Here is a 55,196-nt window from a genome sequence, read left to right on the forward strand (position 1 = left end):
GCGGCGGCCCCAGCCGAACCCGGTACCACCTATAACGAGACCACCGGGCGAAGGCCCGGCGCTCCGCCGCCTCTCCATCCTAACTCCAGGCCCACGGCCGTGGAGCGCTTCTTCATGCCTCGCCACCCGGCGCCCGCCACTCTTCACTAACCCCTCACTCACCCGCCCGTCGTATGATCCCCGGGTGATTCGCTCCGTCAGCGGAGCGCCGCAGGAGCCGCGGCCATGACCGACGCCCAGGCGCACGACGCCCCCCCAGCGGCCGCAAGAGGCTTCCGCTTCGACTTCTGGATGACGGTCGGCACCGCCTTCTTCGTCACCGCCACGGCCTGCTCGGCCTATGCGGCGCTGAGATTCGATCCGGGCAGCGCGCCCGGCCTGGTCCTGCTGGTCGGCATCGCCACCATGGCCCTCCTGGGGGTCTTCGCCCTGGCCCGCCGCGAGCAGGCGCCCAAGGAGCTGGCCAGCCTGGCCGACTGGATCGACGCCCTGATCGAGCCGGCCGCCATAGCCTCGGCGGACGGCCGCATCCTGGCCGCGAACACCGCCTGGGGCGAGATCGGCGGCTCCCCCTGGGCCCTGCCCCGCGGCGCCGACGCCTCGGCGCTCTACGTGGCCTTCGCCGAGGCCCGCAAGGGGCAGGCCGGCCGCGCCCTCGTCGCGCTCGGCCAGGGCAAGGTCGAGCTGATGCTGACCCCCTGCGGCCCCGACCGGTTCCTCGTGCGCCCCGCGCCGGAGGAGGTGCTGGCCCCCGAGGTGAGCGCCGCCCGCCCCGTGGCCGCCGCTCGCGCGCCCGACCCGCGCTCGGCCGCCGCCGCCGCGGGCGCGCCCTTCGGCTCGGCGGTGATCGCCTCGGGCGATCTTTTCGACGCGCCCCTCACCGAGACCAACGCCGCCCTGCCCGTGGTGCTGGGGCCAAAGGCCAGGCCCGGCGCACGCCTGTCCGATCTGATCGAGGCGGCGGGCCTCGACGAGATCCGCCAGCGCGCCGCCCAGGGCGCGGGCGGCCCCTTCGAGCTGCGGACCCTGCAGTCGCCGCCGCGCACGCTTCACCTCTACGTGGCGCCGGAGGGCGAGGGCGCCCGCGTCTGGCTGTTCGACATCTCCGACCAGAAGGCCATGCAGGTCGAGCTGTTCCAGGCCCAGAAGATGCAGGCCATCGGCCAGCTGGCCGGGGGCGTCGCCCACGACTTCAACAACCTGCTCACGGCCATCGTCATGGAGCTGGACCTGCTGCAGCAGCGCCACCCCGTGGGCGATCCCTCCTACGAGGGCCTGAACCAGATCCGCCAGACCTCTCTGCGCGCCGCCGACCTGGTGAAGAAGCTGCTGGCCTTCTCGCGCAAGCAGACCGTCCAGCGCGAGCGGCTGGACCTGGGCGAGCGCATCTCCGAGCTGGAGGTCCTGCTTCGCCGCCTGCTGCGCGAGGACGTCAGTCTGGTCACCGACTACGGCCGCGACCTGCCCGCCGTTCTGGCCGACCGCAGCCAGCTGGAGACGGCGGTGATGAACCTGGCCGTCAACGCCCGCGACGCCATGAAGGACATGCCCGGCGAGCGGCGGCCCACCCTCTTCATCACGACCCAGCGCCTCTCGGCCGATCAGGCCCGGGCCCAGGGCTGGTCCGGCGCGCCCGCCGCCGGCGAGGTGGCGGTGGTCGAGGTGGCCGACAACGGCCCCGGCATTCCGGATCACCTGCTGCAGAAGATCTTCGAGCCCTTCTTCACCACCAAGCCGGTGGGCGAGGGCACCGGCATGGGTCTGGCCACGGTCTACGGCATCGTCGAGCAGGCGGGCGGCCATCTGACGGTGCACAACCGCCCCGAGGGCGGCGCGGCCTTCCGCATCTTCCTGCCCGCCGCCGCGCCCGAGACCGCGGCCGCCCCAGTGGAAGCCAAGCCCCGGACCTCCGCTCCGCGCGACCTGTCGGGCGCCGGGCGCATCCTGTTCGTGGAGGACGAGGCCGCCGTGCGCGGGATCGCCGCCAAGCTGCTGCGCGCCCGCGGCTATGAGGTGATCGAGGCCGCCGACGGCGAGGAGGCCCTCATCCTGGCCGAGGAGAACGCCGGGCGCATCGACATGCTGATTTCAGACGTGATCATGCCCGGCCTCGACGGCCCCAGCCTGCTGCGCAAGGCGCGCCAGTATCTGGGCGATGCGCCGGTGATGTTCATCTCGGGCTATGCCGAGGCCGAGTTCTCGGACCTGCTGGAGGGCGAGGCGAACGTGTCCTTCCTGCCCAAGCCGCTCGACATCAAGACTCTGGCCGAGCGCGTGAAGCGCGAGTTGCACCAGAAGACGGACGAGCCGTCAGACAGCGCCGGGCCCGACCCTTCGGACGCCTAGCTTCTACCGGTGCGGACAGCCCGGCCAGCAGCAGGGGCGGCGCTTGCCGTCGCGCAGGTTCTCGACGCCCCAGGCGATGCGCTTGACCCGCGTTTCCGGCTTCTTCGGGGAGGTGACCCAGCAGATCCACTCGTTGCGGGCCAGCGGCGTGATGTCGTCCCAGGTCGCATGCGCGGCCGGTTCGGCGCGGATGGCGTCGCGCAGGTCCACGGGCAGGTCATGCACCGTGCCGCCCGGCAGGCCGCTTGAGGCGCTCACCCCGCCCGCGCTCCATAGCGCACCCTGGCCAGGGTCTCGGCGGCCTGGCGCAGGGGCGCGCCGAAGTCCTTGCCGGCCTTCCACTTCTCGAAGGCCATGACGTTCTCGATGCGGGCGGCTACGAAGCGTTCGGCCGCTTCGGGGCCGTCGAACCAGCGGATCGTCTGGGCCGGGATCAGGATGCCCGACAGGATGGCGCGCTTGGAATAGTGGTTCTCGTCCGTGGCCCTATCCCCCGCCCAGCGCCAGATCAGGTCGGCGGTCTCCCAGGCCAGCCTGAGGCCCAGAGGGGCGTGCATGGGCAGGGACAGGAAGCCGGCGCAGCGGCGCGTGGCCTCCAGATGCTCGGCCCCCGCCTCCAGCCGGGCCCGCACGCCGGTGGCGATGCGCTCGCGGATCTTGAGGGCGCCGGCGTCGATGGCCTCCAGACGCGCCATCATCCGGGCGTCCAGGCGCCGCGAATACAGGGCCGCCAGATCCCGGGGGCCCGACGGCATGAGCAGGTCGGCGTCCGGGATCGACACCTCGGCCGCCCGGGCCGCCGCGTGAACGGCGCGACGCGTCCAGCCCAGCACGCCGACGCGGCTGAGGGCCTGATCCAGGATCGCCTGCTCGCGGTCGGCGGCCCACTGATCCTGGGGCGGGCGTTGCGCGGATGCGTCAGGGCTCATGCCGAGAAGATACGCCGCCTTTGTGGACCGCGCCACGTCTGGACAGGCGAAGGGCCTTGGTGTATCGCCACGCCCTTCACGCGCGGGAGCCGCTTCCGCGTGGAAAGGATTGCTGTTCGCCCGCTCCTCCGGTGTGCAGGGACGCGCGGCGGGTGGACTTCAAGGAGAGACGACCCTGGTTCAGATTTTCGTTCGCGACAACAACGTCGATCAGGCGCTGAAAGCCCTGAAGAAGAAGATGCAGCGCGAAGGCAGCTTCCGCGAGATGAAGCGCCACGTGCACTACGAAAAGCCGTCGGAAAAGCGCGCCCGCCAGAAGGCCGAGGCCGTGCGCCGCGCCCGCAAGCTGGCCCGCAAGCGCATGCAGCGCGAAGGCCTGCTGCCGGCCGCCAAGCCGAAGACCGCGCGCCGCTAGGCTTCGCCGAACTGCACAAGGATTTGAGGCCGCGCTGGCGATCCAGCGCGGCCTTTTCCTTTGGGCCGCTAGGCCCGGCCCAGCCGCAGCAGAGTCTTCCAGTCAGCCTTGGCCGTGGACAGGGCCCCGGCCCGGAACGCCTTGCCCGCCAGCCAGATCATCAGCACCACCATGGCGACCATGACCGCCAGGGTCCCAACCAACTCGATCAACGGGGGCTGGCTGTTGATCCGCGCCGTCATCAGGAACGGCGTGAAGAAAGGCACCCAGGACAGCGCCTTGACCGCCATCAGGTCCGGGTTCCGGACCGCCATCTGCATGGTGAAGATCGGCACGATCAGGATCATCATGATCGGGCCCACCAGGGACTGGGCGTCCCGCGGCGTTTCGCAGAAGGCGCCGATGGCCGCGAAAATGACCGCGTACATCAGATACCCGCCGATGAAGTAGGCGATCAGCCAGAACACCGCGCCACCCTCGAGCAGACCGCCCAGGGCCGCCTGGAAGCCCTGCGCCACCGACGGCAGCGCCTGGCCCGCGAAGCCCAGACCCGCGGCGGCGAACCCGCCCCACACGACCAGCACGGTAAGCGTGATCGCCGCCACGCCCAGGACCTTGCCGGTCAGCACCTCGGCCGGGCTGGCCGAGGACAGCAAGATCTCCAGAACCCGGTTGGCCTTTTCCTCCATGACGCTGTTCAGCAGGATCGAGGCGCCGGTCACCACCGCCGACCACAGGATCAGGCCCAGCAGGAACCCGACAAGGCCCGGCATGCGGTCGGCCATGGACACCTCGCCGCCGGAGCGGGCGTTGGGCGAGAACATCTGCACCTCGGGGCGTTCGGACTCCAACCTGCGCAGGGTTTCGGGCTGGACGCCGGCCGCGATGAGAGCGTTGGTGCGGCGCTGCTCGCGCAAAGCCTCGCGCACCCGATTCTGGATCGTGCGATCATCGGCCTTGGCCGCCCAGACGCGCGCCTGGGGCTCGGCGGCCTCGCCGGTCAGCAACACGACGCCGTCGAAGCGCGGATTCTCGCCCGAAAGCAGCGGGCGGGCTGCGGCCTCGGCCGCCGCCACGTCCTGCGCCCGCGCCAACTCCGGCGGCGTGCCGCGCACGACGAGCGAGGGCCTGGGCGGTGTGAAGCCCTGAGCGGCGACGGGGGCCGCCCGGGTCAGCTCGGCGCGCCCGGCCTCAAGTCCGTCGCGCTCGGCCACGGCCCGCACCTGATCCGCCGCCTGGAGCCCTGCGGCGCCGCGGGCGGCCCGCGCCAGCGCGTCGATCTCGGCCTGCCGGTCCGCGCGAGCGATCTCCTGCACGATGGCGACGCCAGGCGCCACCAGCCCGTCCTGCGGCGCGGCGGTCAGATCGACGATCACGACCTCGCGGGTGGGCTCGGCCCGCTCCATGAGAACGGGGATGAAGGCGCCCAGCACGCCGAACAACGGCAGGGCCAGCAGCGACAGCCAGAAGCCCACGGTGCGGGCGTAGGCCATATACTCACGCCGTGCGATCAGAAAAGTGCGTCTCATCGGGCGGCCTCCTGGCCGGTTTCTGCCTCAATGCCGGTCAGGCGGATGAAGGCGTCGTGCAGGCTGGCCTCGCGCACGTCGAAGCGGCTGATCTCGAAGCCCCGGCCGAAAGCCGCCTTCAGCACCTCGGCGGTGGCGGCGCCAGGGGCCAGGCTGATGCGGAAGGCGCGAACGCCCGGCTCGGGCTCCGGCGAAGCCTCCACCTCAATGACCCCGGGCAGGGCCGCAAGCGCGGCCGCGTCCAGGGCGGGCCCCTCCATCTCCAGCGTGCGGGGCACGCTCGCGCGCGCCTCGCGCACGGTCCCCTCGAAAGCCTTCTGGCCCTTGGCCAGCAGGACGACGCGGTCACACAAGCGCTCGGCGTGCTGCATGACGTGGGTCGAGAACAGCACCGTGGCGCCGCCCCTGGCCAGATCGCGGATCAGCGCCTCCAGCCCCTGCTGGTTGACGGGGTCGAGGCCCGAAAAGGGCTCGTCCAGGATGACGAACTCGGGTTCATGCACCACCGCGGCGGCCAGCTGGACCTTCTGCGCCATGCCCTTGGACAGGGCCTTGAGCGGCTTGTTGGCGGACTCGGACAGCCCCTGACGCTCCAGCAGTCCCCGGGCGCGCTTGCGACCCTCGGCCATGGACAGGCCCTTCAGCGCGCCGAAATAGGCGATGGCGTCGACGGGCGTCATCTTCTTGTAGAGGCCGCGCTCTTCCGGAAGAAAGCCCAGCCGGTCGCGCACACGTCGGCCGTCCCGCGCGCCCAGGATGCTGATGCGCCCCTCGTCCAGGTTGGTGAGGCCCAGGATCATGCGGATGGTCGAGGTCTTGCCCGCGCCATTGGGACCGAGAAACCCGCAGATTTCCCCCTTCTGAACCTCGAAGCTCAGATCCTTGACCGCCTGGAACGCGCCGTAGCGCTTCCCGACGTGCTCCAGAATGAGGGCCGCCCCCATACGTCTGCTCCTGACTGCTGCGTGCGAATCCTAACCAGACGCAGGCCGCGGCGCCAGCCGTTGACGCGGCCTAATCCAACCTCAATGATCGGTTTGGGGACTGGGGAGGGAAGCATCCATGGGCCGCATGATCGGGGGCGTCCTGGCGGGCGCGGTGACGGCGTTCGTGCTGATCTGGCTGATGCAGCTGGTCAGCCACTACGTGTGGGCGCCGCCCGCCATCGATCCCACGGACCGGGAAGCCATGCGCGAGTTCATCAGCCGCATGCCCCTGTTGGGCAAGCTCAGCATTCCGCTGATCTACGCCCTGGCCACCGCCGTTGGCGGCTATGTGGGCGCGCGGATCGGCTGGGACTGGCGGGTCGGCCTGGGCTCTACGGCGCTGGTGCTGCTGGCGACGATCGCCAACCTGTTCATGCTGCCCCATCCGCTCTGGCTCGCGGTGCTCATGCTGCTGGCCGTGGCGCTGCCGGGATGGGCCGGCGCGCGACTGGGCGCCGGTCTGGCTCTGGATCCGCGCGTTACCGCGGCGCCCAGCGACCTCTAGCGCCCGGCGTCCCCTCGGAGGCTTTAACCAGACTTTCGGAACCTTGTGGTTGAACTCGGGCGAATTGTCTGAGGCCGTTGATGCGCTCAACCACCATGCCGACCTCTGCCGCCGCCCCTCGCCGGCCCGCCTCGGCCGCCGGTTTCACGACCGATCCCCGGATGCTGGCGGCGCCCATGCTGCTGGGCGCGGTAGTGTGCCTGATGGTGATCGCGGCCCTGGCCACCAGCCGCTCCGCCGGCCTGGTGGCGGCCCTGTGGCTGGCCGGCGGCACCGCTGCGGGCGGCTGGATGCTGGCCCCGCGCCGCCCGGCGGCGAACATCTGCTACGGCGCCATGCTGGGCGCCGCCTTCCTGACGGGCAATCTGCTCGCGGGCAACCCGGCGCCGCTGGCCTTCATGTTCACCTGCGCCAACATGCTGGAAGTGACGGCGGCCGTATTCCTTGTGCGGCGGTTCGCCCCGCGCATGAGGGTCCAGACCGTCAAGGGCCTCGGCCGCTTCCTGCTGGCCTCGGCCGTGATCGCCCCCGCCCTCGGCGCCGGCGTGGCGGCCGTAATCCTCAGCAACCTTGGCCGGGGCGAACTCTGGCCCATGTTCCAGACCTGGTGGCTGGGTCATGCGCTGAGTTTCGCCGTGGTGCCGCCCTTCATGATCGCCGGCAGCCGCTATCTGAAGGCGGGGCTGCAGTGGCGGGTGATGGCGCAGCATCTGCTGGCGCTGGGCCTTGTGGGCGCAGTGGCGACCCTTGTGTTCACCAACGAGAAGGCCCCCGGATCCTTCCTGATCCTGCCGTTGATGATCTTGGTGGCGTCCCGCGCCCGCGTCGCCGGCGCCGCCGCCGCGCTGGTTCTGGTTGCGGCCATAAGCATCCTGCTCACGCGAGCGGGACAGGGGCCGCTGCATGTTTACGGCCTCAGCCTGCTCACAACTGTTCAACTGGCGCAGCTTTTCGTCCTGACTGGCTGTCTGCCCGCGCTCTGGGTGGCGGCGTTGCTCGAGGAACGCGACGAACTCGCCCGCCAGGCTCGCGCCGGTCAGCTGCGCGCCGAGCGCGCCAGCGACAGCAAGTCGCGCCTGCTGGCCAATGTGGCCCACGAGATCAAGAGCCCCATCGCCGGCGTCATCGGCATCGGCGAACTGTGGGGCTCGGGCAAGCTCGGCCTCGTCTCGGCCGAGCAGAAGGACATGTCCGAGATGCTCGTGCGCACGGCGAGGCAGATTGAGAACTTCGCCAAGGACCTTCTGGACGTGGCCCATGCCGAGGCGGGCACGGTGCGCGTCAACCTCAAGCCGGTGGACGTGGGCGCCCTGATCGAGGACGTGCGCGGCGCCGTGGCCCTGACGCCCGAGGCGCGCGGCCTTCAATGGATCGTCCCGCCCATGGACGAGGCCGTCACGGTGATGGCCGATTCCGTGCGCCTGCATCAGGTGCTGGCCAATCTGGCCTCCAACGCCGTGAAGTACGGCGCCTCTGGGGGCGAGGTGCGCTTCGCTATCGAGCGCCCGGCGGTGGACGTGGTTCGGATCATCGTCGCAGACAGGGGACCGGGCCTCAGCCCTGAGAAACAGGCCCTGCTCTACGAGCCCTTCAACCGGCTGGGCATGGAGCGGTCCAAGGTGGAAGGACACGGCATCGGCCTGGCCCTGGCGCGCCGCCTGACCGAACTGCAGAACGGCCGCATCGGCGTCGATAGCGCAGAGGGCCAGGGCTGCGCCTTCTGGGTCGAGCTTCCGGCCGCCTAGGCGCAAGGGAGCAAGCGCCGCCGTTCTGCGTTAGGCTTCCTCGGAACATCTCAGGGAGGCCAGGATGCGGTGGCAGGGCGGACGGCGCGGCGGCAACATCGAAGACCGGCGCGGCATGGGCGCGGCCGTGGGCGGCGGCGGCATCGGCCTCGCGATCCTTGGGCTCATCGGCTACGTCTTTTTCGGCATCGACCCGTCGACCACGACCCAGGTCGCCTCCAGCCTCGGCGCGGCGAGCCAGCAGGAGGGCGAGCGCGGCACGCCTTCTGATCAGGCCGCCCAGTTCGTCGACGTCATTGAGACCAACGCCGCCCAGGTCTGGGAACAGCAGTTCGCCCGCAACGGCGGGACCTGGCGTCCGCCGGCCGCCGTCGTGCTCTACACTGGCGGGACCGGCACAGGCTGCGGCTTCGGCCAGGCGGCCATGGGCCCCTTCTACTGTCCGGCGGATCAAAAGGTGTACCTCGACTTGACCTTCTGGGACGTGATGGCGAACCAGTTGGGCGCGCGCGGCGACTTCGCCCAGGCCTATGTCATCGCGCACGAGATCGGCCACCACGTCCAGACCCTGACCGGCGCCAGCGCCCAGATGCAGCGCGCGCAACAGGCTGCCCGCAGCCAGGCCGAGGCGAACCAGTATTCGGTGGCTCTTGAGCTTCAGGCCGACTGCTACGCCGGCGTGTGGGCCGCCAACGCCGCGCGCGTCTCCGGCGGAGAGGTGGCGCTGGAGGCCGGAGATATCGAAGAGGGGATGAACGCCGCCGCCGCCGTGGGCGACGACGCCCTGCAGGGCCGCGGCGGCTCGGTCTCGCCCGAGAGCTTCACCCACGGCTCGTCCGAACAGCGGATGCAGTGGCTGCGCCGCGGCTATCAGTCCGGCGACATGGCGGCCTGCGATACGGGGCTGGGCGGCTGAAGCCTTTTCGCCGGATCGGTCTATCGCCCACGCGGCCGCATGGCGGGTTAGCTGCGCGGCATGAAAGCCGCCCTGATCCTGCTGGCTGCCCTCGCCACGCCCGCCGCCGCCCAGCCCGTCGCTGAGACCAGGTTCGAGGCCGCCGCCGCCCATACGCTTGAGCTGGCCCAGGCCACGCGTCAGGCGCCCGGGGCGCCGCCGGCTCTTGCCGTCGTCATGGTCCGAGAAGGCGCACCGCCGATGGTCTGGGTGGAAGGCGAAGCCCGATCCGGCGTTGCGGCCGATGCGGCGACGCCCTTCCCGGTCGCATCGCTGGCCAAGACCTTCACTGCGGCCCTGTCACGCCGGCCGGCGGTGCAGGCCACCTTCCCCGATGGGTTGGCCTTGGCCGAGGTGTGGCCAGAGGCCGCCGTCGATGGGGTCAATCTGACGGTGGTGACCAACCGCGACCTTCTGGACCACACGGCCCCCCTGGCTTCTGGACCCATGACCCTGCGCGCCTTCTTCGTCAGTCCGCCCGAGCCCGACGCCGCCCTGCGCCTGCTGGACCAGGCGACCGAGGCCCGAGAACCGGGCTTTGGTTACGCCAACCTCGGCTACATCCTTTGGGCGGCCGGACTGGAGCGCCGCACGGGCCACAGCTGGATCGACTGGCTGGAGACGGAGATCATCCAACCGCTTGGCCTTGAGGACTCCGGCGCCTCGCCGACCACAGCCGCCCGCATGGCGTCCGGGCATGTGTGGGACGGCGAGCGCCAGATCGCCTGGCCCTATGATGATCCCCAGCTGATGAACGCCGCAGGAGGCCTGGGCTTGTCAGCGCGCGACGGCGCCAGCTGGATGCTGGCCCACATGGGTGCGGGCTGGGTCGAGGACGGCGCCGTACCTGTCGAGCTGGCCATCGGCGGCTCCCAATGCCACGCCTATCGCCTCGGCTGGTACCTGTGCCGTCGGGGCGAAACGCGGGTGCTGGCCACCGCCGGCGGCTATCCCGGCGTCCGCTCGGCACTGATCGTTGCGCCTGAGACCGGTATAGGCGTTCTGGTCATGGTCAACGGCGAGGCCGGCGCCGGCTGGCTGGCCCAATCCCTGGCCGACGCTTTCATGGATCAGGCGCTGGGAGCCCTCGTTCAGACGCTGGGCCCCGAGGCGTTCCGCAACGAATTCGCCCGCCGCGCCGCCCAGGCGGGCGAAGGTCGGCGCACCCGCCTGCAACAGGGCCTCGAGGATCCCTCGTGGCAAGGCTGGACTTGGAGCCCGGACGCGCAGACCCTAGCTGCGTACGCCGGGGGCTGGTGCAGCCCCTGGTTCGGCGAGATGCGGCTGACGCTGGAAGGCGACGCCCTTCATGGCCGGATGGGCGCATGGCGCGCGGCGCTGCGGCCGGCGGCGCCGGGCCTTTTCGGCGCCGTGGTCAATGAGGCGGAGCCGCCACAGCTGCTGACTATCGATCCCGCCGCAGGCACGCTGGACTGGGCCGGCTTCCCCTTCACCCGCTGTACGAACGGCGGCGCTTGAGGAACCGGCGTCGGCTCGCCATCTTTCCTCATCATGAGCGACCGGCCGAGCGGCCTTGCTCCGCCGCGCGTCGTGGCGGTTCTGGGCCCCACCAATACGGGCAAGACCCACCTGGCCGTCGAGCGCATGGCGGCCCACGCCTCAGGCATGATCGGTCTGCCGCTGCGTCTGCTGGCGCGCGAGGTCTACGAGCGGGTCGTGCGCCTGCGCGGCCGGCGCTCTGTGGCTCTGATCACGGGCGAGGAGAAGATCGTCCCGCCACGCGCCACCCACTTTGTCTGCACGGTCGAGGCCATGCCCCTGTCACAGCGGGTGGAGTTTTTGGCCGTCGACGAGATCCAGCTGGCCCAGGACCCCGAGCGCGGCCACGTCTTCACCCACCGGCTGCTGAACGCGCGCGGCGAGGCCGAGACCATGTTCCTGGGCTCGTCCGCCATGGCGCCCCTGCTGCGCCGCCTGATCCCCGGGGTCGAGATTACCGGGCGCGACCGCCTGTCGGTGCTGACCTATGCCGGTTCCAAGAAGATCACTCGACTGCCCAAGCGCACCGCCGTGGTCGCCTTCTCGGCGGATCAGGTCTACGCCATCGCCGAGCTGCTGAGGCGCCAGAGGGGCGGGGCCGCCGTGGTCATGGGCGCGCTCAGCCCCCGCACGCGCAACGCTCAGGTCGATCTATACCAGTCGGGCGAGGTGGACTTCCTGGTCGCCACCGACGCCATCGGCATGGGCCTGAACATGGACGTGGACCATGTGGCCTTCGCCGCCTTGCGGAAGTTCGACGGGCGCCGCGTGCGCTACCTGACGCCCCAGGAGACGGCCCAGATCGCCGGGCGCGCGGGCCGCTACATGCGCGACGGGACCTTCGGGGTCACCGGCGACGCCGCCGAGCTGGACGAAGACCTGATCGACGCGGTCGAGGCGCACCACTTCCCGCCTGTGGAGCGCGCCGTCTGGCGGAACGCGCGCCTCGACTTGGCCAGTCTGCGCGCGCTGAGGGCCAGCCTGACGGCTGCGCCGCCGCACCCCGCGCTCAGTCTGGCGCCCCTGGCCATGGACGAGGCGGTGCTGAACATCCTGGCCGAAGATCCCGAGGTGGCTGAAGCCGCGCGCGGCCCCGCCCGCGTCGAGCTGCTGTGGGACGCCTGCCGTCTGCCCGACTTCCAGAAGCGCGCCGCCGCCGACCACGCCTCGCTCGTGCGCCAGGTGTTCGAGGCCCGCATCGGCCGCTCCGGCCGCCTGCCGGAGGACTGGATCGCCCGGCGTCACGACGCGCTCGACCGCACCGACGGCGAGATCGACCAGCTGTCCCAGCGCCTCGCGGGCGTGCGCACCCTCAGCTACATCGCCAATCGCTCGCGTTGGGTCGAGCGGCCCGAGCACTGGCGCGAGCGCACCCGGGCGCTCGAGGACCGGCTGTCGGACGCCCTCCACGACAAGCTGACGGCGCGCTTCGTCGATCGCCGCACATCAGTCCTGATGCGCGCTCTCCAGGACGACAGTCTCAACGCCGACGTGTCCGCCGAGGGTCAGGTTACGGTCGAGGGTCACGCGGTCGGCGAGCTGAAAGGGCTCGCCTTCACCTCCGAGCGCGCCGACTCCGCCACCGTGGAGGGGCGCACCCTCCGCGCCGCGGCCCGGCGCGCGGTCGAGCCTGAGGTGGCGCGCCGCCTGGGCGCCCTGGCCGCCGACGAGGACTCCGCCTTCGCCCTCACGCCGGACGCTCAGGTGTTGTGGCGCGGCGCGGCCGTGGCCGTGCTGACCCCCGCGGCCCGCCCCTTCGCGCCGCGCGTGCGCCTGCTGGGCGAGCTTGGTCCGGAGGCCGCGCGCGAGCGCGCCGCCCGCCGCATCGAAGCCTGGCTGGCTGCCGAGGCGGGACGGTGGCTGGCGGTGTTACGCCGGCTGGACGAAGCCCTCACCGACGGACGGCTCAAGGGTCTGGCGCGCGGCGTCGCCTGGCGGGTCAGCGAAGCCTGGGGCCTGCTGCCCCGCGCCGAGGTCGAGGCCGAGATCACGCAACTGTCCAAGGTGGAACGCCGCACCCTGCGCGAGCTGTCCCTGCGCATCGGAGCGCACGCCGTGTGGCTGCCGCCCCTGTCAGCCAAAAAGGCGCGGGCCATGCTCGGCGCCTACGCTTCGGCGCGTCTGCCGGGCTGGCGGCCCCGCCCCGGCCGGCTAGCAGCCCTTCCCGAAGGCGACGCGCCCCAACCCGAGGTGTTGGCCGCGAGCGGCCTGGTCCCCACCGGCCCTTTCGCTGTGCCCGTGCTGCAGTTGGAGCGCTTCGCCGAGGCCCGGCGGGGACTGAAGAGGGGCGAACCTTTTCCGGCCGCCCTATTGGCCGAACTCGGCTGGAGCGAGGAGCAGGCCCGCCAGATCGCTGGGGCCCTGCGCCGCGCGAGACCTGGTGCGAAGCCGAGCGGCAAGCTCGCGACCGTGCGTCCGGATTCCCCTTTCGCCGCCCTCGCCTCGCTCAACCGCCCCGCCAAGGACCCGAGAACCAAACGCCGGCGCAGCGGACGTAGTCGGACTCAGACTTCGAAGACGCGATAGGGCGTCGGCCCCAGTTGCTTGAGCACGGGCAGCGAGACGTTGAAGACCGGCACGCCGCCCTTCGTCTTGCCTTCGGGCGCCCCGCGATGCGCATGGCCGTGCACTACCAGGCTGACGTTTTCGTAGCGGTCGATGACTTCCGCCAGTCGCGATGAGCCCAGGAAGGCATGTATCTCGGGCGGCTCCCCGATCACCGTGTCCACCACCGGGGCGTAATGCAGCACCACCACGCTGCGTTCGGTGCGCAGAGAGCGGATCGAGGTCTCGACGTGGTTGGCGTCCTCCACCGCCTCCTGCACGAAGGCCTTGATTGAGGCCTCTCCGAAAGAGCTGAGCATGTAGCGTCCGAAGCCGCCGATAAAGCCCTTGCCGCCGGCGAAGCCGACGCCCTCGATCTCATAGGCGCGGCCGTCGCCCAGCAGCTTGACGCCCGCCTGGGAGAGGAGCCTTTCAACCTCATCCGGCTGACCGCACTCGTGCTCGTGGTTGCCCAGCACCCCCACCACCGGGATCGAGCAGGCGTGGATGTCCTCAAGCAGGATTTCCACCTCACGGGTCTTGCCGAAGTTGACCAGGTCTCCGCACAGGCACAGCACGTCGGCGGCCTCGTGCGCGCGGGCGAACAGGTCCCGGTGCGGGCCGGTCTGAGTTTCAGTCACGTGTAGGTCGCCCACGGCCGCCACCCTGAGCTTTCGGGCCGGGCCGTGCTCCAAACCCGGCTGTGGCGTCTGGCCTTCAGTCAACGGGGTCATGAGCTTCCTCCAAGCCTTTGCCCACCACGTCGCTGAAGCCGAACTCGGTAATGTCGCAGATGTAGTCCCGCGGGCTGAACAGGCGGCCCCGGCAGACCCTGATCCGCGGCGGCGGCAGGTTCACCTGGGCCTGCAACCGGCCGATCAGCTCGTCCATCAGCCAGTGGGGAATGCGTTCCCGCTCTGTCGGGTAGGCGAAGCGGAAGTTGATCAGGTGCGCCAGCAGCACCTCCCAGTAGAGCTCCATGTGGGCCAGCAGGGCGCGCCAGTCTATGGCGTCGGACTGCTTCAGGATGACGTGGTTCACGTCTGCGCCGTCATAGCGGTAGCGGTCCTGGATGAAGACCTTGGACAGGATCAACGCTGTGGGGGTCGTGACCTCCACCTCCACGCCATAGACCCGGATGCGTTCGCCGCCGAACCAGTCGTCCGACACTGAGATGGTCCCGTTCGACATGGCGAAAATGACGTCGAAGAAGCGCTTCTCGTCCTTCCAGACCTTGGCGATCCAGCGTTCATCCTCGACCTCTACGCGATAGTCGCGCGCCTGGAACCAGGCCAGGATCTTGGGGTAGTCGCCGGGCTTGCAGAAGACGTCCAGGTCCTTGGTCGGCCGCGTGATGCCGGTATAGGCGCTGACCGCATAAGTGCCCGACAACAGGAAGGGTACGCCGCTTTCCTGCAACAGGCGCAGCGAGTCGCCGAAGAACGCCACCGCGTCGGCGGGCGGCTCCAGATGCGGCTCGTGAATGACGTCGGACAAGCGGCTCCCCTTGCTGAAGCGTCGAGGGCAGGGGAACGGCGAGGCGGCGGGGCGGTTCCGGCCTCCGCTGAGTCAGAACCTCTTGCGCAGGCGGATGTAGGCCCAAGGCGGCAGGGCCGCGTCGCGTAGTTCGCGGTAGGCGACGGGACTGATCTCGCGGCGGCCCTGATAGATGGTGCGGTCGCGCACGAAGCTGTCGTCCAGCAGGTTGGCGATATAGGCGTAGAGTACATAGTCTCCGGCGAACCGCTGTTCGTAGGTCAGCCCGACCGAGGCGCCCGTTTCGGTGCGGCGGCGCTCGAACACGCGGTAGGCGGTGGACTCAGAGGCCGCCGTGAGGTCGAGGCCCCAGCGCGCGTTCAAAAAGGCGAGCTCCTGGCTGAAGAACAGCGAGACTTCCCGGGGGATGTCGCCCGAGATCATGCGCTGCTGCCCGGTGATGGGGTCTCGGACGCTCGAATCCCGCCATGTCGCCTCGGCCCGGAACTGCGATCCGGCCAGGCCCAGCCGGTCTAGCGGCAGGGTCAGGTCGATGCGGCCGGTGCTGCGGCTGCCGTCGCCGATATTGCCGACCGCGTCGAAGGCGCCGACGGGCACGCGGTCCAGGACGTCCTCGATGGCCTCATGCCGGGCGGTGAGCACGAGGGCGCCTTGGTCCCAGAAGCGGCGGCGCCAGACCAGTTCGGCTTGCCACCTGCGATCGGGCTGAAGATCAGCGTTGCCCGCGTCCACCGTACCCGTCGTGAAGGAGGCCGAGGCGGCGAAATCGTTGAAGTCCAGCTGCCCGACGCGGCGCTCCAGCGACAGGGTCAGCACGTCCAGCGGCGACGGCCGCCAGGTCAGCACGCCGCGCGGTTTGAGATAGAAGAACGTCTTGGTCAGATCGACATCGCCGTCCTCCTCCAGCCGCGAAGCCTCGGCGTGCAGGGCCGCCTCGACGCCTACGGCCGACCCGGTCCAGCGTAGGCCCGCGAAGACCTCGCCGCGGATTTCCTGGACCACCACATTGGCGTTGGGCACGGTCTGGGCCGCCCCGTTCAGGCTGTAGAGGGTCTGGCTGTCGAGGCGGTTGACGGCCGCCTCCGCGCCATAGTCGAAGCCCCAGGCGGGGCCGCGCTGTTCGATCAGCTTCAGGCGCGCGGCGGTCTCGATATATTCGGAATCCGTGGTGAAATCCGCCTCGCCCGACGCCGTGCGCGAGGTCGAGCGCGTCTCGCCCGCCTCGCGCCGCGCCAGAAGGGTCAGGCTGGCCTCGCGGGGGCCGAAGGCGCGGCTGAAGTCGGCCCCGGCTTCAGTCGTCAGGCGGGGGGCCTCGGTCTCCAGCACATCGGCGGCGCCGGGGCCGTAGGCGATGATCTCGGACGTATTGGGGACGGTGTAGGCGGCCGAGCCGCGCAGGCGCAGGTCGCCGCCCAGCCAGGGCGTTGCGTAGGCCGCGCGCAGATTGGCGTTGTACCGCATGGCCGCGCCCGTCATCTCGGCGTCGTAGGGCGATGAGCCGATGCGGATGCGCCGCCCGTCGGCGTTGCCCTGCGAGGACAGGGTGTTGTTTAGCGCCACCGAGATTTCCAGGGTCTGGTCCCGTTCCCGCCGCGTCACATCGTGGTTGAGGTTCCAGGTGGTGGTGTCCTCGGGAAACAGGACGATGGCGATGCTGCTTTGGCCGTGGACCGAGGCGATGCCGCGCCTGACCACATTGGCGATGACGGCATAGCCCTGCATGTCGACGCCGCCCGCCCCGCCGCGGATCAGTTCGATGCGCTCGACATCGGCGGCGGGGACGCGGCCCAGAACATCGCCCAGGGTTTCGGCCTTGCTGGCCGGGCGGCGCCCGTCGATCAGCACATTGCCCGCCGAACCGCCAAGGCCGCGCACCGCCTCGCCGCCCTGGAAGTCAAAACCGGGCACCCGGTTGACCATGTCCAGCGCGGTGGAGGGATTAAAGGCGGCGAAGGCCTCCGGCGGGAAGACCTCGATGGGGGAGGGCGCCTGCTGGGCGGCGACGGCGGGGGCCACGCCGGCCGCGGCGAGCGCGGCTGCGGCGACGGCGGCTGGACGGATGGGTCTCACGGCGATTTCCCCGCTGGTGTGCGGGGCGATCAGGCGGCGGCGGGCGGCGCGCTGCAAATCAAGGGCCGTCAAGCAAGCCTAAAGATGATCTTCAGCCCTTCCAGCCAGGCGTGAAGGGGAAGCGGCGCGGCCAGAACCCGACCAGCTGAGGCAGGGCGTCGATGCGCTCAACCACGGCGTTCAGTTTGGGGCACGCCTGTTCGAACCAGACGCGGCGCGGCGTCCAGCGGCTGACCACGGCCACATAGATATCCACCAGGCTCATGCGCTCGCCCAGAATCCAGGGCGCGGGTTCGACCTGACTCTCCATGACGGACCAGCAGTCCTTGATGCGCTGGGCCGTGCGGTCCAGCAGGCGGGCCTGCGCCGCCTCGTCCTCGCCAACAAGGCGCGAGGGGACGTCCCTGGCCCAGTACATGGCGTAGATGGCCGCCGGGATGAACACCATCCAGCGCAGGTATTCGGCGCGCTCAGGCGCCTCTGGGCCTGGCGCAAGGCCGGCCTCAGGAAAGCGGTCGCCCAGCCAGATCAGGATGGCGGCGCTCTCGGTCATGACCTGGCCGTCGGGCGTCACCAGCACGGGAACCTGCTTCATCGGGCTGACGGCGGCCAGGCGCGCGCGCTCCTCGTCTGAGCCCTCAGGGTTGGCGTCGATCGAGACGTAAGGGAGGTTCAGAAGCTCCAAGGCCGCCTCGACGATGGTCGAGCCGTAGCCAGGCGAGCCATAGACCTGGAAGGGTGCCGTCATGGCTTAATCCCCAACCCCAACATTTTGTGAACAGCTGCGGCGTATAACCCCACTGGTTGATTTCTTGCCTCTGGTGTTAGGTGAGAGTCGCTGAGCGGGGTGACCACCATGAATGCGCATGTTCCGTCCTTCAACCTGTCGTCCACGCCGGGGCTGCTGACGCCCTCGGCGGCCTACAAGCCGTTCCGCTATCCGTGGGCCTTCGAGATGTGGAAGAAGCAGCAGCAGGTCCACTGGATGCCCGAGGAGGTGCCGCTGGGCGAGGACTGCAAGGACTGGGCGGCCAACCTGTCCGACGCCGAGCGCAACCTGCTGACCCAGATCTTTCGCTTCTTCACCCAGGCGGACATCGAGGTGCAGGACAACTACATGGAGCGCTACGGCCGGGTCTTCAAACCGACCGAGGTGAAGATGATGCTGGCCGCCTTCGCCAACATGGAGACGGTCCACATCGCCGCCTACGCCCTGCTGCTTGAGACCATCGGCATGCCCGAGGCCGAGTTTGGGGCCTTCATGGAATACGACGCCCTTCGGGCCAAGCACGACTATATGGGCCAGTTCGGCGTCGATACGCCTGCCGACGTGTGCCGGACCCTGGCCATGTTCGGCGGCTTTGCCGAAGGCCTGCAGCTGTTCGCCAGCTTCGCCATGCTGATGAACTTCCCGCGCTTCAACCGCATGAAGGGCATGGGCCAGATCGTCAGCTGGTCGGTGCGCGACGAGAGCCTGCACTGCGAGGGCATCATCAAGCTCTACCACGCCTTCAACAAGGAGACGGGCGCGGTCACGCAAGCGGTGGCCGACGACATCGTTGACTGCTGCAAGACGGTAGTGGCCATGGAGGATCGCTTCATTGACCTGGCGTTCGAGATGGGGCCGGTCAAAGGCATGACGCCCGAGGATATCAAGTCCTACATCCGATTCATCGCCGACTGGCGCCTGCGCCAGCTGCACCTGCCGGAAGTGTACGGCGTCAAGGAGAATCCCCTGCCCTGGCTGCAGAGCCTGATCTCGGGCGTGGAGCACGCCAACTTCTTCGAAGCGCGCGCCACCGAGTACTCCAAGGCGGCCACACGCGGCTCATGGCATGGCGAACAGGGCGTCTGGTCCGAGTTTGAACGCATGATGGACAAGCGCAAGACCGACGAACCGGCGCACGCCTGACCGTTTCTTGATCGCAAGATCGGACGAAAGAAGCGTCGCTTTGTTACAGGTCTGTAAGTTTCAGTCCTTCGCGGGCGCCTGATAGGGTCCGCCGGCACACTTGATGTCCCGGGGATCGTCCATGCCTGTCGCACTTCGCCGCCTGCCCGCGTTCGTCTCCGCCCTCGCCCTGAGCGCCGCCCTGGCTGGAGGCGCCGCCGCCTTTCCGGCCGTGGGCGCCGCCAGCGATGAGCACCAGCACCAGCATGGCGCTCCGGCGGCGGCGGCGGACCAGGCGCCGCCCCTGGCCTATCGCCATCGGACGCTCGCCAACGGGCTTCAGGTCTACAGCCTGCAGGACCGCTCCCAGCCCGTGGTGGCCGTGCAGATGTGGTACAATGTCGGCGCCAAGGACGACCCCCAGGGGCGCGCCGGCTTCGCCCACCTGTTCGAGCACGTGCTGTCGCGGGTGACGCGCAACATCCCCCGCGCCCAGATCGCCTGGATGGTCGAGGACATGGGCGGCCAGCGGAACGCCTCCACCTCGCCGGACTGGACCAACTACTTCGAGACGGTGCCCTCCAACTATCTGGAGCGGACCCTGTGGTTCCACGCCGAGCGCATGGATCGCCTCGTGGTCAACGAGGAGGTGTTCAACGCCGAGCGGGACATCGTCAAGGAAGAGCTGCGCCAGCGCGTCCTGGCCGATCCCTATGGGCGGCTGTTCCGCTTCGTGCTGCCGCGCCACAGCTTTTCGACCCTTCCATACCACCGGCCCAGCATCGGCTCGATCGAGGAGCTGGACGACGCCACGCTGGAAGACGCCCTGGCCTTCCACGACGCCTATTACCGGCCGGACAACGCGGTCCTGATCGTCTCGGGCGATTTCGACCAAGCCGAACTCGATACGCTGATCGACCGGCACTTCGCCGGCATCCAGCGTCCGGACCGGCCGATCCCGCGCTTCACCGCTGAGGAGCCCGAGCGCACCGCCCCGCGTGAGGTGGAGGCCCTGGCCCCGAACGTGCCCCGCCCTGCGGTGGCCTTCTCCTATCCGGCGCCGCCTGTGAACAGCTCCGACGGGGCGGCGCTGGACATCCTCGACGCCATTCTGACCCGCGGCGACTCTTCGCGCTTCCGCGCCGCCTTCTTCGAGCAGGCGGCCCTGGCGACATCGGCGAACACCTATGATTCCCGCATGGAGGACGGCGGCTTCTGGGCCCCCTATGTGATCCTGGCCGACGGCGCCACGCCCGAACAGGTGCGGGAGACCTTGGCGCGCGAGATCGCCCGGCTGCGCGAAGAGCCGGTCAGCGCCGCCGAGCTTGAAGAGGCGCGAACCGAACTGATTTCAGCCGCGCTCTACAGCCGCGAAACCGCCCAGGGCCGCGCCTTCGCGCTGGGCAACGCCGTTATGGAGGCGGGCGATCCGGCCTTCGCCGACCGCCGTCTGGATGAGCTGCGCCGCGTCACCGCCGAGGATGTGCAACGCGTCGCCCGCACCTGGCTGGACGACAGCCGCCGCGTCTCGATCCTCTACCGCGACCAGGGCGATGGTCAGGAGGGCTTTACGCCTGCGCCCTCCGTCGAGCGCTACGGCCTCGACCTGCCGCCCTCCACTCGGCCCCGCCTGGAGCTGGCGCCGGAGGGCGAGCGCGTGGCTCCGCCCGCGCCGACCGAGCTGCGCGCGGGCCAGCCGCCCGAGATCGGGGTGCATCAGCTGTCCAACGGCCTGCGCGTCGTCACCGTTTATCGCGAGGGCCTCCCTCTGATGAGCGCCAGCCTTGTGGTCGGCGCGGGCTCGGCCACCGAGCCCGCCCAGCTGGCCGGCCTCGCCGACGTCTCCACCGCCATGACCCTTAAAGGGGCCGGGGACTTGAGCGCCCAGGATATCGCGCGCCGTATCGAGGCCGCCGGCGGCTACCTGAACGCGGGATCGGGGGCGGACGGCGCCTTCCTCACCGGCGGCGCGCCCACCAGTCGCTTCCCGGAAATCCTCGGCATCATGGCGGCCGCGGCGCTGGAGCCCGTCTTCCCCGAGGAGGAACTGGCCCGCGAACGGCGCGAGCGCACCGACGCCCTGGCCATCGCCATGCGCCAGCCGGGCTCCATCGCCAGCCGCGTTCTGAACCGCGTCGTGTACGGCGACGCGCCCTACGGGTCGCCCGCCTCGGGCACGGCCGAGACCCTGGCGGCCATCAGCCGCGACGACGTCATCGAACACCATGATCGGTGGTGGCAGCCGGACAACGCCACCCTGATCCTGTCGGGCGACATGGAAGAGGCCGAGGCCCTGCGCCTAGCCGAGCAAGCCTTCAGCGCCTGGCCGGTCCCTGCCGGCTACGTGCCGGAGATAAGCGATCCTGACGGGGCCGCGCCGGCCCAGCCGCGCGTCGTGGTGGTGGACATGCCTAACGCCGGTCAGGCCGCGGTGTATGCGGCGGCGCGCGCCATGCCCCGCGATGACCAGGCCTACTATCCGATGCAGGTCGCCAGCGCCGTCCTGGGCGGCGGCCAGCAGGGCCGCCTGTTCCAGGAAATCCGCGCCTTACGCGGCCTCAGCTATGGCGCCTATTCAGGCTTGGCGGCGCGGGAAGGCGAAGGGACCCTGGTCGCCTCGGCTCAGACGCGGAACGACGCCGTGCCCCAGGTGGCCGAGATCATGCTGGGGCAGATGACGGACCTGGCGGGCACGCTGCCCGATGCCGACATGCTGGAGCGGCGCAAGACATTCGTCGTTGGCAACTTCGTGCTGTCGACCCAGACCGGCGCCGGACTGGCTGGCCAGCTGGCCGCCGCCATCGCCGCGGGAGCCCCGCCCGAGGCGGTCACCGACTATCCACGCCTCGTCGGCGCGGTGACCCCGGAGCAGGTGGCGGCCACGGCCGCCCGCGTGCTGAACGAGGAGACGATCAGCCTCGTCATTGTCGGCGACGCCCGTCATTTCCTCGAACCTCTTCGGGCGCGCTTCCCCAATGTGGAGGTCGTGCCCCTGTCCGAACTGAACCTCATGGCGGCGGACCCTGTCCCCGCCCAAGCCGGAGCCCAATGATGCGTCACTCTCTGATCCGCCGCCTGCTGGCCGCCAGCGCTCCGGCCGCCCTCGCGGCGGGCCTGATGCTGGCCCAACCCTACCCAGCTCTGGCTCTAGACGCGTCCACGGCCGCGCAGAATCAGGCGCCCGCCGCCCTGGAGCCCGCGCCCCTGGGCTTCCAGCGCCGCGTGCTGCCCAACGGCATGGAAGTCTACACGGCGCGTGACACCTCCACCTCCAACGTGACGGTCAATGTCTGGTACCGGGTCGGGGCCAAGGACGACCCGGCCGGCCGTTCGGGCTTCGCGCACCTGTTCGAGCACATGCTGTTCAAGGCGACGCGCAACATGCCGCCCGAGACCTTCGACCGGCTGACCGAGGATGTGGGCGGCTTCAACAACGCCACCACCTATGACGACTTCACCGCCTATTACGAAGTCGTTCCGGCCAACCACCTGCAGCGCATCCTGTGGGCTGAGGCTGACCGCCTGCGCTCGCTGGTCGTCGATCAGGACATCCTCACCTCCGAGCGTGACGTGGTGAAGGAGGAATACCGCCAGCGCTACATCGCCAGCCCGTACGGGCGGCTGTTCGGCCTGTTCCTCCCGCAGACCATCTATCGCGAGCATCCCTATCGCCGTCCGGGCATCGGCTCACTCGAAGAGCTGAACGCCGCCACGGTCGAGGACGTGCGGCGCTTCCACGCCACCTACTATCGGCCGGACAACGCCTTCATCGTGGTGGCCGGCAACTTCGATCAGGCCCAGCTGGACGCCTGGATCAACCAATACTTCGGCGACATCCAGAACCCGTCCACGCCGATCCCGGCCAACGACGTGTCCGAGCCCGAGCTGACCACCTCCAGCGACCAGACCTTCTACGCGCCGAACGTGCCGCTGCCGGCGGTGCTGATCGCCTGGCAGACCGTGCCGTGGGGCCACCCTGACCGCGCCGCCCTGACCGTGCTGGACGGCATCCTGTCCACGGGCGAAAGCAGCCGCCTCTATCGCTCGCTGGTCTACAATCAGGAGATCGCCGCCCAGACCAGCTCCATCCCAGACTTCGCCCAGCAGGCCGGCAACCTATCCGCCTACGCCATCATGGCCGAGGGCCACACCATCGACGAAGGCCTGGCCGCCCTGCGCGCCGAGGTGGCCCGCTTCCGCGACGAGCCGGTCACGGCTGCCGAGCTGGACGAGGCCAAGAACGAGCTCATCGCCAACGCCCTGCGCGAACGCGAGACGGTCGATCAGCGCGCCTTCGCGTTCGGCTACGCCTTGACGATGACCGGCGATCCCGCCGCCGCCGACCGCGAGATAGGCCAGATCCAGGCGGTCACGGCCGCGGACATCCAGCGCGTCGCCCGCCGCTACCTGACCGAGAACCGCATGCAGGTGCTGCGGTATTTGGCTTCTGATGAGCAGAACCCGGAAACCATCCAGAACAAGAACGTCGACGCGCCGGTCACCCTGGCCAGCCTGACGGCGCTGGAGGCTCTGGGGGAGCCGACCACCCTGGCCGCGGAGGGCGAGCGCGAGCCCATTCCGGCGCCCGGCCCAGCCGTCGAGCCGGCCACGCCCACCGTCGCCGACTTCCGCCTGGACAATGGCCTGCGCGTGCTGGTGGCGCCCCGTCGGGGACTGCCGCTGGTCTCGGCCCAGCTGAGCTTTGACGCCGGCGCCTCGGACGACCCGCTGGGCAAGCCCGGCGTGGCCTCCCTGACCGCCGCCCTGCTGTCCCAGGGCGCCGGGGGCCGCAGCGCTCCTGAGATCGCAACCGAGATCGAGCGCCTCGGCGCCTCGGTGAGCGCCGGCTCAGGCGTGGACTTCACCACCATCAGCGGCAACGCGCCCTCGAACGTCTTCCCCCAGGTGCTGAACCTGATGGCGGACCTGGCGCAGCGTCCGGCGTTCGAAGCCGAAGAGCTTGAGCGGCTGCGCTCCCAGACTATGGACGGGCTGCGCCTCGCGCTCAGCCAGCCTGGTTCAGTCGCCAGCCAGGCGACCGCGCGGGTGATCTATGGCGGGGCCCCTTATGGCCAGCCGGCCTCGGGAACGCTGAACAGCGTGCCGGCCATCACGCGAGAGGACGTCACCGCCTATCACGCGGCGCACTTCCGCCCGTCCGAAGCGGTCCTGACCTTCTCGGGCGACATCGACGAAGCCACGGCCCGGCGCCTTGCCGAGCAGGCCTTCGGCGGCTGGCGGGATCCGGCCGGCGCGGCGCCGGCGGCGGCCGACCCCTCCGGACCGGAGCAGTCGCCCCGGATCATCGTGGTCGACATGCCCGGCGCGGGCCAGGCTGCGGTGATCACGGCCATGCGCAGCATCCGCCGCACCGATCCTGACTACTTCGCCCTGTCCCTGGGCAATACCCTGCTGGGCGGCGGCTATTCCTCGCGCCTGAACCAGGAAGTGCGCATTCGCCGCGGCCTGTCCTACGGCGCGGGCACGTCCATCGGTTCACGCCAGGACGAGGGGGTGTTCACCGCCTCGACCCAGACCCGCAACGACGCCGCCGACGAGGTGGTCGAGCTGATGCTGCAGGAGATCGGCAAGATGGGCCAGCAGCCCATCACCGAGGCCGAACTGGCCCCGCGCCGCGCCGTCATGACGGGCGGCTTCGGCCGCTCGTTGGAGACGGTGGACGGCCTTGGCGGACTGGTGGCCAATCTGGCGCTCTACGACCTGCCCATGAGCGAGCTGGCCGCCTATGCCGGTCGGGTCAGGGCGGTGACCCCGGAGGAGGTTCAGGCCGCCTTCGCGCAGCGCCTGCCGGTGGGCCGGGCCAGCATCGTGGTGGTCGGCGACGCCAGTCAGTTCCTGGAGCAGCTGCGGGCGGCGCACCCCAATGTCGAGGTGATCCCGCTGTCCGAGCTGAACCTGGACTCGGCCACACTGAGGTAGATCAGGCCGCCGCGTCGTCCAGGCAGATCACCTGGGCGACGCGCAGGTCGCGCCGCAGAGCGTCCGCCTCGAGCCCATAGTTGCTGACTGAAATAGCCGCGCCCACGGCGTCGGGACGCGAAAAGCTGCGCCCCAGGGCCGCGCGCATGTCGGCCGGCCGGGTCGTGTAGATGCGCCCCCGGCGCGGTCCCTCCGCTAAGGTGACGCCGACGGCCTGGCCGCGCTCGTCCAGCACCGGCGCGCCCGACAGGCCCGACAGTTCGCCCTTGAGCCCATCGGTACGGCCCACCTCGGCCCAGATCCAGACCGGCTGGGCAGCCTGGCCGCGGCCGTGGCGGCGCAGCTCGCCGGGGCCGAGCAGACGCGACGTCGCCTCGCCCGCGCCGCCCTGGGGGAAGCCGGGATGGAAGCCGCGCAAGCCCGGCTCAAGCCGCTGGTTCAGAGCCACGGGAATGGGCGTGGGGCCACCCTCCGTGCGCAACACGGCCACGTCCGAGCGGCGCGACAGACGCGGTCGGGCGGCCACGGCGCGGTCCCCGGCGATCTTCAGGGCCGGGCGGCGGCAACCCTCGACCACGTGGCGGGCCGTCAGCCAGATCCCCTCGCCGCCTACAGCGAAGGCAGTGCCGCTCTGGGCCTGCACCGGCAGGCCGCGCGCCTCGACCAGTTCGCCGGGATTGAACGGCTCGGCCGGAGCGAGCAGCAGGTTTTCCTCAAGACTCGGCGGCGGCGGCGGCGGCGGTGCGTCCGCGCGTTCGCGACGGGACACGCCCGCCACGGCCAGGGCGGCCAGGGCGGCGCTGTAGACCATCCAGTCGGGCAGGCGCAGCACGGCCTAGAGCCTGATCGGTTGAGGTGTAATCGCGTTCGCGATTCCACCGACGCCGTGAATCAGACTCTCGCTAAAACACTGGACCGAAATCTGAGTTTCGTTGAAAGGCATCTGACTCAACCGATTTCGGTCTAGCCGGTGACGGCCGCAGCCAGCACCAGGGCGGTCGCCAGCTTGGCCGAAACCAGAAGCACTGCAGCCGACACCTCGCCCTCCTGCACCCGCTGGGGCAGGCCCATCAGGACGACGTCGGTGATGCGGAAGGCCAGAAGCTGCATCAGTATGGTGGCCAGGCCCCAGACGCCGATCTCGATCAGGGACGCCGACTGGCCCAGCGAGACCGCCAGAGGAATGGCCAGGCCGACGATGACGCCGCCGAAGGCGACCGAGGCGGCGGCGTTGCCCTCGCGGATCTGACCGATCTCCTTCCAGGGGGTCAGCACCGCATAAAGAACCGCGCCGAAGGCCAGCAACGCCAGCGTCACCCCGGCATGGAGCAGGGTGATGGGAAAGCCGGCGGCGAAGGCCTGGACCTCGGGCCGGGACAGCTGGGGAACAAGGGCGTCGGCGTTCATGGGCTTCCAGATCAGAGGACGGCGGTTATCCGACCAGCACCCTGATCCTGCAAGGGCCGGGCCGGGCGGCCTGTCCCGGGATCGGACAGAACCGCCAGGTCTTGATCAGCCCCAGGGGCCGGGCTGATGCGACGGCGTCGCCGGAACCGCTGTCTCATAGTGCATGCGCGGACGAGCCGGCAGGCCCTGGGACATCTCGTTGAGCGCGCGAACGCGGTTGGCCGTGGCCGGGTGGGTCGAGAACAGGTTGTCCGCCCCCTTCCCCGCGAGCGGATTGATGATGAACATGTGGGCGGTGGCCGGATTGCGCTCGGCCTGGACGTTGTAGGCGCCGCGCTTGGCGTAGGCCTCGATCTTCTCCAGGGCCGAAGCCAGGGCGCGCGGGTCGCCCGAGATTTCCGCCCCCGTGCGGTCGGCGGCGTATTCGCGGCCGCGGCTGATGGCCATCTGCACCAGGGCCGCCGCCATGGGGGCCAGCAGAGCCACAAGGATGACGGCGAAGACGCCGCCGGGCCGATCGCGATCCCCTCCGCCGAAGAACAGGCCGAAGTTGGCCAGGGCCGATATGGCGCCGGCCACCGTGGCGGTGACCGTCATGGTCAGGGTGTCGCGGTTCTTCACATGGGCCAGCTCGTGCCCCATGACGGCGCGCACCTCGTCGCGGTCCAGCATCTCCAGCAGGCTGGAGGTGGCCGCCACGGCGGCATGTTCAGGGTCGCGGCCCGTGGCGAAAGCGTTGGGCTGGCCGTTCTCCATCAGGGTGATCTTGGGCAGGGGCATGCCTGCCTTCTGCGCCATGGCCTTGACGTCCTGGACATAGGCGCGGACGCGGGGGTCGGGATGCGACTCGTCGACGATCTTGGCCCGGTACATGGACAGCACGATCTTGTCGGCGTTCCAGTAACTGATCAGGTTGGTGACGACGGCGAAGCCCAGCGCCAGCAGCATGCCGGTCTGGCCGCCGATCAGATAGCCGACGCCGATGAACAGCGCCGTCAGCGCCGCCAGCAGCATGAAGGTGCGAAGTTGATTGAGGCCCATCTCTTTTTCCCGACTGACTACGCCTATATTTGGTGAGCATGACCGACCCCCTCAAGAGCCAAGACGCCGCAAGCGGCGCCGTGGATCACCCGCCAGCAAAGACGCTCAGCCCCGCCGCCCAACGCGCCCTGGCCGAGGCAGCCGAACGTCGAGCCGCCGCCGACGCGCAAGCAAGTCAGGCCACCGAACCTGGCGGCCCCAGGGGCCCAGAGCCCACGCGCTACGGCGATTGGGAAAAGAAGGGCATCGCCGTCGATTTCTAGCGCCTGTGGTCAAGCTCTCCCCTCAGGGGTGAAGGCGCTGGCGGGCGTTAACCCTTGGGATCAGGTTGGCCGGCTGGAGGTCATCATGGTCCGCACCGCTTTCATCGCCGCGCTTCTGACGACAGCCGCCGCCCCGGCCCTGGCGCAGGTTCCCTACTCCGGCCCGCGCTGGGAGCCGCGCCATGAGGCTCCGCGGCGTCATCCCCTGCCGCGCCCTGAAGTCGTGGCCGAGGCGCGCGCCGAGGCCTACGCCGGACCCGAGGGCGGGTACGCCCGGGGCGACGCCTACGCCCGCGACGGCTACGGTCGGGTGGTCCGGGACCGCGATTACGACGGCTACGGCGCCTATGGCCGGCTCCACGGCGGCTATGTCTCGGACGCCTATCGCTTCTATGGGCGACGTTACGCCTATCAGGACCGGATCGGCGGCACGGGCGGCGCCTATGCCCAGGCGGAAGCCTATGCCGGCGGAGCCTATGCGCGGGCCGAGGCGCGGGTGGGCGGCGCCCCATACCCTTATGCCTATGGGCACGAGGACGGCTCAGGCTACGGCTATGGCGGACCTGCCTATGAACGGTACGCCGAGCCGCCTCCGTATCACGGCGGGGCCGGGCGATATGACCCGCCGCAGCCGCCTTATGGATACGGCTACGGTTATGGCTGGCGCGAAGGCTACGCCTACGACCTGCGCGGCGAAGACTGGGGCGGCCACCGCCCTGGTTGTGATTGCCCGCACCACCGGCGGCGCTGAGCGGACTTAAGCGGCGGACTCCAGGGCCGCCTTCTCGGCCTCGATCTGGGCGGCGCGGCGCTCGACCAACTCGACGATGTGCTCGATCATGCCCACGTTGTCCTGCTTGTGGTCCGGCTTCCCGGCCAGATAGACCATGCCCGCGCCCTTGCCGCCGCCGGTGAAGCCGACGTCGGTGAAGAGCGCCTCGCCCGGCCCGTTGACCACGCAGCCGATGATCGACAGCGACATGGGCGTCGAGATGTGCGCCAGGCGCTTTTCGAGCTCAGCCACCGTCTCGATGACGTTGAAACCCTGACGCGCGCAGGAGGGGCAGGCGATGATGTTCACGCCGCGGTGGCGGAGGCCCAGTGATTTCAGGATGTCGAAGCCCACGTGGATCTCCTCCACCGGGTCGGCGGCGAGGGATACGCGGATCGTGTCGCCGATGCCGCTCCACAGCAGCATGCCCAGGCCGATGGACGATTTGATGGTGCCGGTACGCAGCGGCCCCGCCTCGGTCACCCCCAGGTGCAGGGGACAGTCGATGACCTCGGCCAGCTGCTGATAGGCGGCGACGGTCAGGAACGGGTCGGAGGCCTTCACCGAAATCTTGAACTCGTGGAAGTCGTGGTCCTGAAGGATGCGAGCGTGGTTGAGCGCGCTCTCGACCATGGCGTCGGGACAGGGCTCGCCGTACTTCTCCAAGAGCTCCTTCTCGAGCGAGCCGGCGTTGACGCCGATGCGCATGGAGCAGCCGTGATCCTTGGCCGCCTGGATCACCTCGCGCACGCGGTCGGGGCTGCCGATATTGCCCGGATTGATGCGCAGGCAGGCCGCGCCGGCCTCGGCCGCCTCGATCCCACGGCGATAGTGGAAGTGGATATCCGCCACCAGCGGGACCTTGGCTTCGCGGGCGATGGTCCGGAAGGCTGCGGTGGAGGCCTCGTCAGGGCAGGAGACCCGCACAATGTCCGCCCCGGCCTCCTCCAGCTTGCGTATCTGGTCGATGGTCGCGCCCGCGTCCGCCGTGGGCGTATTGGTCATGGACTGCACGCTGATGGGCGCATCGCCGCCCACAGCCACCGAGCCGACCATGATCTGGCGCGATTTGCGCCGCTCAATACGCCGCCAGGGGCGTACGTCGTGCAGATGTGAGGCGGGTCCGCTCATGGGCCCGGAACATAGGCGCGCCGCGCGCCGCGCGCCATGGGCCTGGCGGTCGCGGTCAGTCGGCGCGGTTCAGTTGATTATATGGCACCGGCTGGCGCGGCGCGGCCGCGACCACCGTCTGGGCGGGGCTGCCCACATCAGGCGTCGCCGGAGCGGCTGCGGCCTGGAGCGCGTTCTGCTCGGCGGCGCGGCGCAGGGCGGCCTGCTGTTCGGCGGCGGCTTCGTCGGCCGCCTGTCGGGCCAGGGCCTCGGCGCGGCTGTTCAGCTGAGTGACCGGCGTGGTGTTCGACGGCAGGGCGCCGCCGTACTCGCCGTTCAGATAGACCGCGAAGGCGGCCGGCTCGGATACGTCCACCATCATGCCCGGCGTGCGCGGGGCGCGATAGGCTTCACCCGCCGCCAACAGACGGGCGAAATAGACGACGCCGTCCTGACCGCGCACGACGATGTTCGCGGCTCGCCGCGCCTGGATGGTCACGGAGGACGCCGTCGGCGCCGCGCCATAGACGGCGCCGCGCGGGTTGAAGGCGGCCTGGACGGGCGCGTCCGCCTGGGCCGCCCCCTGAACCGACGCGACGCCCTGTCCGGCGGCGGCGCTCAACTCCTCCTCCAGGCCAGGCGTTATGTAGAGCGCCGGGATGGTCTGATCCGGCGGCGCCGGCTGCGGCATGGCGAGGCTCATGGGCGCTGAGCCGAGGCTCCAGGTGGCCGGCACCTCAGCGATGTCGGAGGGCTGCGCCTGCCCCGCCGCGCTGACGCGCTGGAACACGTTCCACGACAGCACGCCGCCGACCAGCACCGCCACCGCGGCGATCATCCAGGGGGAGCGGCCCTTGACCTCGTCGAACGCGACGCCGACGGGCGGCTGCAGCGGCTCGGGCGCGGCGCGCCCGTCCTGCTTGAAGCGCTCGGCCGCAAGGGTCTCGTCAAGATCGAGGGCCCGGGCATAGGCCTTCACATAGCCGATGGCGTAGGGACCCGACGGCAGGGCTGCGAGGTCGTTCTCCTCCAGCGCCTTGAGATAGCGCGCGCGCACACAGGTGGTCGCGGCCAGCTGCTGAAAGCTCTGGCCGGAACGCTCCCGGGCCGCACGAAGAATTTCCCCAAGGGTGGCGCCGGAGGCGAAGGTGGGCACAGGCGGCTGCTCGTCGGGCGCGGCCCCATCGCCCGGCGCGGCCCAATCCTCGGGCCCGTCAGTGATGGTCGGCACATCTTCCAGGGCGCTCGAGGCCCCGGCCGCGTCGTCCAGCGACGCCATGGCGTCGTCCCCCAATGATCCGGCGTCCGCCGGGATCGGCGCTTCATCCACAGGCGAGGCTCCGTCGCCGACCGTGTCGTTGTCGGCAGGCGGCGGACTCCAGAAGCGGTCCTGTGGATAACTCATGGCCCCGAGGTCTTCAAGCTGACGCAACCGGACGGCGAAGCCCGATCTCTGAGATGCTCGACGAAATCTGAGCTTCGCTGGAGCGCGTCCAGCTCAACCGATTTCGGTCTAGAGGACCACGTTCAACTTCCGGGCCAACGACTCGATTTCGCTGCGCACGGTCCCCGCCGTACTGGCTAGGACATTCGGCAGGGCCCGACGAGCCGCCGAAAGGTCGCAGGAGAGCACCATTCGCCGGACCGGCCCGATGCCCGAGGGGGGCGCCGACAGCCTTGTGAAGCCAAGGGTGATGAGGGCGAAGGCCTCGAGCGGCCGGCCCGCCATTTCGCCGCAGACCGATACCGGCGTGCCGGTCTCGGAGCAGGCCTTCTGAATGGCGTGCAGCGCCCTCAGCGCCGGCGGCGACAGGGGGTCGTATCGATCCGAGACAAGCGGGTTGGTCCGGTCGGCCGCGAACATGTACTGAAACAGGTCATTGGTTCCGACCGAGACGAAGTCCGTCAGGGGCAACAGGGCGTCCAGGTGCCACAGCAGCGAGGGCGCCTCGATCATGGCCCCGACGCGCAGGATCGCGGGCAGCGGCTTGCCCCGACGCCGGGCCCAGTCCACCTCGATGTCCACCAGGTCGCGCGCCAGGCGGAACTCTTCCACCGAGGCGATCAGGGGGAACATCACCCGCAGCTCGCGGCCGCCCGCGGCCGCCAGCAGGGCCCTCAGCTGCAGCCGCAGCAGACCGGGACGATCCAGTCCCAGTCGGATGGCGCGGCGGCCCAGCGCCGGGTTCTCCTCGCGGCCAGCGTCAAGGTAGGGCAGCACCTTGTCGCCGCCCACATCCAGGGTGCGGAAGGTGACGGGGCGCGGGCCCGCGGCGTCCAGGACCCGGCGATAGAGCGTGGTCTGCGCCTCAAGACGCGGCAGCTCCTCGGCCACCATGAACTGGAACTCGGTGCGGAACAGACCAATGCCCTCGGCGCCCGTGGTCTCGAGAGACTCGAGGTCCACCTCGAGCCCCGCGTTGGTCAGAAGCGCGATACGCTGACCGTCCGTGGTCACGGCCGGGATGTCGCGCTGGCTGGCGAACTCGGCGCTCTGCTGGGCGCGAACGGCCATGCGGGCGGTCACCGCCTCCAGCATGTCCGGGCGGGGCCGCAGGAAGGCTTCGCCGCTCTCGCCATCGACGATGACGAGATCGCCCTCGGACAGGCGGTCGCGCACCCCGGTCAGGCGGCCCACGCAGGGTATCTGCAGCGCCTTGGCGACGATGGCGGCGTGGCCGGCGGCGGATCCCTCCTCCAGCAGCAGGCCCTTCAGGCGGCCGCGCGGATACTCCAGCAGGTCGGCGGGCCCCAGGTTGCGGGCCACCAGGACGGCGTCTTCGGGCAGCTCACGGGCCTGTTCGATCTCCCCGGCCAGGCTGCGCAGCACGCGGTCGGCCAGGTCCTCAAAGTCGTGGAGGCGCTCCTTGAGATAGGGGTCGCGCGTGGCGGCGAAGCGGGCCCGGTGCTCGTTTCGAACACGCTCCACGGCGGCCTCGGCCGAGAGGCCCGAACGCACCGCCTCCTCCAGCGACCGGTTCCAGCCCCGATCGTCGGCGAACATGCGGTAGGTCTCCAGGACCTCGTAGGGCACGCCGCCAAGACCGTGGCCCTCCAGCAGATTGTCCAGGTGCGCCTTCATGCGGGCCAGGGCGGACTTCAGCCGAATCTCCTCCTCGACGGGATCGTCGGCGAGCAGGCGGCCGGCCTGCACCGGGGGCTCGTGGAACACGGCGTGGCCGAAGGCCAACCCGTCGGCGAAGCGTTGCCCGCGCGCGCGTTCGGGCCGGTGCGGCGCCACCTCCACATCACCGAGAGACTGGTCGTCGATCTGGCCGCCCAGGACCATTTCGGACAGGACCATGGCGATGGTCTGAAGGTCGTCGACCTCATCCGCCTCATAGGTGCGCTCGGCTCGGTTCTGCACAACCAGCACGCCCACCACGCGGCCGCCGCGCAGGAGGGGCACGCCGAGGAAGGCGTGGTAGGGGTCCTCGCCCGTCTCGGGCCGATAGGAGAAGTTCGGATGGGCCGGCGCGTCCGACAGGGCCACGGGCTCGGCGGCGCGGACCACCTCGCCCACCAGGCCCTCGCCGGGGTCCAGCCGCGTGCGGTGGACGGCGTCGGGGTTCAGGCCCTCGGTGGCGAACAGCTCCATCTGGCCGCTCGCTCGCCGCAGATAGAGGGAGCAGACCTCCGCCACCATGGAGGCGGCGATGATGCGCACCACCCGGTTCAGCCGGTCCTGGGCGGGGACATCGGCGGCCATGGCCTCGCGTATCTGCCGAAGCAGGCTGCGGGGTCCGCGCGCGGCCAGTCCAGGGGCGGGCATTGAGGTTCGGGGCGTCCTGTTGGGGCTAGGCTTTCTAACTAGGACGCAGGCGCCGCTTCGTCCAATGCCCCAGCCATGCATTTCGCCTCTTCGATCAGAAATCGCAGGACACGGCTGATCGCCCCCGCGCTTTCGCTGCGGAGTTGGGGTGGAGAGGCGGCGGAGCGCCGGGCCTTCGCCCGGTGGTCTCGTTATAGGTGGTACCGGGTTCGGCTGGGGCCGCCGCTGGGGCTTCCAGGCCCAGAGGCTTATCAGCGCTCCGCGGTTCGTCAGGCTTGGCCGGCCTTCTGTTTAGGAAGGCGCTGTCGGAGCAGACCCGCCGGCGGGGCGGGCCCGTCGGGCCTGGGTATGCCAGAATGGGCCCGAAGCCCTCTCCCCCCCAAGCTGTGGCCAACCGGCGCGGCCAAACCGCCGGTCCCGATTTTTGCTCTCCGTTCGACCCAACGAAGCCCCAGGGCCGCACGAGCCGCCTGCGCATACGGCCTCTCCGCCCCGGAGCCCGCTTAGAGTGCGGGATGTGCGAGGGGGCGTGGGTAAGTCAGTGGCGGGCGGCGCGTGATGCGTTGCGGATCAGCGGGTTAGGCGGCCCAGAGGGGGTGCGTATCCCGCCTCAGGCGTCCAGTTCAAAGGCCGTGTGCAGGGCCCGCGCCGCCAGTTCGCCCCAGGCGCCGTCGACCAGCACGCTGATCTTTATTTCCGAGGTGGCCACGGCCTGAACCGGCACGCCCTTGTCGGCCAGGGCGCGGAACAGCGTGCCGGCCACGTCGGCGTGGCTGCGCATGCCCGCCCCCACGATGGAGACCTTGGCCACGCCGTCGTCCTTATTGATCTCGGCGTCCTTCAGCAGCGGTTCGGCGGCCAGCAGACGCACCGCCTTGTCCGCGTCGCGCCGGCCGACGGTGAAGAGCAGGTTGCCCCGCCCCTCCATGCGCGCCGGCGACTGGACGATCATGTCCACGTTGAGCTCGGCCTCGCCCAGGAGGGTGAAAATGCGCCCCAGCGTGGTGGGGTCCTCCGGCAGGCCCATCAGGGTGATGCGGGACTCATCGGCGCTGAGCGTGACGCCGCTGACGATGCGCTGTTCCAAGATCTCATCCTCGTGGCAAACCAGGGTGCCCTTGCCGTGCTGTTCGCCGGGCTTGAGGCGGCTGTTGAGCACCCGCAGGGGCGTGCGGTGGCACATGGCCAGCCCGACCGAGCGGCTGTGCAGCACCTTGGCGCCGAGGGAGGCCAGCTCGAGCATCTCTTCGTAGGAGATGCGCGGCAGCATGCGGGCGTGAACGTTCAGGCGCGGATCGGTGGTGAAGACCCCGTCCACGTCGGTGTAGATGTCGCAGGGGCAGTCCAGAGCGGCGGCCACCGCCGTGGCCGAAGTGTCCGAGCCGCCGCGGCCGAGCGCCGTCAGCCGGCCCTGGCGCGTCACGCCCTGGAAGCCGGGGATGACCGCGACGACGCCGGAGTCGATGGAGGCGGCCATGTCGTCCGCCTCGATGGCGACGACCTTGGCCTTGCCGTGCACGCCGTCTGTGATGATGCCGGCCTGCCAGGACAGCCACGAGCGCGCGGGCACGCCCAGGCTGCGCAGGGCCATGGCCATCAGGCCCGTCGTCACCTGTTCGCCCGAGGTGACGACCACGTCGTACTCGTCGTCGCTGGAGGGCAGTCCCTGCGCCGCCGGGCCGATGATGTCGGTCCAGGCCACCATCTGGTTGGTGACGCCGGCCATGGCGGAGACGACCACGGCGACCTTTCGGCCTGCCTCGACCTCCGACTGGACCAGCCGCGCGGCGTGCAGGATGCGCTCGGGATCGGCCATGGAGGTGCCGCCGAACTTCATCACCAGTCGCGTCATGGAAGATCGCCGTCCCGCCCACGCCCTTGCCAGCGACCGGACGACCGTCCATGTGCGGGGGCGCAATGACGGCTGATAACAACACCCCCGCCTCCGGACCAGCCCCCATGGCGCAAGGCGCCTCGGTGGACCCTGAGGAAGTGGCGCGTTTCTCGGCCATGGCCGAGCGCTGGTGGGACGCGCACGGGCCGTTCGCACCCCTGCACAAGTTCAACCCCGTGCGGCTGAAGTTCATCCGCGATCAGGCGGCGGCGCGCTTTGGCCGCGACATCCGGCAGGCCCGGCCGTTCGAGGGTCTGCGCCTGCTCGATATCGGCTGCGGCGGCGGCCTTTTGTCCGAGCCCATGGCGCGGCTGGGCTTTCAGGTCACGGCGGTGGATGCTTCCGAGCGCAACATCGGGGCGGCGCGGGCCCATGCCGAGGCGCAGGGGCTGAGCATCGACTATCGCTGCGACACGGCCGAGAACCTGCTGGCCGCCGGCGCGGGCCCCTTCGACCTCGTTCTGAATATGGAGGTGGTCGAGCACGTGGCCGATCCCGGCCAGTACCTGCGCGACACGGCGCGGCTCGCAGCGCCGGGCGGCATGATGATCGTCGCCACCCTGAACCGCACGCTGAAGGCCCTGGCCCTGGCCAAGATCGGGGCCGAGTACGTGCTGCGCTGGCTGCCGGCCGGGACCCATGACTGGTCCAAGTTCCTCAAGCCGGAGGAAGTTCGCGCCTTCCTCGACGGCGAGCCGGTGTCGGTCGAGGGACCGTTCGGCGTCAGCTACGACCCCCTGGCGGACCGCTGGAGCGAAACTTCCGACGCCTCGGTCAACTACATGATGACGGTGCTGAAGGCGGCCTAGAGCTGGACCGAAATCTCAGGCCTTTCCGGCCTAGTTGAGCTTGTCGGGATCGACGGGCGCGGGCGGCAGGGGCGCGAAGGGCACGCCGTCGGCCCTGAGCTCGGCGACTTCCTTGCCCGTCGCCTCGCCATAGATCTCGCGCTTCTCCGCCGAGCCTTCGTGGATGGCGCGGGCCTCGCGGGCGAAGGCGTCGCCGACATAGTCGAAGTTCTCCTCCACGTGGGCGCGGACCTTTTTGGCGGCCTCCATCATCAGGGTCTGCAGCCGAGGGTCGGGCGCCTCGGGCGCAGCGGCCCGCTTGGGGCTTTTAACCGCCGGAGCCATGATCTGCTTCCTGACCTCGCGCGAGGCGCAGAAGGGGCATTCCACCAGGCCGCGTTCCGCCTGGTCGTCATAGGCCGCCGACGAGGCGAACCAGGCCTCGAAGTCGTGGTCGGACGGACAGGTGAGGGCGTAACGGATCACGGGCCCTGGAACTCCCGGTCATGGGTCAGCTGAGGGATGGCGGCGCGGGCGCGCGCGACGGCCCCTAGATCGAGATCGGCGCTGAGAATGCAAGGCCGATCATGGTCGGCGGCGGCGACGACCTGACCCCACGGATCGACGATCAGGGAGCGGCCCCAGGTCGAGCGGCCGTCCTCATGCAGGCCGCCCTGGGCGGGCGCCAGAACGAAGGCGCCCGTTTCAATGGCGCGGGCGCGCAGCAGCACCTCCCAGTGGGCCTGGCCGGTCGGCACGGTGAAGGCGGCCGGCGCGGCGATCAGATCGGCCCCGGCCCGGGCCAGGGCCCGGAACAGGTGCGGAAAGCGGATGTCGTAGCAGACCGTCAGGCCCAGCCGCGCTTCGGGCACATCAGCGACGACCGCGCGTCCGCCCGGCGCCACGCCGTCAGACTCCCGCACGGACTCGCCTGTGGGCAGGTCCACGTCGAACAGATGGATCTTGTCGTAGCGGGCGATGATCTCACCATCGGGGCCGGCCAGCAGGGAGCGGTTCACGGCGCGGCCGTCCGGCCCCTTCAGCATGGCCGAGCCGATCAGCAGATGCACCGACAGTTCGCGCGCCAGGTCGCGCAGGCCGATGACGCAGGGATCGTCCCCTTCGGTCCGCAGGGCGGCGTCGCGCCGGTCGCGTCGGCGCTCGATCAGATTGACGGCCTCGGGGGTCAGGATCAGCGAGGCGCCGGTCTTGGCGGCCTCGCGGACCAGGGGCGCCACATGCTCCAGCGCGCGTTCCTGATCGGCAGGGGTTTGGGTCTGGACAAGGGCGACGCGCATTGCGCCAGCCTAGCAGATCACGCGGCGATCCCCAGCAGGGCGTCCAGCTTGCCGTCACGGTCGAGCGCATGCAGGTCGTCGCAGCCGCCGATGTGCTTTCCGTCGATGAAGATCTGCGGATAGGTCGCGCGGCCGGACCGGTCCATCATCTCGCGCCGCTTGTTCGGATCCACCGAGGCGACGATCTCTTCGTACTGGACGCCCTTGCGCTGCAGCAGGGCTTCGGCGCGCCCGCAATAGGGGCAGAAGGGCTTGGTGTAGATGACGACTTCGGCGGCCAAGGCGGTCTCCGTGGAGTGGGTGATGCGCAGCTAACGCACGAACGGCCTATCTGGTGACGTCGCGGCCCCGGTCAACCCGCGCCACCACCGCCAGATCGACGGCGGACGCTCCGGCGTCCAGCAGGGCCCTGGCGCAGGCGTCGGCGGTGGCGCCGGTGGTCAGCACGTCGTCGATCAGCAGGATGCGCTTGCCCTCCACCTGGGCGCGCCGGCTGTCCGGCACGGCGAAGGCCCCGCTGACGTTGCGGCGTCGGCCCGAGGCGCCCCGTCCGCCTTGCGTCTTCGTGGCGCGGGCGCGCACCAGGGCGTCGGGCAGGTACGCCCTGCCGGCCATGCGGGCCAGGGGCCGCGCGATCTCCGCGGCCTGATTGGCCCGTCGCGACAACAGCCGCAGGCGGTGCAGGGGCACGGGCGCTATGGCGTCGCAGGTCTCGATCAGGGGCGCTGCGGCGCGGTTCAGCCAGCGGGCGAACAGGGGCGCCAGCTCCAGCCGGTCGGCATGCTTGAACGGCAGGATCAGGTCGCGCGAGCCTTCGTCATAAAGGCAGGCGGCGCGCGCACGGGCGAAGCGGTGGGGCCGCGCCTGACAGCCCAAGCACCGGTCCGCCGGGTCCAGCGGCGCGAACTCGAAGGGCGCGCCGCAGCCGTCGCAGACCGGCTCCTCCAGAAAGGTCAGGCTCCGCCATCCCTCGAGCGACAGGCCGGGCGCCGCCAGCCCCGCAGCCCCGGAGCGCCCCGCCTGGTCCAGCGTGACAGGCGGCATGACCGCGTCCAGAAGACCGGCTGCGACCTCGCGCAGGCGAGGCCCAGGGGTCAGCCACGACTTGATCCGCGCCGCCGCCTCGTGGTCTTGGACGGCCATGAGCGCCCCCTCGATCTTTGATGCGCGCCTGCGCCGCCTGAGGCTTGAGCGCGCCGCCCGCATGGGGGTGGACGCCGACTTCCTGCGCGCGCGGGCCGCGGACGCCGCCGTGGACGCCCTGTCGGCGATCCTGCGCGATTTCGGGGTCGCCGTCGACATGACGGCCCGCACCGACGCGTTCGAGGAGGCGCTGAAGGGGTCGCCCGCCGAGTCACGCGTCGGAACCCTGATCAGGGCCGACCTGACGCCGCCGCCGGGAGGCGTGGCGCTCGATCCCGAGCGGCTGGCCCTGGCCCCGGAATCCGTGGACCTGATCGTCTCGCTGATGGGGCTGCACGTGGTGGACGACCTGCCTGGCGCCCTGGTGCAGATCAGGCGGGCGCTCAGGCCCGACGGCCTTTTCTACGGCGCCTTTCTGGGCGGGCGCAGCCTGTGGCAGTTGCGCGAGGTCCTGGCCGAGGCCGAGATGACGATCACCGGCGGCGCGGCCTTCCGCGTGGGGCCCATGGCCGACGCCCAGGACGCCGCCGGTCTGCTGCAGCGGGCGGGGTTCGCCCTGCCGGTGACGGCGACGGACCGGTTCACCGTGCGCTACGCCAGCCCCCTGCACCTGATCCGCGACCTGCGCGCCATGGGGGAGACCTTCGCCGCCCGGCAGCGAGGGCCGGCGTTGAGACGTGAAGTCATCGCCCTGGCCGCTCAGCTGTATACGGAGCGCCACGCCGAGGCCGACCGACGCATCCCCGCCGCCTTCGAGATCGTCAGCCTGTCGGGCTGGGCGCCGCACCCGGACCAGCAGAAGCCGCTGCGGCCGGGATCGGCAAAGGCGCGCCTGGCGGACGCGCTGGGCGTGCGCGAAACGAAAGTCTAACCGGGCGCGCCGCCCATGGCGGCGGCCAGCTTTCCCATGGCGGTGTTGAAGATGCCCGTGCCCTGATTGGCGAAGGCGGTCACGGCGCTGAGGATGACCAGGAACATCAGGGCCAGGATCAGGCCGTATTCGAGGGCGGTGGCGCCGGACTGATCGCCCGCGAAGCGGCGGAGGAAGCGGCACATGCCTGCGCCCTCCTTCTTCAGCGGGCCGTCAGAGGAAATCGCGCAGGTGCGCGACGAGCGGCGCGTCGGCCGGCGGCATGGGATAGTCCGAAAGCCGGTTCGGCTTCACCCAGGCCAGGGCGGCGTGGTGACGGTTCACCACGACCCCCTTCCAGCGACGCACCAGCCACAATGGCATGAGCAGGTGAAACGAATCGTAACCGTGGGACGCAAAAACGAACGGGGCCAGGCAGGCCTCGCTGACCTCGATGCCCAGTTCTTCGTGGAGTTCGCGGATCAGGGCGTCCTCGGGACGCTCGCCGGGCTCGACCTTGCCGCCCGGAAATTCCCACAGCCCCGCCAGGGCCTTGCCCTCGGGCCGCTGGGCGATGAGCACCCGGCCGTCCACGTCCACCAGGGCGGCGGCTACGACAAGAATGGTGGGCAGGGTCATCAGCTCCGGTAGTCGCCGTTGATGGCCACGTATTCCTTGGTCAGGTCGCAGGTCCAGACCGTCGCGTGGCCCCGGCCCACGCCCACATCCACGCGGATGTGGAGCTCTGAGCGCTTCATGTAGGCGCTCATCCGATCCTCGTCATAGCTGGGCGCGGGCGCCCCGTCGAAGGCGGCCTGGTTGGGACCGAAGGAGATGGCCAGACGGTCGCGGTCCACCGGCTCCTCCGTCTTGCCGACGGCCATGACGATGCGGCCCCAGTTGGCGTCCTCGCCGGCGAGGGCGGTCTTGACCAGCGGGCTTTCGGCGATGGCCTTGGCCAGCTTGCGGGCGCTGGCGGGCGACTGGGCGCCGGTGACCTCCACCTGGACGAACTTGCGAGCCCCCTCGCCGTCGCGGACCAGCTGATGGGCCAGGTCGAGCAGGACCGCTTCCAGCTTGGCCGAAAAGTCCGCCAGCCGCCGATCACCGACACGGCCGATGCGCGGGGCCGCCGACGCGCCGGTCGCGAACAACAGCAGGGTGTCGTTGGTCGAGGTGTCTCCGTCCACGGTCACGCTGTTGAAGGTGGAGCGCACGTGCAGGGACAGCAGGGCCCGCAGCACCGCCGGAGACAGGTCGGCGTCGGTGAAGACGAAGCCCAGCATGGTGGCCATGTCCGGCGCGATCATGCCCGAACCCTTGGCCACGCCGACGATATTGACCTTGCGGCCTTCGATCTCGGCCACCGCGCAGGCGCCCTTGGGGAAGGTGTCGGTCGTCATCAGCGCCCGGCCGACGGACAGCCAGTCCGGCGCGGCCAGATCCCGGGCGACGCTGGGCAGGCGAGCGGCGATCTTGCGATCGTCCAGCACCTGGCCGATCACCCCGGTGGAGGCCAGCATGACGTCGCGCTGGCGGCAGCCCAGTCGTTTGGCCGTTTCCGACGCCGTGCGGCGGGCCGCATCGGCCCCGGGCTTGCCTGTAAAGGCGTTGGCGCAGCCGGCGTTGACCACCAGGGCGCGGACATCCTCGCCGCCGGTCATTTCCAGGTGGCGCTTGCACCAGTCCACGGGCGCCGAGCCGATCTGGTGACGGGTGAACACGCCCGCGCAGTTGGCGCCCTGGGGGAAGTTGAAGACCACCAGGTCCTCGCGGTCGTGCTTGTAGAAGCCGGCGCGCGCCGTCGCGGCCAGAACCCCGCCCACCGGGGGCATTTCGGGAAAGGGAACAGCCAGGGGCGAGACGGCGATGCCGGGCTTGCCCGCGGTTCCCTCCCCCGGCGCGGTCGACGTCTTCTTGGCCGCCTTCTGGCCCGAGGCCTTCTTCAGGGCCGAGGCCAGGGGATCGAACGCGCGCTCCAGGGACTGCCCCACCGCTTCGACGGCGGCGACGCGGCCGGGACGGCCCTTGGGCGACGGGGGCGTGGGCTTGCGGGTCATTGCGCGCCCTTGGTTGCGGGCGCGGCCGGTTGGGCGGGGGCGGCCTGAGAGGGGGGCGCAGAGGCCGGCTCCTCCGGCGCGCCGGGCACCTGCATGGGATCGCCGCGCAGCAGAGTCTCCACCTGGGCGCGGCCGCGCAGCCGCTCAAGCAGGCGCCGAACCTCCTCATAGGTCAGGTAGCGGATGATCTGCGGCCGCGCCTGCTCCAGGGTCGGCGGCTCCTCCCGACGGCGGTCCTCGACCCTGAGCAGAGCCCACCCCCGGTCCGTCTGGAACGGTCCCACCGTGTCGCCCGCCGCCGCCCCCTCCAGGGCCTGGGCATAGGCGTCCGGCATGACGTCAGCCGTGAAATAGCCCAGGTCGCCGCCGTTGAATCGGGTCTGGTCGTCCAACGACCGCTCGATGGCCAGGGCTTCAAAGGAGGCCCCGGCCGCCAGAAGGCTGCGGATCGCGTCGGCGTCCTGGCGGGTGCGCATCAGGATCAGGCGGGCGCGGATCTCCTCAGACTCCCGGGCCAGGCGGCGCTGCTCTTCATAGAGCGTCTGAATGGCGGCGTCGGAAATGGCGCCGTCCACCACCGACTCCACCAGCATGTCGCCAAGAATGCGCTCACGGGCGGCCGCGAGGCGCCGCTGGGCGATGGGGCTGTCGTCCAGGTTCCGACGCGCGGCCTCGCGGGCCAGCAGCTTCTGATCGACCACCTCGTCCAGCACGCGGCGGAACAGCGCGGAGGCGGGGTCCAGCGGCTCGCCCTCGCCGACCAGCCCCTGGGCCACGGCCTCGCGCTTCACGTCCGAGGCCCAGACCGTCTCGCCCTCCACCCGGGCCACGGCCACATCCCCAGGCTGGGGCGGGCGCTCATCCCCGCCGCTGCGATTGCAGGCCGCCAGCGTCAGGGTCAGGGTCAGCGCCAGGATGAGGGCTCCGGCGCCGGACAGGCCGTGAAGGCGGGGGACGGGACTCGACAGCGCCATGGCAAGACTCCTTACGACGGGCTGGGGGACGGGGGGCGACCTCTCGCAAACCCCTGTCGTTGACAGGGCTTTGGGGGGTGCTTAAGTCTCGCGCGCGCCCAAGTCGAGGGGTTTTCCGAAGACGGCCCTAGCCCTTTTCGAGGCCCGCTTCCGGCGCGATCCGCCCGCTCCCAGGCGACCATTTCCCTTTTGGCCACGCAAAGCAGACGTGGCCCTCGCACGGACCCCCCATGCTCGGCATCGCCAAGAAGCTTTTCGGCTCTTCCAACGACCGCAAGGTCAAGACCTATCTCGCTCGCGTCCAGAAGATCAACGCGCTGGAGCCGCAGTTCGAGAAGCTCTCGGACGGCGAGCTGCGTATGATGACGCAGACCTTCAAGGATCGGCTGGCCGGCGGCGAGAGCCTGGACGCCATCCTGAACGAAGCCTTCGCCGCGGTGCGCGAGGCGGCCAAGCGCACCCTGGGCCAGCGTCACTACGACGTGCAGCTGGTGGGCGGCATGGTGCTGCACGACGGCGGCATCGCCGAGATGCGCACGGGCGAAGGCAAGACTCTGGTGGCCACGGCCCCCGTCTATCTCAACGCCCTGGCCGGCAACGGCGTCCACGTCATCACGGTCAACGACTACCTCGCCCGGCGCGACGCCGACTGGATGGGCCGGGTCTACGGCTTCCTCGGCCTCGAGGTGGGCGTGATCATCAACGGTCTGTCCCAGGGCCAGCGCCAGTCGGCCTACAGCGCCGACATCACCTACGGCACCAACAACGAGTTCGGCTTCGACTACCTGCGCGACAACCTCTGCTACGACCGGCGCGAGATGGTCCAGCGCGGCCACAGCTTCGCCATCGTCGACGAGGTGGACTCGATCCTGATCGACGAGGCGCGCACGCCGCTGATCATCTCGGGTCCGACCGAGGACCGCTCGGACTTCTACCGGGTCGTCGACGCCCTGGTGAAGGAGCTGGTCAAGGACACCGAGACCTACGACCTTGACGAGAAGCAGCGCCAGGTCCTGCTGACCGAGAAGGGCTCGGAGCTGATCGAGGACACCCTGATGAAGGCGGGGCACCTGGCCGAGGATACGGCCGGCCTCTACGACGCCGCCAACATCACCGCGGTGCACCACGTCAATCAGGCGCTGCGGGCCAACACCCTGTACCAGCGGGACAAGGATTACATCGTCAAGGGCGGCGAGATCATCCTGATCGACGAGTTCACCGGCCGCATGATGCACGGCCGGCGCCTGTCCGAGGGCCTGCACCAGGCCATCGAGGCCAAGGAAGGCGTGGATATCCAGCCCGAGAACCAGACCCTGGCCTCGGTGACGATCCAGAACTACTTTCGTCTCTACGACAAGCTCTCGGGCATGACCGGCACGGCCGCCACCGAGGCGTCGGAGTTCCACGACATCTACAAGATGGAAGTGGTGGAGATCCCCACCAACCGCCCCATCAAGCGCATCGACTTCGACGACGAGGTCTATCGCACCGGCGCCGAGAAAAACGCTGCCATCATCGAGCAGATCAAGGACTGCGTGACGCGCCAGCAGCCGATCCTGGTGGGCACGGTCTCCATCGAAAAGTCCGAGCAGCTGTCCGAGCTGCTCCAGAAGGAGCGCATTCCGCACAACGTGCTGAACGCGCGCCACCACGAGCAGGAGGCCTTCATCGTCGCCGAGGCGGGTCTGCCGGCCGCCGTGACTATCGCCACCAACATGGCCGGGCGGGGCACCGACATCCAGCTGGGCGGCAACCTCGACATGCGGATGATCCGCTGGCGCCAGGAGCAGCGCGCCCAGGGGATCGAGCCGACGCCCGAGCAGGAAAAGTCTGAAGAGACCCGCATCAAGGCCGAGATCGACGAGAAGAAGCAGGTGGCCCTGGCCGCCGGCGGCCTGTTCGTCCTGGGCACGGAGCGGCACGAGAGCCGCCGCATCGACAACCAGCTGCGCGGCCGCACCGGCCGTCAGGGCGACCCCGGCACGTCCAAGTTCTACCTGTCGTGCGAGGACGACTTGCTGCGCATCTTCGCCGGCGAGCGGCTGGACGCCATCATGCGCAGCTTCGGCGTGAAGGAAGGCGAGGCGATCACGCACAAGTGGCTGAACGCCGCCATCGAAAAGGCCCAGACGCGGGTCGAGCAGCGCAACTACGAAATCCGCAAAAACCTCCTGAAGTACGACGACGTCGTCAACGACCAGCGCAAGGCCGTCTTCGAACAGCGCCAGGAGTTCATGGACTCCAACGACCTGTCCGAGCTGGTGGACGAGTTCCGCCGCGACACCGTCAGCGACATGGTCGAACGCTTCATGCCGCCCAAGGCCTATGCCGAGCAGTGGGACGTGGAGGGCCTGAACGAGCGCGTGAAGAACGTGCTGGGCCTCGAGCTGCCCATCGCCGACTGGGCCGCCGAGGAAGGCGTCTCCAACGAGGAGATCGAAGAGCGGCTCCAGGCCGCCTCCGAGGCCCGGGCCAAGGAGCGGCTGGAGACCATCGGGCCGGACCAGATGCGCCGGCTGGAGAAGCAGTTCCTGCTGCAGATGATCGACCTGCAGTGGCGCGAGCACCTGGTTCACCTGGATCACCTGCGCGCGGTCATCGGCCTGCGCGGCTACGGCCAGCGCGACCCGCTGAACGAGTACAAGACCGAAGCCTTCGCCCTGTTCGAGACCCTGCTGACGGACCTGCGCCACAACGTGACGCGCTGGCTGATGACGGTGGAGTTCCGCTTCGAGGCCCCGCCGCCGCCGGTGGGCCTGCAGGAAATCCATCTCAATCCGCTGACCGGCGAGAACGAGATGACCCATCCGGCGGCCCAGATGCCCGAGGGCGAACTGCCGGCCGAGGAGCGCGCCCGCCTGCCGGCGTCCATGCTGCCGCCGGGCTGGGAGCGCACCAGCCGCAACGCCGACTGTCCGTGCGGTTCGGGCCGCAAGTTCAAGCACTGCCACGGCGCGCTGGTCTGACGCAGGGCAGATGTTGCGAAACCGCCTGATGATGGGCCGCTACGATTGTAGCGTCACTTAAGGCGGCCTAAGGCTTCATATCTAAGTGTGGAGCCTTGGATGATACGTATTCTTTCTGTTTTCGCGGTCCTGCTGGTCGCCTCGGCGGCGGCCACTGAGCCGTATGCGGACTACATGCAAGCCAGGCTTGCCCTGGGTCACTTCAATGGCTCCGTGGGTGTCTACCAGAACGGCGAGCCCCTCTTCGAGGGCGGCTACGGCTGGTCAGACCTGGAGTTCACCACCGAGGCCCAGGCGGATACGCGATATGCTGTTGCGTCCATCACGAAGCAGTTCACCGCCGTGGCGGTGCTGCAGTTGCAGGAAGCTGGACGCCTTCGGCTGGGGGATAGCATCTGCCTTCACCTAACCCCCTGCCCCGAGGGCTGGCGGCCGATCACCATCCAGCACCTGCTCCAGCATGAATCGGGCCTGGTGGATTATGAAGAGCCCAGAGGCTTGGGTTCTCCCGATTATCTCGCCTTCGTCGTCAAGCCAGATCACATCGACCGGATTGTGTCGGAGGCTGCCGAAGCGCCGTTGGAGTTCACGCCGGGAACGCGCTTTCACTACTCCAACACCGGCTATGTGGTGCTCTCGCGGATGATCGAGCAGGTCTCGGGAGAGACTTTTGACGCCTACATGCGCGGGCACGTCCTTGAGCCCGCCGGGATGACCCAGTCCTCCATCATTGGTAGCGCCGTCGCCTCTCGTCTGGCTCATGGCTATGAGCTGGCAGGCCAGAATCTGCGCCGCTACGCCGAGGGGCGGGATATCCGAAGCGGAGCCGATATCAGGCCGGCCGTCATGGGCCGCTTCTCCGGCGCGCACGGGGACGCCAATCTTGTCTCCACGGTTGGCGACCTGGCCAGATGGACCCGAGCGTTGAAGTCGGGGCGTCTTATATCTGCGCAGTCCCTCGAAATGATGCTGACCCCTGGACGGGCGCAATATGGGCTGGGCGTTGAGGTCAGCGTCGTCGAAGGCCGGCGGCGAGTCACGCACACGGGAGGACTGCCCGGATATGCGGCTCGACTGACCTGGTATCCAGACGAGGACCTGACCATCGCCGTTCTCAGCAATCTTACAGGGTCGCAGTTCTCTCGCGTGTCCAATGACCTTGAGGCCATAACGCGGGGCCAGCCCTACACTCAGCCGCGCGCATACCGGATCGTGGATCTGCCGCAGGAGACGCTGGGCCTGCTGGCGGGCGCCTATGCTATGCCGAACGGCGAGGCGTCGATCACCCTGACGGAGAATGGGCTTGAGTACCGGGCCCCTGGCGGCGCGCGAGCGCTGCTCATGCCCCTGGGGCCGACATCCTTCTATGTGCCGCTCGTCGAGGGTGAGATGACCCTGGATGGTCAGGCGCTAGTGCTGCGATACCGCGGAATCGAGGCGCATGGGCGCCGCGTCACGGAAGGCGGCGGCGGCGCCGCCGGCAGCTAAGGAACCTTCCCGATTCCCCTTTGGCGCCGCTCGTTCTAGACAGGCGCCATGAGCGCCGCCGAAAGCACCGCCAAGCCGTCTGACAGCCAGGCCTTTGGCCGCGGCTTCCTGCGCGACATCTGGTACTTCCTGGGCCTGGGTTCGGAGATCGCCCCCGGCGCCATGGAGCGCCGCGAGGTGCTGGGCGAGCCGGTGCTGGTGGGCCGCACCCGCGCTGGACAGCCCTACGCCATGAGGGACATCTGCCCGCACCGGGCCGCGCCCCTGTCGGCCGGGCGCATGGTCGAGCACCCCCGCGAGGGCGAGACGGTCGAGTGCTGCTATCACGGCTGGCGCTTCCGCCCCGATGGCGTCTGCGCGGCCATCCCGTCGCTGACGGCGGATCAGGAGACGGACCCGTCCCGCATCCGGGTGCGGTCCTATCCTCTGGTGGAGAGCCAGGGCCTGCTGTTCATCTGGATGGCCGCGGACGCGCGCAACCCGTCAGAGCCCGATCACCCGCCGCCCGTCTTCGACGGCGTGGTGGGCGGCGCCCCCAAGCTGATCGAGCGGCGGCTCTTCCAGGCGCATCTGGACCACGCCGTCGTCGGCCTGATGGACCCGGCCCATGGTCCCTATGTGCATCAGCAGTGGTGGTGGCGCACCTCGGCCAGCCAGCACGAGAAGTCCAAGGCCTTCGGCCCGCGCGAGTACGGCTTCGCCATGGAGCGGCACCGGCCGTCATCCAACAGCCGCGCCTATCGCATTCTGGGCGGCGCGCCGGAGACCGAGATCACCTTCCGCCTGCCGGGCCTGCGCTGGGAGCATATCCGCGTGGGCCAGCGCCAGGTGCTGGCCCTGACGGGACTGACGCCGCTGAACGACAGCCAGACGCGCATCACGCAAATCTTCTGGTCCGACCACCCGGTCTTCGCCCTGGCCAAGCCCTTCCTGAAGGCAGGCAGCCGCGCCTTCCTCAAGCAGGACGGCGACATGGTCGATCTGCAGAACGAAGGCCTGAAGTACGACCCAAGCCTGATCTGGATCGACGACGCCGACACTCAGGCCAAGTGGTACCAGCAGCTGAAGCGCGAATGGACAAAGGCCCGAGCCGAAGCCCGGGCCTTCAACAATCCGGTCAAGCCGCGCACGCTGCGCTGGCGCAGCTAGCGGTTCGCTAGAGGGCGCGCGCGCCCGTGAGCAGCAGCTGGGCCGCCTGGTCCAGCCGCTGCTGCACCACTTCGCGCGGCAGGTTGTGGTCGGCGGCGCGGCGCATCTGGGCCTGGCAGCCGTCCCAGATCCATTCGGCGGCGCCCGAGGCGTCCAGACGATCCGACAGCTCGCCCTTGCGCGCGCCGTCCTCGAGCACGCCGCTGAGCACGCTGACAGGTTCGCGCAGCGCTTCGCGGATGCGGTCGGCGTCCGGGCGGCCGGCGCAGACCTGGCTGATGGCCGCGCGCAGCAGGGAAAGGCGGTGCTGGGACCGGTCGGCCACGGTGTGCAGCACCGAGACGAGGCGCTGATCGACCTGTTCGCCCTGCTCGGCCGCGGCGCGCATCTCTTCGCTGAGGCCCTGGATCTCCTCGACCAGAACGGCGTCGATCAGATCGTCCTTGTCCTTGAAGTTGGCGAAGACCGCGCCCGTGGACATGCCCGCCAGGGCGGCCACGTCGCGGATGGTGCAGGCGGCGTAGCCCCCCTCGCTAAGCAGCTTGCGGGCGGCGTCCAGCACCTTGGCGCGGGTGCGCATCTTGGCTTGTTGACGCAGGTTCGGACGGGGGCTGGTGGCGGTCATTGGGGGGTACGCATGCCTCGATACTGGAATCGGACGGCCCTAGGTGGGGCCGGGCTCCGGCTGTTAAACGGGGGTGTGTGGATGAATCCTTGCGGCGCGTGGTCGCAGTACGGATTTCTGATGGAAATTTGTCCGGGCCCCGATGTGCCGGGCCGCAGGCCATGGCGATAGCGGGGCGAAGGGGCTAAATCATGGCCATGGCCCAGACGCTGAACATCCTGATCCTGGTCGCTATCGCCGCGGTGACCGTCACGCTCGGCTTCGGCATCTATGCGCTCTATCGCGGCGGCGAGTTCGGGCGCTCCCACTCCAACAAGCTCATGCGCCTGCGTATCGTGCTGCAGGCCACGGCCATCGCGCTGCTGGCGGTGGCGGCCTTCATCAGCGGCCGGCTGGGTTAGGCCGCGTGGTCACGCTCAACCGCATCTACACCCGCACCGGCGACAAGGGATCGACCCGGCTGGCCACGGGCCAGAGCGTCTCCAAGTCCGATCCGCGCGTCGCCGCCTATGGCGAGGTGGACGAGCTGAACGCCGTCATCGGTCTGGCGCGGCTGGAGACGGCGGCCCACGAGTGGATCGACCAGGCGCTGTCCCGCATCCAGAACGAGCTGTTCGACCTGGGCGCCGATCTGGCCACGCCCGACGACCCCAGCCTGAAGTTCACCCCCCTGCGCATCGTCGCCTCTCAAGTCGAACGGCTGGAGGCCGAGATCGACGAGGCCAACGGCGCGCTGGAGCCGCTGAACTCCTTCGTCCTGCCGGGTGGAAGCGGCCTGGCGGCCCACCTGCATCTGGCGCGCACGGTCTGCCGCCGGGCCGAGCGCGCCGCGGTGGCGCTGGTCGAGAGCGGCGCGGCCGTCTCGCCCGAGGCGGTCAAGTATCTGAACCGTCTGTCGGACCTGCTGTTCGTCCTGTCCCGCACCGCCAACGGCAATGGGGCCGGCGACGTGCTGTGGAAGCCCGGCGCGACGCGGTGACTGGCCTGGACCTACGTTAGGTGCGCCGCCAAAAAATCAAGATAGCGCTCGCGCGCCAAAGCGGCGGCGGATGCGGCGTAGGACTGGGGATTGGTCCGATCATAGAACGCATGCCCCGCCCCTTCGTACGCGTAGTCTTCGGCCAGGCCGCCTGCTGCACGAATGCGCGCTGCTAGAGCTTCGATGTCGGCGGGCTTCACCACATAATCATTGAGTCCGTAATGCATTTGGACCGGCGCTCGGATTGGGTCCTCAATCTCGAGCAAATCCAGGGCGGGATCTGAGGCCGTCTTGAACCGCGCCTCCAAGCGAGGAGCTCCGTAGAACGAAACTGCGGCAGCGACCCTAGGGTCGCGGGCGGCGTAGCGGACGGCGCGAATTCCTCCCCCACAGAAGCCGACGACGCCAATGCGCTCAGAGGAAGGACACGTCGCCAGGAGGAAGTCTGCCGCTCCGGCGGTTTCGGCCAGTTCTTCGCGAACATAGGCCTCGGTTCGGTAACGGCCCTCCCCCTGATCATCCCGCCATAGATCGCCGGATGTCATGCCGGGTTGTCGTGAGAAACGACGTACGGCCAAGGCTGCGAAGCCGGCTTGGGCAAGTTCATCCGCCGTGAGCCTATGAGAAGCGGGCAGGCCGAATTCACCATGCAGAATAACGACGGCGCCTCGATATCGGTTCTGCTCGGACTGCGGCGTGGCGAGATAACCGCCTACGGCTCCCACCGAGGTAGGAAATGTCACCTCTTCAGTCGTTATGGGCTGCAGGAAGTTGGCGGCCCTTGCGCGGGCCGTGACCAGCGAGATGGCCCCGATCGCCGCCAAACGACCGAGGAGCGTACGCCGCGCCGGCTGTTCGCATTCATCAGGTAGGCACATGATACTTTTCTCCGACCCACACCGGGCGATAGGGCCAGACTGTCGCTACAATTGTAGCGAGGCAAATTAAATAGCGGTCACTTTGATCCGGCTCCACTCGCGCAACAGAGTTGCGCAAGTGGGTCTACTCCCCCCGCGCCCTGGCCTCTTCGGACAGCTTCTCGGCGGCGGCGCGGCGCGAGGCGGCCTCGCGGCTTTCGCCCGGCTGACGGCCGGTGATGTTGGGAATGTAGATGACGTCCCCACAGATGCGCGTGGCCGGATCCCACCAGTCGCCGCGCCCCTCGCATTCCTTCTGCGGCCCGGCCCAGTAGATTTGATAGACGCCGACGCCGACGACGCCGAGGACGAACAGGGCCACGAAGATCAGGCGCAGGCGGGTGAGCGAGCGGTTCATGGGCCGATGCATGGCGCGAGCGCGAGCGGCCTGCAAGAGGCTTCCCCCGCGTTACGTTGACAGGGCCGCGCGCGGACGCCAAAGGTCGCCGCGAATTTCCCACTTTGCGTGATGTCCAAGGAGCCCGCCGATGAAGGTGCTGGTCCCGGTCAAACGGGTGATCGACTACAACGTCAAGGCGCGGGTGAAGCCCGACCAGTCGGGCGTCGACCTGGCCAACGTCAAGATGAGCATGAACCCCTTCGACGAGATCGCCGTCGAGGAGGCCGTGCGTCTGGTCGAGGGCAAGGAGCATCACGCCGCCGGCACGGCCACCGAAATCGTCGTCGTCTCGATCGGCCCGGCCCAGGCGCAGGAGACCATCCGCACCGCCCTGGCCATGGGCGCGGACCGGGGCGTGCTGATCCAGTCGGACAGCGACCTTGAGCCCCTGGCCGTGGCCAAGGTGCTGCAGAAGGTGGTCGAAGAAGAGCAGCCCAATCTGGTCCTCATGGGCAAGCAGGCCATCGACGGCGACAACAACGCCGTGGGCCAGATGCTGGCGGCCCTGCTGGGCTGGCCCCAGGCCACCTTCGCCTCGAAGCTGGTCGTCGCGGGCGACAGCGCCGAGGTGACGCGCGAGATCGACGGCGGCCTGCAGACGCTGAAGGTGTCGCTCCCCGCCGTGGTGACGACGGACCTGCGCCTGAACACGCCGCGCTATGCGTCGCTTCCCAACATCATGAAGGCCAAGAAGAAGGAGATCGCCATGAAGGCGGTCGCCGACTACGGCGTCGATACCGCGCCGCGCCTGAAGGTGCTGAAGGTGACCGAGCCGCCCAAGCGTCAGGCGGGCGTCAAGGTCGACAACGCGGCCGACCTGGTCGCCAAGCTGCGCAACGAAGCGGGAGTGCTCTGATATGGCCGTTCTCGTCATCGCCGATCACGACAACGCGCACCTGCGCGACACCACCCACAAGACGGTCACGGCCGCGCGCGCCCTGTCGGGCGACATCGACGTGCTGGTGCTGGGCCAGAACTGCGCCGCCGCCGCCAAGGAAGCCGCCGGCATCGAAGGCGTGCGCAAGGTGCTGACCGCCGAGAGCGCCGGGCTGGACAAGATGATCGCCGAGGCCGTCGAGGCCGTGGTCCTGCCGCTCATGGACGGTTACGACGCCGTCCTGACCCCGGCCACCTCGGCGGGCAAGAACTTCGCCCCGCGCATCGCGGCCAGGCTGGACACAGCGCCCCTGACCGACGTGGTCGAGGTGGTGGACGCCTCCACCTTTGTGCGTCCCATCTATGCGGGCAACGCCCTGGAGACGGTGCAGTCGAACGAGGCCAAGAAGGTCATCACCGTGCGGCCGACCACCTTCAAGGCGGCGGGGACGGGCGGCTCAGCCACCGTCGAAAGCATCGCGGGCGCCGATGCGCCCAAGACGACCTTCGTCTCCGAAGAGATGGTCAAGTCCGACCGGCCCGAGCTGGGCGCGGCCAAGATCGTCGTTTCGGGCGGGCGGGCCATGGGCTCGGCCGAGGAGTTCAAGGCCGTCATCGAGCCCCTGGCCGACAGGCTGGGCGCCGCCGTGGGCGCTTCGCGCGCCGCGGTCGATGCGGGCTACGCTCCCAACGACTATCAGGTGGGCCAGACCGGCAAGGTGGTGGCGCCGCAGCTGTACATCGCCATCGGCATCTCGGGCGCCATCCAGCACCTGGCGGGCATGAAGGACTCCAAGGTCATCGTGGCCATCAACAAGGACGCCGACGCCCCCATCTTCCAGGTGGCGGACTACGGCTGGGTCGCCGACTACAAGACCGCCGTGCCTGAACTCATGAAAGCTTTGGGCTGATGAAGGCGCTGGGCTGACGTCCGCCTGAAGGGCCGGCCAGGCGCCAGGCGTCCCTGGGGGGCGGCGCCCCCCTCTATCCCCGCCGCAGGATGAACTCGTGGTCCAGCCAGCGGCCGACGGGATAGTCGTACTCGCCCGCCTTCTCGAAGCCGTAGTGGGCGTAGAGGCGCTGGGCCTTGAGGTTGCCGCTCCAGACCCCGATCCACTCCGGCCCCGTGGTGTGGGCGTCCATCCATTCCAGCGCGGTTTCCAGCAGCGCCCGGCCCAGCCCCAGCCCCTGGGCGTCGCGATCCACATAGAGGCGCTTCAGCTCGCTGTGCTCGGGCGTCAGGTCCGGGTGCGGCAGGCGCGCGGACCCCACATGGGCGAAGGCCAGGATGCGGCCCTGATCCTCCGCCGCCCACCACATCTCCTTCGGATCGAGCAGGGTCTCAAGCACCGGCCCCGGCTCGAAGGCCGTGGCCAGATAGGCGGCCAGATCCTCCGGCGGATAAGGAATCCCGAAGCCCTCGACGAAGGTCTGGACGAAGGTGCGCTTGCCCAGCGCCGCCAGCTGGGGCGCGTCGTCCGGCGTGGCGGGGCGGAGGATCGTCATGCACACGGCCTTAGCGCGGGGTGACGGACCCGGCTAGACTGGCGGCATGAGCGTGCCCGTCTTCACCCACCCCGACATGCTGAACCACGACCCCGGCGCCGGTCATCCGGAGCACGCCGGACGGCTGGCCGCCGTGCTGGCGGGGCTGGAGGATGCGGGGCTCGCCGGCGATCGCCGCGCGGCGGAGGAGGCGTCGGTCCAGGACCTGGAGCGGGTGCATCCGCGCGCCCTGGTCGAGCGCATCATCGCCGCCAGTCCGGCCGAGGGCCGCGTGCAGCTGGACCCCGACACGGCCCTGTCGCCGGGCAGCGTGCGCGCCGCGCGGCTGGCGGCCGGCGCCGTGGGGCAGGCCGTCGAAGCGGTGGCGGCGGGCGAACTGATCCGGGCCTTCTGCGCCGTGCGGCCGCCGGGCCACCATGCCGAGCCGGACCGGCCCATGGGCTTCTGTCTGTTCTCGAACGTGGCCGTAGCGGCCCGCAAGGCCCAGACGCTGGGCCTGAAACGCGTGGCGGTGGTCGATTTCGACGTGCATCACGGCAACGGCACCCAGGCCGCCTTCGAGGCCGATCCGAACCTGTGGCTGGGCTCGATCCACCAGCATCCGCTCTATCCAGGGACGGGGCGCGCGGATGAGACGGGCGTCGGCAACATCGTCAACGCGCCGGTGCCGCCCCACGCCGCGCGCGAGGCCTGGCGCGGCGCCTTCGTCGGCCTTGTCCAGCGCATGGACGCTTTCCAGCCCGATCTGATCCTGATCTCGGCGGGCTTCGACGCGCATCGCCGTGACCCGCTGGCGCACCAGTCGCTGGAGGCCGAAGACTTCGCCTGGGCGACCCGCGCGGTCGTCGAAGCTTCGCAAGGGACAGCGCGGGGCCGGGTTGTCTCGACTCTGGAGGGCGGCTACGACCTTGAAGCGCTGGGCCGTTCGGCCGCCGCGCATGTGGGGGCGTTGGAGGCTTGATGGAGGGACGCGGCACACACGACGCCGCCGCACAGGTTCCAGCCCGCCCCGGCGCCATCATCCTGGCCCGGCATGGCGAGCCCGCCCTGTCGCGCCGCTGCAAGCTGACCTCGGCCGAGTATCGCGCCTGGTGGGACCGCTACGAGGAGGGCGGGCTGCTGCCCGGCCAGGTTCCGCCCGATCACCTGAAATCCACCGCCAACGGCTGCGCCGCGGTGCTGGCCTCGGTGCGCCCCCGCGCCCTGGAGACGGCCCGGGCGCTGCTGGGAGAGCGCGCCTTCGACACCGACGCCCTGTTCATCGAGGCGCCCCTGCCGCCGCCGCGCTTTCCCGACTGGATTCGTCTGTCGCCCAGGAACTGGGGCGGGGTGGCCCGCTTCTGGTGGTGGTTCTTCGATCACCACGAAGGCCAGGAGCGCCGCCACGAGGCCGAGGCGCGGGCCAGGGCCGCCGCCGACATCCTGATCGACAGGGCCAAGGGCGGCGACGTGCTGCTGCTGGCGCACGGCTTCTTCAACGCCATGATCGGTCAGGAGCTGAAGAAGCGCGGCTGGCGCGTGACCCTGAACGAAGGCTTTAAGTACTGGTCGGCGCGCCGGTTCGAGAAGCGGTGATTGCGGCCACGCGGGGCCGCCGCTAGGTTCGCGCCATGTCTGACACGCAGGATGTATCGGCCCTCTCCTTCGAGGAAGCCCTGGCCCAGCTGGAGCGCATCGTCGCGGAGCTGGAGTCCGGCCAGGCGCCGCTGGAGCGCTCGGTCGAGATCTATACGCGCGGGGCGGCGCTGAAGGCCCATTGCGAGCAGCGGCTGAACGAGGCGCGCCTGCGTGTCGAGAAGATCATGGTGGGGCCGGACGGAAAGGCCGCGGGCGCCGAGCCCGCCGACTTCTCGTGAGCGGCCCGGCCGCCGCACAGATCAGCTTTGACGACTTCCTCAAGGTCGATGTGCGCAAGGGCACGGTGGTCCGGGCCGAGGCCTTTCCCGAGGCGCGCAAGCCCGCCTTCAAGCTGACCATCGATCTGGGCCCCGAGATCGGCGTGAAGCGCTCGTCGGCCCAGATCACCGAGCACTACACGCTGGAGCAGCTGCCGGGCCGGCCGGTGG

At 69.7% G+C, this 55,196-nt stretch carries 52 protein-coding genes (1 of these 52 running past the window's edge); 25 read left to right on the forward strand and 27 right to left on the reverse strand.

The genetic code is table 11. From position 1 onward, the window contains the following. Positions 1–225: 225 nt before the first annotated feature. Positions 226–2,346, forward strand: a complete 2,121-nt coding sequence (gene cckA / locus Q0812_RS11280) for a cell cycle histidine kinase CckA (RefSeq protein ID WP_302110441.1) — start codon at positions 226–228, stop codon at positions 2,344–2,346. A 3-nt stretch (positions 2,347–2,349) separates the two neighbouring features. Here cckA and Q0812_RS11285 read toward each other — a convergent pair whose 3' ends face one another. Both Q0812_RS11285 and Q0812_RS11290 read right to left on the reverse strand, forming a co-directional pair. Beyond that, a complete protein-coding gene (locus tag Q0812_RS11285) occupies positions 2,350–2,604 on the reverse strand; it encodes a YdeI/OmpD-associated family protein (protein ID WP_302110442.1) in 255 nt (84 codons plus the stop codon). Continuing rightward, entirely contained in the window at positions 2,601–3,275 is a 675-nt protein-coding gene (locus tag Q0812_RS11290) for a COQ9 family protein (RefSeq protein WP_302110443.1), read from the reverse strand. Before Q0812_RS11290 ends, Q0812_RS11285 begins: the two co-directional genes overlap by 4 nt. Before the next feature lie 175 nt (positions 3,276–3,450). Here Q0812_RS11290 and rpsU point away from each other — a divergent pair, with 175 nt between their 5' ends. Further along, positions 3,451–3,690 carry a 30S ribosomal protein S21 gene (rpsU, locus tag Q0812_RS11295; protein WP_302110651.1) on the forward strand — a complete coding sequence of 80 codons (240 nt, stop codon included), beginning with the start codon at positions 3,451–3,453 and terminating at the stop codon, positions 3,688–3,690. 68 nt (positions 3,691–3,758) lie between these two features. Here the strand turns inward: rpsU and Q0812_RS11300 are convergent, their stop codons facing one another. Together Q0812_RS11300 and Q0812_RS11305 are read right to left on the reverse strand one after the other, a co-directional pair. Further along, positions 3,759–5,219 carry an ABC transporter permease gene (locus Q0812_RS11300; RefSeq protein WP_302110444.1) on the reverse strand — a complete coding sequence of 487 codons (1,461 nt, stop codon included), beginning with the start codon at positions 5,217–5,219 and terminating at the stop codon, positions 3,759–3,761. Next, on the reverse strand, positions 5,216–6,163 hold the full coding sequence (locus Q0812_RS11305; protein ID WP_302110445.1) for an ABC transporter ATP-binding protein: 948 nt from the start codon (positions 6,161–6,163) through the stop codon (positions 5,216–5,218). Before Q0812_RS11305 ends, Q0812_RS11300 begins: the two co-directional genes overlap by 4 nt. Positions 6,164–6,281: 118 nt before the next feature. On the opposite strand from Q0812_RS11305, the gene Q0812_RS11310 reads away from it, so the two are divergent. The 5 genes from Q0812_RS11310 to Q0812_RS11330 all read left to right on the forward strand — a co-directional run bounded on the left by Q0812_RS11310 (position 6,282) and on the right by Q0812_RS11330 (position 13,436). Next, positions 6,282–6,710: a hypothetical protein gene (locus Q0812_RS11310; RefSeq protein WP_302110446.1), complete on the forward strand. Its 429-nt coding sequence runs from the start codon at positions 6,282–6,284 to the stop codon at positions 6,708–6,710. 80 nt (positions 6,711–6,790) lie between these two features. After that, the gene (locus Q0812_RS11315; protein ID WP_302110447.1) at positions 6,791–8,455 is read left to right on the forward strand and encodes a sensor histidine kinase; all 1,665 of its coding nucleotides are present in this window, start codon (positions 6,791–6,793) and stop codon (positions 8,453–8,455) included. Between the two features lie 64 nt (positions 8,456–8,519). Further along, positions 8,520–9,371, forward strand: a complete 852-nt coding sequence (gene ypfJ, locus Q0812_RS11320; RefSeq protein WP_302110448.1) for a KPN_02809 family neutral zinc metallopeptidase — start codon at positions 8,520–8,522, stop codon at positions 9,369–9,371. A gap of 60 nt (positions 9,372–9,431) precedes the next feature. Then, on the forward strand, positions 9,432–10,889 hold the full coding sequence (locus tag Q0812_RS11325) for a serine hydrolase domain-containing protein (RefSeq protein WP_302110449.1): 1,458 nt from the start codon (positions 9,432–9,434) through the stop codon (positions 10,887–10,889). 33 nt (positions 10,890–10,922) lie between these two features. Then, the gene (locus tag Q0812_RS11330; protein WP_302110450.1) at positions 10,923–13,436 is read left to right on the forward strand and encodes a helicase-related protein; all 2,514 of its coding nucleotides are present in this window, start codon (positions 10,923–10,925) and stop codon (positions 13,434–13,436) included. On the opposite strand, the gene Q0812_RS11335 is transcribed toward Q0812_RS11330, so the two are convergent. The 4 genes from Q0812_RS11335 to Q0812_RS11350 form a co-directional block, all read right to left on the reverse strand. Further along, on the reverse strand, positions 13,415–14,188 hold the full coding sequence (locus Q0812_RS11335; protein ID WP_302110451.1) for a metallophosphoesterase family protein: 774 nt from the start codon (positions 14,186–14,188) through the stop codon (positions 13,415–13,417). The genes Q0812_RS11330 and Q0812_RS11335 overlap by 22 nt on opposite strands. Beyond that, entirely contained in the window at positions 14,172–14,951 is a 780-nt protein-coding gene (locus Q0812_RS11340; protein WP_302110452.1) for a nucleotidyltransferase family protein, read from the reverse strand. Before Q0812_RS11340 ends, Q0812_RS11335 begins: the two co-directional genes overlap by 17 nt. Before the next feature lie 72 nt (positions 14,952–15,023). Beyond that, the gene (locus Q0812_RS11345; protein ID WP_302110453.1) at positions 15,024–17,093 is read right to left on the reverse strand and encodes a TonB-dependent receptor plug domain-containing protein; all 2,070 of its coding nucleotides are present in this window, start codon (positions 17,091–17,093) and stop codon (positions 15,024–15,026) included. Between the two features lie 19 nt (positions 17,094–17,112). Next, complete coding sequence (locus tag Q0812_RS11350; RefSeq protein WP_302110454.1) at positions 17,113–17,769, reverse strand: glutathione S-transferase family protein; 657 nt, start codon at positions 17,767–17,769, stop codon at positions 17,113–17,115. A gap of 108 nt (positions 17,770–17,877) precedes the next feature. Here Q0812_RS11350 and Q0812_RS11355 point away from each other — a divergent pair, with 108 nt between their 5' ends. From Q0812_RS11355 to Q0812_RS11365, 3 genes are all read left to right on the forward strand, one after another. After that, positions 17,878–18,933, forward strand: coding sequence for a ribonucleotide-diphosphate reductase subunit beta (locus tag Q0812_RS11355; protein ID WP_302110455.1), 1,056 nt, complete (start codon positions 17,878–17,880; stop codon positions 18,931–18,933). A gap of 121 nt (positions 18,934–19,054) precedes the next feature. After that, complete coding sequence (locus Q0812_RS11360; RefSeq protein ID WP_302110456.1) at positions 19,055–21,964, forward strand: M16 family metallopeptidase; 2,910 nt, start codon at positions 19,055–19,057, stop codon at positions 21,962–21,964. Beyond that, positions 21,964–24,852 carry a M16 family metallopeptidase gene (locus tag Q0812_RS11365; protein WP_302110457.1) on the forward strand — a complete coding sequence of 963 codons (2,889 nt, stop codon included), beginning with the start codon at positions 21,964–21,966 and terminating at the stop codon, positions 24,850–24,852. Before Q0812_RS11360 ends, Q0812_RS11365 begins: the two co-directional genes overlap by 1 nt. A gap of 1 nt (position 24,853) precedes the next feature. Here Q0812_RS11365 and Q0812_RS11370 read toward each other — a convergent pair whose 3' ends face one another. From Q0812_RS11370 to htpX, 3 genes are all read right to left on the reverse strand, one after another. Continuing rightward, entirely contained in the window at positions 24,854–25,684 is an 831-nt protein-coding gene (locus Q0812_RS11370; protein ID WP_341923617.1) for a S1 family peptidase, read from the reverse strand. Between the two features lie 131 nt (positions 25,685–25,815). Further along, positions 25,816–26,259 carry a DUF350 domain-containing protein gene (locus tag Q0812_RS11375; protein ID WP_302110458.1) on the reverse strand — a complete coding sequence of 148 codons (444 nt, stop codon included), beginning with the start codon at positions 26,257–26,259 and terminating at the stop codon, positions 25,816–25,818. A 105-nt stretch (positions 26,260–26,364) separates the two neighbouring features. Then, a complete protein-coding gene (gene htpX / locus Q0812_RS11380; protein ID WP_302110459.1) occupies positions 26,365–27,300 on the reverse strand; it encodes a zinc metalloprotease HtpX in 936 nt (311 codons plus the stop codon). Between the two features lie 38 nt (positions 27,301–27,338). Between htpX and Q0812_RS11385 the strand changes: the two genes are divergently transcribed. Next, the gene (locus tag Q0812_RS11385; RefSeq protein WP_302110460.1) at positions 27,339–27,563 is read left to right on the forward strand and encodes a DUF1674 domain-containing protein; all 225 of its coding nucleotides are present in this window, start codon (positions 27,339–27,341) and stop codon (positions 27,561–27,563) included. An 85-nt stretch (positions 27,564–27,648) separates the two neighbouring features. Then, positions 27,649–28,314, forward strand: a complete 666-nt coding sequence (locus Q0812_RS11390) for a hypothetical protein (RefSeq protein WP_302110461.1) — start codon at positions 27,649–27,651, stop codon at positions 28,312–28,314. Between the two features lie 6 nt (positions 28,315–28,320). Here Q0812_RS11390 and ispG read toward each other — a convergent pair whose 3' ends face one another. From ispG to Q0812_RS11410, 4 genes are all read right to left on the reverse strand, one after another. Continuing rightward, on the reverse strand, positions 28,321–29,466 hold the full coding sequence (gene ispG / locus Q0812_RS11395) for a flavodoxin-dependent (E)-4-hydroxy-3-methylbut-2-enyl-diphosphate synthase (RefSeq protein WP_302110462.1): 1,146 nt from the start codon (positions 29,464–29,466) through the stop codon (positions 28,321–28,323). Positions 29,467–29,521: 55 nt separating this feature from the next. Continuing rightward, a complete protein-coding gene (locus Q0812_RS11400; protein WP_302110463.1) occupies positions 29,522–30,850 on the reverse strand; it encodes a helix-turn-helix domain-containing protein in 1,329 nt (442 codons plus the stop codon). 108 nt (positions 30,851–30,958) lie between these two features. Continuing rightward, positions 30,959–33,217: a phosphoenolpyruvate--protein phosphotransferase gene (ptsP, locus tag Q0812_RS11405; protein ID WP_302110464.1), complete on the reverse strand. Its 2,259-nt coding sequence runs from the start codon at positions 33,215–33,217 to the stop codon at positions 30,959–30,961. 610 nt (positions 33,218–33,827) lie between these two features. After that, on the reverse strand, positions 33,828–35,069 hold the full coding sequence (locus tag Q0812_RS11410) for an aspartate kinase (RefSeq protein ID WP_302110465.1): 1,242 nt from the start codon (positions 35,067–35,069) through the stop codon (positions 33,828–33,830). A 107-nt stretch (positions 35,070–35,176) separates the two neighbouring features. On the opposite strand from Q0812_RS11410, the gene ubiG reads away from it, so the two are divergent. Next, the gene (gene ubiG, locus Q0812_RS11415; protein ID WP_302110466.1) at positions 35,177–35,920 is read left to right on the forward strand and encodes a bifunctional 2-polyprenyl-6-hydroxyphenol methylase/3-demethylubiquinol 3-O-methyltransferase UbiG; all 744 of its coding nucleotides are present in this window, start codon (positions 35,177–35,179) and stop codon (positions 35,918–35,920) included. Between the two features lie 30 nt (positions 35,921–35,950). On the opposite strand, the gene Q0812_RS11420 is transcribed toward ubiG, so the two are convergent. From Q0812_RS11420 to Q0812_RS11435, 4 genes are read right to left on the reverse strand one after another with little or no spacing between them, the layout of a single operon-like run. Then, on the reverse strand, positions 35,951–36,385 hold the full coding sequence (locus tag Q0812_RS11420; RefSeq protein WP_302110467.1) for a DUF1178 family protein: 435 nt from the start codon (positions 36,383–36,385) through the stop codon (positions 35,951–35,953). Further along, positions 36,382–37,197 carry a carbon-nitrogen hydrolase family protein gene (locus Q0812_RS11425; RefSeq protein ID WP_302110468.1) on the reverse strand — a complete coding sequence of 272 codons (816 nt, stop codon included), beginning with the start codon at positions 37,195–37,197 and terminating at the stop codon, positions 36,382–36,384. The genes Q0812_RS11420 and Q0812_RS11425 overlap by 4 nt, the downstream gene beginning before the upstream one ends. A gap of 17 nt (positions 37,198–37,214) precedes the next feature. After that, on the reverse strand, positions 37,215–37,478 hold the full coding sequence (gene grxC, locus Q0812_RS11430; RefSeq protein WP_302110469.1) for a glutaredoxin 3: 264 nt from the start codon (positions 37,476–37,478) through the stop codon (positions 37,215–37,217). A gap of 46 nt (positions 37,479–37,524) precedes the next feature. After that, entirely contained in the window at positions 37,525–38,340 is an 816-nt protein-coding gene (locus Q0812_RS11435) for a ComF family protein (RefSeq protein ID WP_302110470.1), read from the reverse strand. Between Q0812_RS11435 and Q0812_RS11440 the strand changes: the two genes are divergently transcribed. Further along, positions 38,339–39,211 (forward strand): class I SAM-dependent methyltransferase, encoded by an 873-nt coding sequence (locus Q0812_RS11440; protein WP_302110471.1) that lies wholly within the window; start codon positions 38,339–38,341, stop codon positions 39,209–39,211. The genes Q0812_RS11435 and Q0812_RS11440 overlap by 2 nt on opposite strands. Here the strand turns inward: Q0812_RS11440 and Q0812_RS11445 are convergent. From Q0812_RS11445 to Q0812_RS11460, 4 genes are read right to left on the reverse strand one after another with little or no spacing between them, the layout of a single operon-like run. Beyond that, positions 39,208–39,396 (reverse strand): Flp family type IVb pilin, encoded by a 189-nt coding sequence (locus Q0812_RS11445; protein WP_302110472.1) that lies wholly within the window; start codon positions 39,394–39,396, stop codon positions 39,208–39,210. The genes Q0812_RS11440 and Q0812_RS11445 overlap by 4 nt on opposite strands. 28 nt (positions 39,397–39,424) lie before the next feature. Further along, positions 39,425–39,829 carry a (deoxy)nucleoside triphosphate pyrophosphohydrolase gene (locus Q0812_RS11450; protein WP_302110473.1) on the reverse strand — a complete coding sequence of 135 codons (405 nt, stop codon included), beginning with the start codon at positions 39,827–39,829 and terminating at the stop codon, positions 39,425–39,427. After that, entirely contained in the window at positions 39,829–41,250 is a 1,422-nt protein-coding gene (gene argJ / locus Q0812_RS11455; protein WP_302110474.1) for a bifunctional glutamate N-acetyltransferase/amino-acid acetyltransferase ArgJ, read from the reverse strand. Before argJ ends, Q0812_RS11450 begins: the two co-directional genes overlap by 1 nt. Then, the gene (locus Q0812_RS11460; RefSeq protein WP_302110475.1) at positions 41,247–42,224 is read right to left on the reverse strand and encodes a peptidylprolyl isomerase; all 978 of its coding nucleotides are present in this window, start codon (positions 42,222–42,224) and stop codon (positions 41,247–41,249) included. Before Q0812_RS11460 ends, argJ begins: the two co-directional genes overlap by 4 nt. A gap of 230 nt (positions 42,225–42,454) precedes the next feature. On the opposite strand from Q0812_RS11460, the gene secA reads away from it, so the two are divergent. From secA to Q0812_RS11475, 3 genes are all read left to right on the forward strand, one after another. Further along, entirely contained in the window at positions 42,455–45,190 is a 2,736-nt protein-coding gene (secA, locus tag Q0812_RS11465; RefSeq protein WP_302110476.1) for a preprotein translocase subunit SecA, read from the forward strand. 99 nt (positions 45,191–45,289) lie between these two features. Then, on the forward strand, positions 45,290–46,678 hold the full coding sequence (locus Q0812_RS11470) for a serine hydrolase domain-containing protein (RefSeq protein ID WP_302110477.1): 1,389 nt from the start codon (positions 45,290–45,292) through the stop codon (positions 46,676–46,678). A 48-nt stretch (positions 46,679–46,726) separates the two neighbouring features. Then, on the forward strand, positions 46,727–47,827 hold the full coding sequence (locus Q0812_RS11475) for a Rieske 2Fe-2S domain-containing protein (protein ID WP_302110478.1): 1,101 nt from the start codon (positions 46,727–46,729) through the stop codon (positions 47,825–47,827). Between the two features lie 7 nt (positions 47,828–47,834). Here Q0812_RS11475 and Q0812_RS11480 read toward each other — a convergent pair whose 3' ends face one another. Then, entirely contained in the window at positions 47,835–48,452 is a 618-nt protein-coding gene (locus Q0812_RS11480) for a TetR/AcrR family transcriptional regulator (RefSeq protein ID WP_302110479.1), read from the reverse strand. A 197-nt stretch (positions 48,453–48,649) separates the two neighbouring features. Here Q0812_RS11480 and Q0812_RS11485 point away from each other — a divergent pair, with 197 nt between their 5' ends. Together Q0812_RS11485 and Q0812_RS11490 are read left to right on the forward strand one after the other, a co-directional pair. Then, positions 48,650–48,853 (forward strand): twin transmembrane helix small protein, encoded by a 204-nt coding sequence (locus Q0812_RS11485; protein WP_302110480.1) that lies wholly within the window; start codon positions 48,650–48,652, stop codon positions 48,851–48,853. Between the two features lie 5 nt (positions 48,854–48,858). After that, positions 48,859–49,431 carry a cob(I)yrinic acid a,c-diamide adenosyltransferase gene (locus Q0812_RS11490; RefSeq protein WP_302110481.1) on the forward strand — a complete coding sequence of 191 codons (573 nt, stop codon included), beginning with the start codon at positions 48,859–48,861 and terminating at the stop codon, positions 49,429–49,431. 11 nt (positions 49,432–49,442) lie between these two features. Here Q0812_RS11490 and Q0812_RS11495 read toward each other — a convergent pair whose 3' ends face one another. Together Q0812_RS11495 and Q0812_RS11500 are read right to left on the reverse strand one after the other, a co-directional pair. Next, the gene (locus Q0812_RS11495) at positions 49,443–50,309 is read right to left on the reverse strand and encodes a dienelactone hydrolase family protein (RefSeq protein WP_302110482.1); all 867 of its coding nucleotides are present in this window, start codon (positions 50,307–50,309) and stop codon (positions 49,443–49,445) included. Positions 50,310–50,433: 124 nt separating this feature from the next. Beyond that, positions 50,434–50,706 carry a hypothetical protein gene (locus tag Q0812_RS11500; protein ID WP_302110483.1) on the reverse strand — a complete coding sequence of 91 codons (273 nt, stop codon included), beginning with the start codon at positions 50,704–50,706 and terminating at the stop codon, positions 50,434–50,436. A gap of 130 nt (positions 50,707–50,836) precedes the next feature. Here Q0812_RS11500 and Q0812_RS11505 point away from each other — a divergent pair, with 130 nt between their 5' ends. Beyond that, a complete protein-coding gene (locus Q0812_RS11505; protein ID WP_302110484.1) occupies positions 50,837–51,604 on the forward strand; it encodes an electron transfer flavoprotein subunit beta/FixA family protein in 768 nt (255 codons plus the stop codon). Between the two features lies 1 nt (position 51,605). Then, entirely contained in the window at positions 51,606–52,535 is a 930-nt protein-coding gene (locus Q0812_RS11510) for an electron transfer flavoprotein subunit alpha/FixB family protein (protein WP_302110485.1), read from the forward strand. Between the two features lie 73 nt (positions 52,536–52,608). Here Q0812_RS11510 and Q0812_RS11515 read toward each other — a convergent pair whose 3' ends face one another. Beyond that, the gene (locus tag Q0812_RS11515; RefSeq protein WP_302110486.1) at positions 52,609–53,130 is read right to left on the reverse strand and encodes a GNAT family N-acetyltransferase; all 522 of its coding nucleotides are present in this window, start codon (positions 53,128–53,130) and stop codon (positions 52,609–52,611) included. 46 nt (positions 53,131–53,176) lie between these two features. On the opposite strand from Q0812_RS11515, the gene Q0812_RS11520 reads away from it, so the two are divergent. The 4 genes in view from Q0812_RS11520 to Q0812_RS11535 are tightly spaced (at most 35 nt apart) and all read left to right on the forward strand, a layout consistent with a single transcriptional unit that may run on beyond the window. Then, positions 53,177–54,091, forward strand: coding sequence for a histone deacetylase family protein (locus Q0812_RS11520; protein WP_302110487.1), 915 nt, complete (start codon positions 53,177–53,179; stop codon positions 54,089–54,091). Beyond that, a complete protein-coding gene (locus tag Q0812_RS11525; RefSeq protein WP_302110488.1) occupies positions 54,091–54,705 on the forward strand; it encodes a histidine phosphatase family protein in 615 nt (204 codons plus the stop codon). The genes Q0812_RS11520 and Q0812_RS11525 overlap by 1 nt, the downstream gene beginning before the upstream one ends. A gap of 35 nt (positions 54,706–54,740) precedes the next feature. Next, on the forward strand, positions 54,741–54,986 hold the full coding sequence (locus tag Q0812_RS11530) for an exodeoxyribonuclease VII small subunit (protein WP_302110489.1): 246 nt from the start codon (positions 54,741–54,743) through the stop codon (positions 54,984–54,986). Beyond that, on the forward strand, positions 54,983–55,196 hold the 5' portion of the coding sequence (locus Q0812_RS11535; protein ID WP_302110490.1) for a tRNA-binding protein. Its footprint extends 140 nt past the window's final position; the window shows 214 of its 354 coding nt (coding positions 1–214); its start codon is at positions 54,983–54,985; its stop codon lies beyond the right edge, outside the window. Before Q0812_RS11530 ends, Q0812_RS11535 begins: the two co-directional genes overlap by 4 nt.

The organism is Peiella sedimenti (genome assembly GCF_030504955.1).
In the GTDB taxonomy this organism is placed as follows: domain Bacteria; phylum Pseudomonadota; class Alphaproteobacteria; order Caulobacterales; family Caulobacteraceae; genus Brevundimonas; species Brevundimonas sedimenti.

Excerpts from the sequence above, each read along its gene's own strand:
- Q0812_RS11485 (WP_302110480.1), top strand. The coding sequence starts at position 48,650 with ATGGCCCAGACGCTGAACATCCTGATCCTGGTCGCTATCGCCGCGGTG.
- Q0812_RS11475 (WP_302110478.1), top strand. The coding sequence starts at position 46,727 with ATGAGCGCCGCCGAAAGCACCGCCAAGCCGTCTGACAGCCAGGCCTTT.
- ubiG (WP_302110466.1), top strand. The coding sequence starts at position 35,177 with ATGGCGCAAGGCGCCTCGGTGGACCCTGAGGAAGTGGCGCGTTTCTCG.
- Q0812_RS11460 (WP_302110475.1), bottom strand. The coding sequence starts at position 42,224 with ATGGCGCTGTCGAGTCCCGTCCCCCGCCTTCACGGCCTGTCCGGCGCC.
- Q0812_RS11505 (WP_302110484.1), top strand. The coding sequence starts at position 50,837 with ATGAAGGTGCTGGTCCCGGTCAAACGGGTGATCGACTACAACGTCAAG.
- htpX (WP_302110459.1), bottom strand. The coding sequence starts at position 27,300 with ATGGGCCTCAATCAACTTCGCACCTTCATGCTGCTGGCGGCGCTGACG.
- Q0812_RS11435 (WP_302110470.1), bottom strand. The coding sequence starts at position 38,340 with ATGGCCGTCCAAGACCACGAGGCGGCGGCGCGGATCAAGTCGTGGCTG.
- ptsP (WP_302110464.1), bottom strand. The coding sequence starts at position 33,217 with ATGCCCGCCCCTGGACTGGCCGCGCGCGGACCCCGCAGCCTGCTTCGG.
- Q0812_RS11375 (WP_302110458.1), bottom strand. The coding sequence starts at position 26,259 with ATGAACGCCGACGCCCTTGTTCCCCAGCTGTCCCGGCCCGAGGTCCAG.
- Q0812_RS11510 (WP_302110485.1), top strand. The coding sequence starts at position 51,606 with ATGGCCGTTCTCGTCATCGCCGATCACGACAACGCGCACCTGCGCGAC.
- Q0812_RS11515 (WP_302110486.1), bottom strand. The coding sequence starts at position 53,130 with ATGACGATCCTCCGCCCCGCCACGCCGGACGACGCGCCCCAGCTGGCG.
- Q0812_RS11300 (WP_302110444.1), bottom strand. The coding sequence starts at position 5,219 with ATGAGACGCACTTTTCTGATCGCACGGCGTGAGTATATGGCCTACGCC.
- secA (WP_302110476.1), top strand. The coding sequence starts at position 42,455 with ATGCTCGGCATCGCCAAGAAGCTTTTCGGCTCTTCCAACGACCGCAAG.
- Q0812_RS11365 (WP_302110457.1), top strand. The coding sequence starts at position 21,964 with ATGCGTCACTCTCTGATCCGCCGCCTGCTGGCCGCCAGCGCTCCGGCC.
- Q0812_RS11500 (WP_302110483.1), bottom strand. The coding sequence starts at position 50,706 with ATGAACCGCTCGCTCACCCGCCTGCGCCTGATCTTCGTGGCCCTGTTC.
- Q0812_RS11390 (WP_302110461.1), top strand. The coding sequence starts at position 27,649 with ATGGTCCGCACCGCTTTCATCGCCGCGCTTCTGACGACAGCCGCCGCC.
- Q0812_RS11440 (WP_302110471.1), top strand. The coding sequence starts at position 38,339 with ATGAGCGCCCCCTCGATCTTTGATGCGCGCCTGCGCCGCCTGAGGCTT.
- Q0812_RS11335 (WP_302110451.1), bottom strand. The coding sequence starts at position 14,188 with ATGACCCCGTTGACTGAAGGCCAGACGCCACAGCCGGGTTTGGAGCAC.
- Q0812_RS11350 (WP_302110454.1), bottom strand. The coding sequence starts at position 17,769 with ATGACGGCACCCTTCCAGGTCTATGGCTCGCCTGGCTACGGCTCGACC.
- Q0812_RS11450 (WP_302110473.1), bottom strand. The coding sequence starts at position 39,829 with ATGACCCTGCCCACCATTCTTGTCGTAGCCGCCGCCCTGGTGGACGTG.
- Q0812_RS11410 (WP_302110465.1), bottom strand. The coding sequence starts at position 35,069 with ATGACGCGACTGGTGATGAAGTTCGGCGGCACCTCCATGGCCGATCCC.
- Q0812_RS11530 (WP_302110489.1), top strand. The coding sequence starts at position 54,741 with ATGTCTGACACGCAGGATGTATCGGCCCTCTCCTTCGAGGAAGCCCTG.
- Q0812_RS11385 (WP_302110460.1), top strand. The coding sequence starts at position 27,339 with ATGACCGACCCCCTCAAGAGCCAAGACGCCGCAAGCGGCGCCGTGGAT.
- Q0812_RS11400 (WP_302110463.1), bottom strand. The coding sequence starts at position 30,850 with ATGAGTTATCCACAGGACCGCTTCTGGAGTCCGCCGCCTGCCGACAAC.
- Q0812_RS11310 (WP_302110446.1), top strand. The coding sequence starts at position 6,282 with ATGGGCCGCATGATCGGGGGCGTCCTGGCGGGCGCGGTGACGGCGTTC.
- ispG (WP_302110462.1), bottom strand. The coding sequence starts at position 29,466 with ATGAGCGGACCCGCCTCACATCTGCACGACGTACGCCCCTGGCGGCGT.
- Q0812_RS11325 (WP_302110449.1), top strand. The coding sequence starts at position 9,432 with ATGAAAGCCGCCCTGATCCTGCTGGCTGCCCTCGCCACGCCCGCCGCC.
- ypfJ (WP_302110448.1), top strand. The coding sequence starts at position 8,520 with ATGCGGTGGCAGGGCGGACGGCGCGGCGGCAACATCGAAGACCGGCGC.
- cckA (WP_302110441.1), top strand. The coding sequence starts at position 226 with ATGACCGACGCCCAGGCGCACGACGCCCCCCCAGCGGCCGCAAGAGGC.
- Q0812_RS11470 (WP_302110477.1), top strand. The coding sequence starts at position 45,290 with ATGATACGTATTCTTTCTGTTTTCGCGGTCCTGCTGGTCGCCTCGGCG.
- Q0812_RS11520 (WP_302110487.1), top strand. The coding sequence starts at position 53,177 with ATGAGCGTGCCCGTCTTCACCCACCCCGACATGCTGAACCACGACCCC.
- Q0812_RS11425 (WP_302110468.1), bottom strand. The coding sequence starts at position 37,197 with ATGCGCGTCGCCCTTGTCCAGACCCAAACCCCTGCCGATCAGGAACGC.
- Q0812_RS11355 (WP_302110455.1), top strand. The coding sequence starts at position 17,878 with ATGAATGCGCATGTTCCGTCCTTCAACCTGTCGTCCACGCCGGGGCTG.
- Q0812_RS11495 (WP_302110482.1), bottom strand. The coding sequence starts at position 50,309 with ATGTGCCTACCTGATGAATGCGAACAGCCGGCGCGGCGTACGCTCCTC.
- Q0812_RS11360 (WP_302110456.1), top strand. The coding sequence starts at position 19,055 with ATGCCTGTCGCACTTCGCCGCCTGCCCGCGTTCGTCTCCGCCCTCGCC.
- Q0812_RS11305 (WP_302110445.1), bottom strand. The coding sequence starts at position 6,163 with ATGGGGGCGGCCCTCATTCTGGAGCACGTCGGGAAGCGCTACGGCGCG.
- argJ (WP_302110474.1), bottom strand. The coding sequence starts at position 41,250 with ATGACCCGCAAGCCCACGCCCCCGTCGCCCAAGGGCCGTCCCGGCCGC.
- Q0812_RS11525 (WP_302110488.1), top strand. The coding sequence starts at position 54,091 with ATGGAGGGACGCGGCACACACGACGCCGCCGCACAGGTTCCAGCCCGC.
- Q0812_RS11290 (WP_302110443.1), bottom strand. The coding sequence starts at position 3,275 with ATGAGCCCTGACGCATCCGCGCAACGCCCGCCCCAGGATCAGTGGGCC.
- Q0812_RS11330 (WP_302110450.1), top strand. The coding sequence starts at position 10,923 with ATGAGCGACCGGCCGAGCGGCCTTGCTCCGCCGCGCGTCGTGGCGGTT.
- Q0812_RS11315 (WP_302110447.1), top strand. The coding sequence starts at position 6,791 with ATGCGCTCAACCACCATGCCGACCTCTGCCGCCGCCCCTCGCCGGCCC.
- Q0812_RS11480 (WP_302110479.1), bottom strand. The coding sequence starts at position 48,452 with ATGACCGCCACCAGCCCCCGTCCGAACCTGCGTCAACAAGCCAAGATG.
- Q0812_RS11445 (WP_302110472.1), bottom strand. The coding sequence starts at position 39,396 with ATGTGCCGCTTCCTCCGCCGCTTCGCGGGCGATCAGTCCGGCGCCACC.